The sequence below is a fragment of the Nocardia grenadensis NBRC 108939 genome, from assembly GCF_001613445.1.
Classification (GTDB): domain Bacteria; phylum Actinomycetota; class Actinomycetes; order Mycobacteriales; family Mycobacteriaceae; genus Nocardia; species Nocardia grenadensis.
Genome location: NZ_BDCJ01000006.1, coordinates 284,827 through 342,497 on the forward strand (window position 1 = coordinate 284,827; position 57,671 = coordinate 342,497).

Here is a 57,671-nt window from a genome sequence, read left to right on the forward strand (position 1 = left end):
GGCCGGCGCCGCTGTCGCGGCAGGCGCGCTGATCGGTACCGCTTCCCAAGTCGCTCCCGCCATCGCCTACGCGACGCCGCTGCTACCCGGCGGTGGCGACGAGGCCGTGAAGGCCGAACCCGTCACGCCCGCCGCGGACGCGTCGCCCGCCTCCGCCGAGCGGATGGCGCAGGCCGCGCCGGTCGCCGATACGCAGCCCGCGCCGGTCCAGGCCGCCCCGATCGCCGCGCCCGCGCCGGTGGCCGCACCGTTCGGCCTGCAGAATCTGCCGCCCGAGGTCGCCGCCCCGCTCGCCCAGGCCGAGCAGACCCTCGAGCAGTTGCATCAGCAGCTCGCTCCCGCCGCGGCGGTCCGGCCGGTCGCCGGCATCGTCAGCTCCACCTATGGCAGCCGGTGGGGCGCCATGCACTACGGTATCGACTTCGCCGATACACTCGGCGCGCCGATCAAATCGGTTGCCTCCGGCACGGTGGTCGAGGCCGGTCCGGCCTCCGGATTCGGAATGTGGGTCCGAGTCCTGCACGACGACGGCACCACCGGTGTCTACGGGCACGTCAACGATATCTACGTCAGCGAAGGACAGCGGGTGAACGCGGGTGATGTGATCGCCACCGTGGGCAACCGCGGGCAATCCACCGGCCCTCACCTGCATCTGGAGATCTGGGACCAAGGTGGTAGCAAAATCGATCCGATGACCTGGATGGTGTCCAAGGGGGTGCCGCTGGAGTGGGGACCCTCACACTGAGATCGACAGAATCGCTCGACCGTCCGGTCCTTGCCGCCCCCGCGGGGTTGGAGGCGGAACTGCGGGCGCCCGGCATGACCGAACTGGCCGATATCTTCGAACCCGACTCGATCCACGGACGGGTGTACGCGGCTCTGGTGCAGCGGCCGCGGTCGGGGCTCGCCGATATCGCCCGGCACACCGCGCTGTCCGAGACCGTGGTCGAGAACGCGCTCGACGAACTGTGCGGGCTGCGTGCCGTGATCCGGCTCACCGAGCCCGACGGCACCCCGCGCTGGGACGCTCAAGCGCCGGAATCGCTGTCCGAAGCCGAGGCTCGACGGCGGCGCCAGGAGATCAGCACCATGCACGCGGCCGCCGCCCGGCTCAGCGAGACCTTCCGTTCCGTACGGCGCTCGCAGGGCTGGAACGGGGTGATCTCGCCGGTCTTCGAACGGGCCGAACTACTCGCCGACTTCGAGTCGCTGCACGCCAACGCGGACAACTCGGTGAAAATGGTCGAGCGCAGCCCGCATATCAGCGACCCCGAACGCGACAGCCGGATCGCCGAACTCAAACAGACCCGGATGGCCGAGGGCGTGCGGTACCGGATCCTCTACCAGGACACGATCTACCAGGACGCGGACCGGCTGCGGCACACCCTGGCCACCAATGCCCGTGGTGCGCAGGCTCGTACCCTGCCCGATCCGCCGTTCAAACTGATCATCGCCGACGACGAACGCGCCAGTCTGGTGCTGCACACCGACGAACGCCGCCCCGACCCGATGGCGCTACGGATCAACGGATCACCCCTGCTGGATATGTTGATCCGCAGTTTCGATGTGCTGTGGACGCTGTCCGCGCCGATCTCGGTGCAGCCGGAAGCCGACGAACTCGACGAACGCGACCGCGCGATCCTCACCATGATGGGGATGGGGGCGACCGACGATACGATCGCCCGCCGGCTCGGTATGTCGCGGCGCACCGTGGTCCGGCGCACCGCCCGGCTGCTGGAGCGGCTCGGCGCCAGCACCCGGTTCCAGGCCGGCGTACAGGCGATCCGGCGCGGCTGGTTGTGAACCCGTGCATCGAGCGGGTACGGGCGGCGATGCTCGGGCCTGTTCATCCGGCGTAGCCACGGAAACCGAACGGCGGCAAAAACCTCCCGGCACGGCGTGACGGCCGCCGGTCGCGGCTCGTTCCCCGGGCGGCGACCCGGGGCGCTCCCGAATATGATGGCCACACCGCGCCGGCCCCGGTCCATATGCCCTTCCACCCCCGCTGGGTATGTGAGGGGCCGGGACCTGGCTCGATGCGAGAGGTGAACGCACCCGAATGCACACTGCCCGCCGTCCTTTTCTCGCTGGTCGACGGCGTCGTTCGGGAAGCCCGCTGTTCGCCCAGCTGCTGACCGCCGCCGTCGAATCCGCCGCCACCGAGGTGGCGATCCGCTTCAACCCGACAGGCGACCCCGCCCGTCAGCGCGAGATCACCTACCAGGAACTGGACGAAGGGTCCTCACAGCTGGCCCGGGAACTCATCGAACGCGGGATCGGACCGGGCGACACGGTAGCGATCGGGCTCGCGCGCAGCCCCGAATCGGTGCTCGCGATATGGGCGATCGCGAAAACCGGCGCCGCTCATGTACCGATCGACCCACACCTCCCGGGTGACCGGATCGACCGGCTGGCCGCCGGTTCGGGCGCCGTTCTCGGCCTGACCACTTCACGCTATCGATCCGCGCTGGGCCGGTCCCTGTACTGGATGGAACTGGACGATCCGGTACAGGCCGAACGGATCAGGCGACGGGCGCGGCATCCGATCTCCTACGCCGACCGGGTTCGTATGCTCGACGCTCGCCATCCCGCCTATATCGCCTACACATCCGCTCCGGGCGGGGAACATGTCGCCGTGGTGGTCCCGCACAGCGCACTGGCCCCGGTGGTGGCGGCGGCCACCGACCACTACGGCATCACCGGCGATTCGCGGGTGGCCCATATGTGCTCCCCGGACATCGACGTCTCGGTGCTGGAACTACTGCTGACCTTCACCTCCGGCGCCACGCTGGTGCTCGTCCCCGCGGAGACCTCCGACGGTCGCCACCTCACCGATCTGCTGGCCCGGGAACAGGTGACCCATGTGCTCACCACCCCGGCGGCCCTGGCCTCCGTGGATCCGGCGGGGCTCACCGACCTGCACATGGTCGCCGCCATCGGTGGCACATGCGATTTCGAGCCGATCGGCCGCTGGGCGCACGAGCGGAACTTCTTCACCGGTTACGGTCACACCGAGGCCGGTGTCATCGCGACCGGTCCCGGTACGACGGCGCCGGGGGCACCGATCACGGTCGGGGCGGCCCTGAACGGAACAGGCGTCTTCGTTCTCGACGTCCGGTTGCGGCCGGTACCCATCGGTGTGGTGGGTGAGCTCTACCTGTCCGGGCCGGCGCTGGCGCACGGGTACCTCGAACGGCGCGGGCTCACCGCGCAGCGTTTCATCGCCGCGCCCTTCGGCGCCGAACTCGGTCGGCCCGGCACCCGTATGTACCGCACCGGCGACCTGGTGCGGCGGATCGTCACACCGCGCGGCGAAGAGATCGAATACCTGGGCCGCGGCGGGTCCGGGGCGGCCGGGCGTGACGAGGTTCGGCAGGTGCCGAGCGGTGAGTTCGACCGAGTTGCGCCGCCGGAAGGTTCGGATGGATTCGCGGAGCGAAGGGTATCGCCGAATCCGGCGGACCGGACAGGACACGAAACCCTGCCCGCGAGTACGCGCGAGCCGGAGCCGACTCCCCTCCGCGAATCCGGTCACGGTGGCCCGGGTGGAGATAGGCGCGCGGCCGGACCCGCGGCGGCGCCCCCGGCTTCGGGTCGCGAGGGCGAGCGGCGAGTACTACCGGAACGCGGCCGCGGGATCGGACGTGGCGAGGTTCCGGCGGCTTCGGCCGCCGAGCTCGATCGGGAAAAGTTGCCGGGGTCTTCGTACGGGCGTGCGGGCGGTGAGGTGCCGGCCGCTTCGGGCCGTGAGGTCGGTCGGGATGACCTGCCGGGGTCCTCGCGTGGGGGCGAGGGAGGTGGGATTCCGGTGGCTTCGGCCGACGGGTTCCAGCGAGCTGCGCTGCCGCAGCGTGCGCGTGGGTTGGGGAGAGCGGTTCCGGCGGCTTCGGGCGGTGAGGTCGGTCGAGGTGTACAGCCGGGGTCCTTGCGTGGGCGCGAGGGTGATGAGGTTCCGTCGCCTTCGGGCCGTGAGGTCGATCGGTCCGGGTTGCTGGCTTCTTCGCGTGGGCACGAGGGCGGGGACGCATCGGCCGGCGGGCTGGAACATGCTGCCTTGCCGCAACATTCGCGGGGCATCGGAGGAAAGATGCCGTCGGCCTCGGACCGTGAGGTCGGTCGAGGCGCGCTGCCGGAATCTGCGCTCGGGTCCGGGAGCGGGCCGGCGGTTTCCGCCGACGAGTTCGGACGTGTACCGCTGCCGGAGCGTTCACGTGGACCCAGGGCAGAGGTGCCGCGGGGGTCTGCCGTCGGACGCGGGGGCGAGCCGGTGGCATCGGCCGACGAGTTCGGACGTGAGCGTTCACGTGGACCCAGGGGAGAGGTGCCGCGGGGATCTGCCGCCGGAGGTGGGGGCGGTGAGGTGTCGCCGGATGGGCCCGGTGCGTTCGCGCTCGGTGCACTACCTCGGGACGGGAGTCCGGGGCGCGGAGAGGTTTCGCAGCCTCGGGGCGCTGCGCTGGATCACCCTGCGCTGCCACAACGTTCGCGTGGGGCGATAGAGGAAGCCGTTCCGCCTACCGGGACAGATGCGGTGATGCGCGACGCGCGGCCCGAATCCGGGCGCGCGAGTAGACCGGGGGCGGGCCTGTCGCCTTCGGCCCGCCGTTTCGAACACGGGGCCGCGCCGGAGAACTGGCGCAGCTCCCGGGGAGACGCGGTTTCGCCGGCTTCGGCGGGGCAGCCCGAGCTCCGGTCCCGGCGCGCGTTCGGACGGCAGGACGCTCCACCGATCCCGGCCGACGGTATCGGTGCGGTGCCGCCGACCCCGATCCTGGCCGAGTATCTCGTGGGCGGTGTGCATTCCGGTTTCGCGCAGACCGGGGTGCTGGGATTGCCGGAGGGGATCGACCGGGCCTGGACGGCGGCGGTTCTCGGGGCCGTGGTGGAGCGGCACGATATGTTGCGGGCGCGGCTGGTGGCCGAGGACGGGCAGTACCGATGGGAGGTTCCCGACAGCGGGCCGGTGGGGGAGAGTTGGCTGCTGGCCGAGGTGGAGGTACCCGCGGGGACCCGTCCGGCCGAGGTCGCCGCGACCGCCCGCTCGGCGATGGAAACGACTGTGGCGCGGCTGGATCCGCTCGGCGGCCGGATGGTCGCCGCGACCCGGCTGTGCCGGGCGGGCGCTCGCGACGTGCTTTTGCTCGCCGTGCACCACTACGTGGTCGACACGGTGTCCTGGCAGATCCTTCTGGCGGATCTGGCCCGGGCCTGGGCGCAGGTGGCCGGCCGGTTACGACCGCAGCTGCCGCCGGTCACCACTTCGTTCCGGCGGTGGGCGCAGGCGGCGACCGAACCCGTCGCGCCACCGGAACGCGATACCGCACTCGTCCAGTGGCGGAAGGTGCTGGCCACCCCGGACCCGCTGCTCGGGACGCGGGCACTCGACCGCACTGTCGATACCCACGCGTCGGTGCGCCGGTTCGCGGTGGAGGTGCCGGCGGATATCGCCGAGGTGGTGCTGACCGAGGTGCCGGCGCTGTACCGGACGAATCCCGAATGCCCGCTGCTGGCCGCGCTCGCCCTGGCGGTGCGGAACTGGCGGTCCCGGCGTGGGGTGGACTGCGCGACCACCCGGGTCCGGCTGTACGGCGACGGACGCGCGGAAGCACTACTGCCCGGAGCCGATCTCACCCGTACCGTCGGCTGGTTCGATACGGCATATCCGGCGGCCCTGGATCTCTGCGATATCGACCCTCGGGCGGCACTGGCCGCGGGTCCGGTGACCGCCGCGCTGCTGCGTTCGGTGAAGGAACAGCTGGTGGCGCTTCCGCGGCCGCTCGGTTTCGGGTTGCTGCGCCGCTCGGCCGTCGGTGAATTCGATGGACCCGTGGCGCAGATCGGGTTCGCCTGTACGGGCCGGTTGGCCGTGCCCGGTGCCGACGAGACGGCATGGCGGCCCCTCGGCGAACTCGGTGGGTTCGCGACCGCCTTCGACCGGGATATGCCGGCGGACACAGTGATCGATATCGACGCCGTCGTCGGCGGCGACGGCCGGATCACGGCCTCGTTCGCCTACATCGCCGATATCGTCGATGAGCCGTCGGTCCGGGAGCTGGCCGACGAGTGGTTGGCCGCGGTCAACGCCATCGCCCGGCATACGACCGACCCGGCGGCCGGGGGTCTCACCCCCTCGGATCTGCCGCTGGTCCGTGTCGGGCAGCGGGAGCTCGATACCTGGCGCGCGGAGTACTCGGGCCTGGCCGATGTGCTGCCGCTGGCACCGCTGGGCGCGGGGTTGTTCTTCCATTCCCAGTTCACGACGGGCGGCCCCGACGACTATGTGATGGTGTTCGTTGTCGAGCTCGGGGGTGTCATAGACCTGGACCGGTTGCACCGGGCCGCGCAGGGGCTCGCCGACCGGCATCCGGTCCTGCGTACCGCGTTCGTGACCGCCGCGGACGGGACACCGGTGCAGTTGGTGGCCGAGACGGTCACGGTGCCGTGGCTGGTGGTCGACGATGTCGGCGACTACGAGATCCCGGAGCTGCTGGAGAGGGAACGGCTCACCCGGTTCGCCCTGGACACCGCGCCGTTGCTGCGGGTCACCGTGTATCGCACGGTATCCGGCCGTACCCATCTTGTGCTGGCCGCGCACCAGTTGCTCTTCGACGGCCGGTCGGCGCCGATCCTGCTCACAGATCTGCTGACTCTCTACGCCCACCACGGTGACCCGGCGGCGCTGCCGCAGCCTCCGGCCTACCGCGACTATCTGGGATGGCTGGTCCGGCAGGACACCGCGGCCGGCCGGGCCCGCTGGGCGGAGGTTCTGCGGGGCGCCCGGCCGACCGAACTCGCTCCGGTGCTCGCCCCGCCCACCCGACCGGAAACCGGGATCGGGAAGGCCGATCTGGCGCTCGGCGATGTCGAGACCGCCGCCATGGCGGCATACGCGGCCGCGGCCGGGGTGACGGTCGAGACCGTGGTGCAGGCGCTGTGGGCGCTGCTGCTGGCGGGCCTGACCGGACGCCGGGACATCGTGTTCGGTGCCGTGGTCGCCGGTCGCCCGTCCGGGTTGAGCGGCGTCGACGAGATGGCCGGCCTGTTCGCCAACACCATCCCGATGCGGGTGCGTTTCGAGCCCGGATGGACGGTGCGGGATCTGCTGTCCCGCATCCGGTCCGAACAGCATGCCCTGCGCGACCATCACCATCTGAGCGCCGCGGATACGGCACCGGGCGCGGCGGGACTCTTCGATACCCTGCTGGCCTACGACCCGCACCCGGTCGGCACGGCGCGCCCGACCCCTGCCGGTGGCGTCGACGGGCTCCAGGTGTTGGATCAGACTTCTCATGCCTTCACCCATTACCCGGTGACACTGGTGGCGGAGTCGGCGGACCGGCTGCTGTTGCGCCTGTGGTATCGCCGCGAGCTCATCGACGAATCCGCGGCCGGCGCCCTCTCCGTATTACTGCACGCGCTCGTGGGCCAGCTGCTGGCGGTGCCCGCGGAACTCGGGCAAACCCCGGCGGCGGATTGGTGGCGTGCCCCCGGCACGCTCGTCGGCCGCGCCGAACTGCCCGCCGATCGACCGCGCCCGGCCGCCCCGTCCGGCGGCTGCGGCCAGCTGACGCGGGAGCTGAGTATCGACCTGCTCGATTCGCTGAACGATATCGCGACGCATCAGGGGACGAGCGCGTTCACCGTGATTCAGGCGGCGCTGGCCATTCTGCTGACCCGGCTGTCGGGGCATCGGGATATCGCCGTCGGCGCGTTCAATACCCAGCACGCCGCGGCCGGATTGTCGGTACTGCACACCGATCTGGATCCGGCGCTGCGCTTCGACGAACTGCTCGACGCCGCCCGGATCGCCGGTGGTGCGCTTTTCGAGACCGGCGGTCGCGGCACCGAACGGCTGGGGCAACTGATCGATACGGTGCGCACCGCCGCCGGACAACCGCCCTTCCGGGTGCTGCTGGCCACCACGGATGCGCCCGCCCGCCTGCCGGACATGCTCGACCTGCGGGTGGACCTGCTGGATACCGGTGCCGAGACGCGGCTGACCTTCACCTACACCAGCGACCTGTTCGACGCACCCACGCTCGGCGACCACGCGGACCGGCTCCTGCGGATCCTGCACGCCGTGGCCGCCGATCCGCACCGCATCGTGGGCGATATCGATCTGCTCGCTCCCGGCGAGCGCGAGCTGGTGCTGCGGGAATGGAACAGCGGCGGGGTGCCGGTGCCGGCGGTGACACTGGTCGACCTCATCGAGGCCCAGGCCCGCCTGCGGCCGCGGTCCCCGGCCGTACGGGCCGGCGGGACCGTACTGAGTTTCGCGGAACTGCTGAGCCGGTCGTATCAGGTGGCCCGCGCCCTGATCGCCGCCGGGGCGGCCCCGGAAACCCTGGTGGCCGTGGCGGTGCCGCGGACCGAGGAGTTGCCGGTCGCGCTGCTCGGTGTGTTGCTTTCCGGTGCCGGCTATCTGCCGCTCGACACCGCCTTCCCACGGCCGCGACTGGAAGCCGCGCTCGTCGAATCGCACCTGGTCGCCGTCCTCACGACCGCCGCCGAACGTGACGCGATCCCGACCGTGGACACGCCGGTGATCCTGCTCGCCGATACCGGGAACCGTTCCACCGAACCGCTCACCGGGGCCGAGCGCCGGGCCCCGCTGCACCCGGACAACCTGGCCTGTGTCGTGCACACCTCCGGTTCCACCGGCGCGCCCGGGGCCGTGGCCGTGGCGCATCGCAACGTGGTGGAACTCTTCGCCAATACCCAGTTGCTGTTCGAGTTCGACGACGCCGATGTGTGGACCCTTTTCCACTCGGTCGCCTTCGACTTCTCGATCTGGGAGCTGTGGTGCGCGCTGGCCAGTGGCGGATCGGTGGTGGTGGTCGACCGGCCGGAAATCCGGTCACCCGAACGGTTCCGGGAACTGCTCATCCGTGACCGGGTCACCGTGCTCAACCAGACGCCGTCGGAGTTCTATCGACTCGCGGAAGCCGACCGGCTCGCGCCCGGCGAGAGCAGCGGCGTACTCGCCCTGCGCTATGTGGTGTTCGGCGGTGAGGCGCTGGATCTGCGCCGGCTGCGAAGCTGGTACGAACGCCACGGTGGGCCCGGAACCGATGGGCCGTGGCTGGTGAACATGTACGGCCTCACCGAGACCACCGTGCACGCCTCCTTCCTGGCACTCGACGAGAAGCTGGTCGACAACCCGGCCGGTGTGATCGGCCGGGCGCTGCCCGGTCTGGACGCCTTCGTGCTCGACGAACGACTGCATCCGGCTCCGGTCGGTGTACCGGGCGAGATCTATGTCTCGGGGCGGCAGCTGACCCGCGGCTACCTCGGCAGTCCGGGCCGCACCGCCACCCGGTTCGTCGCCGACCCGTTCGGAGCGCCGGGGTCACGGATGTACCGCAGCGGCGATATCGGCCGCTGGGCCGCCTTCGGTGGTCGCGCCGATCTGGAATATGCCGGTCGCGCGGACGCACAGGTGCAGCTGCGGGGATTCCGGATCGAACTGGGCGAGGTCGAGTCGGCCCTGCTGCGCTGCCCGGGGGTGGGGCGGGCGGTCGCGCTGGTCCGCACCGACGAGGTGGCAGGGGACCGGCTGCTCGGTTACGCGGTGCCCGCCGCGGAACAGGAGGCCGTCCTCGATCCGGCGCTGCTGCGCGGGCAGGTCGCCGAATTCCTACCCCAATACATGGTTCCCGAGGCCGTGGTGGTCGTCGAGGAGCTGCCGCTGACCCCGCACGGGAAACTCGACCGGGACGCGCTACCGGTCCCGCCGGTGGCCGGCCGGGCGCCCTACACCGCCCCGGCGGGCCGGGTGGAAACGGTGGTGGCGGACGTGTTCGCCGATCTGCTCGGCGTCGAACGTGTCGGCGCCGAGGACGATTTCTTCGCTCTCGGGGGCAATTCACTGAGCGCCACCCGGGTGGTGGCCCGGATCAACGAGGAGTTGTCGGCCGAACTCGTGGTGCGCGTGCTGTTCGAGGCGCCGACGGTGGCCGCGCTGGCCGCGCGGGTGGTCCCCGGGGTCGTCCCGCAGGTGGAGCGACCGGCACTGGCACGGGTCGATCGGCCGGAACGAATCCCGTTGTCGCCACGGCAATACCGGTTGTGGCCGGGCGACCGGCTCGTCCCGGATTCGGCGGTCCACAATATTCCGCTCGCCATCGGGCTCGACGGTGCGCTCGATACGTCCGCGTTGCGCTACGCCCTGTCCGATGTCCTGGAACGGCACGAGGTGCTGCGCACTCGCTACCCCTGTGGCCCGGACGGACTGCCGTACCAGGAGATCCTGCCGGTGGCGCAGGCGCTGCGCGGCGGTCTGGAATCGGAGACCGCCGAGGACGCGCTCACCCGGATCGGCGAACTGCTCGCGGTCGGTTTCGATGTGACCACCCAGGTACCGGTGCGCGGGCTGCTGCTCACCACCGGCCCCGACCGGCATGTGCTGGCGCTGGTCGTGCACCGTATCGCCGCCGACCCGGCCTCCCTCGCACCGTTGGCGCGTGACCTGATGACCGCGTATCTGGCCCGTGTCGGTGGGGAGTCGCCACGCTGGTCACCGCTGTCGGTGCAGTACGCCGACTACGCGATCTGGCAGGGCGCCGTACTCGGTGCGGGCACCGACGAGAACTCCGTCGCGGCAGCGCAATCGGCGTACTGGCGCGACCGGTTGCGCGGCGCGACCGGCGAACCGGAGCTGCCGCTGGACCGGCCGCGTCCGGTGATGCCCTCGATGCGGGGCAGAACCACGGGTTTCGCGGTGCCCGCCGAAGTACACGAGGGACTGGACCGGCTCGCCCGCGAACGCGGCGCCACGCTGTTCATGGTGTTGCACGCCGCGGTGAGCGTCCTGCTGCACCGGCTGACCGGTGCGGAGGACATCGCTGTGGGGACTCCGGTTGCCGGGCGGAATGAGCGGGCGCTCGACGACCTCGTCGGCATGTTCACCAATACGCTCGCCCTGCGTACGCGCGTCGATGCCACCCGGCCCTTCGCCGAACTGCTCGACGAGACCCGGGAAACCGCCCTGGCGGCGTTCGACCGTGCCGATATCCCGTTCGAACAGGTGGTGGAGATCGTGGCTGCGGAGCAGGCCACCGCGCCCAATCCGCTGTTCTCCGTGCTGCTCACGGTGGGGAACGACGAGCGGGTGGCGCTGAAACTGCCGGGCCTGTCCGTGTGGTCGCTCGATTGCCGGGAGCTCACCGCCACCTTCGATCTGCGGATAGATATCGACCCCGGTTACGACACCGACGGGGCGCCCGGTGGGCTGCACGCCGTACTGACCTATCCCACGGACCTCTTCGACGAGGAAACGGTGCGGTCGTTCGGCCACCGGCTGCGGCGGACCCTTTCCGCGGTCGCCGCCGAGCCGCTGATGCCGGTGGGCGATATCGATTATTCGGAGGCCCCCGAACGCCCCCGCGCACTCGCCCCGGCCGAGCAGTCGGTACCGGCCGCGACCGCGGGAACCGCGCTCGCCCAAACTCTCAGCGCCTCGGTGGAGGATGATCCGGAAGGCCCCGCGGTGGTGTGTGGCGAGACCACGGTGAGCTATCGCGAGCTCGACGCGCGGTCCTCGCGACTGGCGCGGGTACTGATCGCGCGGGGATGCGGTCCAGGCACCGGTGTGGTGAGTGCGCTGGAACGCGGGGTGGACGCGCTGGTGGCGACCTGGGCGGTATTGAAGGCGGGCGCCACTCTGGTGCCCACCGACGCCCTGGAGGTCGCGGCGGCCGCGGAGCTGGCGGTCACGGCCGGGCTGTCCGTGGGCCGGGCCCCGGCCGCGCCCCACCTCGAATGGCTGCTGCTCGACGAGCCGGCGCTCGCCGCGGAGATCGCCGCCGAATCGCCGCGGCCGGTCACCTATGCGCACCGGGTGCGACCGTTGCGCGGCAGTGATCTGGTCGTGGTGGACGGTACCGGCCGGCGGGTGAGCTACGACCAGCTGGCCACCGCGGTGACCCGGGTGCACACCGTTACCGGACTCACCTACGAGGCCAGGACCTACCGCGCCGGCCGCGGTGACGGCCCGGCGGCAGTACTGGAGACCGTGGCCGCCGGGGCCGCGGGCGCGTCGGTGGTGCTACTCCCGGGAGAGTTGCCGGATGCGACCCCGGCGGGTGAGTGGATCACGCATCTGTGGTCCGACGGCGCCGGTCTGGCGGCACTCGATCCCGGCGCACTCGAGGATCTGACCACGCTCGTCCTCGACGAGCAGGACGAGCCGGATGCGGCCTGGTCCGGTGTCGGCACGGTGCTCGACCTACCCACACTACTGGGCTGACAGCGTGGAACAGGGCCGATTCCCAGAGGCCACGGCGGGTTTCGGCGCGGCCGGGCCGGGACGCACCGGCGGGGCCGGACCGGCGGCCGGGTTCCGCGGGTGTAGCTGTGCGCCGCCCCGACCGGTAACCTGCCGGGTGCCATACCGGGTACCGGCGCATTGTGGCAGGCTGCTGTCCAAGCTGCGGCACGGTAGGGCGCGGCGGTGAAGTGCGACAGGCAGGCGAGGCGGACAGATGGATGCGGTAGTCGGTCAGCGGTGTGACCACCTCCGGAGGGCGAAAACGGTATGACGCGGCCAGTCCGGACCCGGCCCCACCGAACCCGGCGGCCCCGCGTGACCACCCTTCCGCAGCTGATCGCGAACGCTGTCGAGACCAATCCCGACGGTGCGGCCCTCGTCCTCGCCGACGGCACCGGCCCGTTGGAGCAGGTCAGCTATGCCGATCTGGACGCCTGGTCGAGCCGGTTGGCGCGGTCGCTCATTGCGCGCGGAATCGGCCCGGAGGATCTGGTGGCCGTGGCCATCCCGCGTTCGCTGGACGCGGTGCTGGCGGTCTGGGCAGTGGCCAAGACAGGAGCGGGTTTCGTACCGATCGATCCCGCCTATCCGCCCAACTGGATCGCGCATCTGCTGGTCGATGTCGGTGCGGTCTACGGTCTGGCGGTCTCCTGGGTCCGCAACGAACTCCCCGACGAGATCGAGTGGTTGCAGGTCGACACGGTCGGGGCCGCTCGGGCGCTGGAACAGTTCTCCGCCGAGCCGGTGACCTACGCCGACCGGATCCGCCCGCTGCGGGCCGAACATCCCGCCTATGTCAGCTATGCCAGCGACGGCGAGGCCTCGCCGGACGGTGTGGTGGTCACCCAGGCCGGTCTGTCCGGTCTGTGCGCCGAACAGCAGGGCCGTTTCCGGGTCGAACCAGAGGACCGCACGCTCGACTTCGCGCCGCTCCCCTCGGATTCGGCCGTACTGGAGCTGCTGCTCGCGCTCGGCGGCGCCGCGACCATGGTGGTTGTCTCCCCGCTGGTGTCCACGGCGGACGAACTCACCGAACTGTTGCGCCGCACCGGTGTCACCCATGCCTACCTGCCGCCGGAAGCGCTGGAGGTGATGGATCCGGCGGGGCTCGACGAACTGGGCGTGGTGATCGCCGGGCGCCGGCCGTGCCCGCCCGAACAGGTGGCGCGCTGGGCGATTCCCGTCGCCGGCGGGGCGACCCGGGTGCTTTATCAGGGGTACGGGCCGGCCGAGGCCACGATCATGACCAGTATCAGCACCGCGCTGACCCCGGACCGGGCGCCGACCGTGGGCGCGCCGATCCGCGGTGTGACGGCCCATATCCTGGACGGACAGCTCGCGCAGGTGCCCGACGGCGCGGTCGGCGAACTGTATCTCGGCGGTCCGCAACTGGCCCGTGGCTATCACCGACGGCCCGGGCGGACCGCGCAACTGCTGGTCGCCGACCCCTACGCCGACGACGGTTCGCGACTCTTCCGCACCGGTGACCTGGTGCGTCGCACCGACGATGGCGAAATGGAGTATCTGGGCCGGGTCGAAACGCCGGCCGCACCATCGACGCTCTCGGGCGTCATGGGGCCGAGCGACTCGGATACACCGCCACTCGTCGCCGTCGACTCCGCCGCCGCACCGGAGGCAGCGCTCGCCGAATCACCGGCCGACTTCGAGCAGAGCCTGCCGATCCGGGAAACCGCTGCTCCGCCCGCGAAACCCGACCTTCCCGCCGAACCGGAGCAGCCGGTCGAGGAGGGCGCCTTCACCGGTTACGGCGACGGACCGGCCGATCGGGAACCCGGCACCCCCGATCCTGTTCCCGCGCGCGGACTGCCCGGGGCGGACAGCAGGCTCGCCTCCGAGCGGCGTGATATGGAACTGCCCGGGCGCGGCTACCTGGAAATGCCCGACCGCTCACAACCTCTGGGCGCCCGCGGCACCCGGGCCGCGGAATCCTCGCCCGCCGGAGCGGAGGCCAACGATCCGGCGGAGCCGGATGCCGACACCTGGCTGAGCGCCGACCGGCAGCTGCCCGCGCCGAGCGATACGCAACCCTCCCGCGGGAGTTCGTTCCGGGCGGCCGGTGACGCGCTGGCGTTCTACGAGAATATGCCGGAGGGTGCGGACGCGCCGGGCAGCCGGGGCCCGAGCCCGGCGGTGCTACCCGCCACCCGCCCGGAGCCCGGGGGCTCGGATTTCCCGTTCGGCGCCCGGGACAGCAATGCCCCGAGCCCGCTGTGGCCCGACTCCGCCGGTGCGTCGCCGCGTGCGGAGGAACCATCGGCGCCGGAAACGGTTCCGGCGCCGGACGACCGTCGCGCCGCGGCGCGACCGGAATCCGTACCGCTCTCGCCCGGCCAGCTGCGGTTGTGGGAACGCAACCGGTTCACCCCCGAAGAAGGCACCGATACCTTCACCGCCGCGATGACCCTGACCGGCACCCTGGACGCGACGGCCATGCAGGCCGCCGTCGCCGATGTGGTCGACCGGCACGAAACGCTGCGCACCGTCTACCCAGAGGTCGGCGGCACACCGCATCAGGTGGTGCTGCCGCGGGAACGGGCGGTACCGGAGGTGGCCGCCGAACCGGTCGCGCCCGCCGAACTGGCCGAGTGGTTGCAGGCCCTGTCCCGGACCGATTTCGATGTCGCCGATCCCGAACAGGTACCGGTACGGTTCGCGCTGGCCGAGACCGGCCCCCGGGAACATGTGGTCGCGGTGGTCGTCCACCGCATCCTCGCCGACGAGGTGTCGGCCGGTCTGCTGCTGCGGGATCTGCTGCGGGCGTTCCTGGGCCGGCGCAACCGGTCGCGGCCGCTGTGGCAACCGCTGTCGGTGCAGTACCTGGACTATTTCCTGAACCGGCAGTCTGTTCTCGGCGACAGCACCGATCCGGGATCGCTCGCCGCGGCGCGACTGGCGTTCTGGCGCGAATACTTGGCGGGGTTGCCGCCGCTGCTGGAGATTCCGGCCGCTACCGGCGGCTCCGGCGGCACGGGTTACGGCGTGCACGGTTTCGAGATCGGCACCCGCACCCATCGCCGGATCGCCGATATCGCCCGCCGGGGTGAGGTTTCCGAGTTCATCGTGGTGCGCGCGGCCTTCGCGGTGTTGCTGGCCCGCTCGGCCGCCGTCACCGATATCGTGCTCGGCAGTTCGGTGCGCGGGCACGATGAACGCGAACTCGACGACGCGATCGGCCCCTACGCCAACACCGTCGTCCTGCGCACCCGTATCGATCCGGCGGAGTCCTTCCTGGACCTGGTCACGCGGGTCGCCGAATCCGATCGCGCGGCGTTCGCCCACGCGGATCTGCCCTTCGAGATCGTGGACGCGGCGATCGGCGTCGGCGCGCCGCTGTTCGATATGGCGATCTCGTTGCGGCACAACGATATTCCGCGTCTGGAAATGCCGAGTCTATCCACCGAGCCGATCGAGATCGCGAACTCGACCCCCGAGTGCGGATTGCGGCTGGTGATCGACCCGCACCGGGCGCCCGACGGTTCACCCGACGGGATCGCGGCCGCGTTGCACTACGCCGCCGACCGGTTCGACGCCGCCACCGCCACCGAATTCGCGCGTCGGTTGCAGCGCGTACTCACCGTCGCCGGTGGTGATCCCGACGGCCCGGTCGGTGATATCGACCTGCTGTCCCGGGCCGATCTCGACCGATTGCTGGTGGTCTGGAACGACACCCGGTACCCGGTCGCGCCGGACCTGCTGCTCGACGGTTACCGCCGCACCGTCGCCACCCGCCCCGATACCGTGGCGGTGGCCGACGCGGAAGCCGAACTGACGTATCAGGAATTCGACGCCCGGGTGAACCGGCTGGCACGGCGGCTGATCGAGGCCGGAGTCGGCACCGAGACGCCGGTGGGTGTTGCGCTGCGCAACTCCACCGAGCTGCTGGTCGCGATCTACGCGGTGCTGTCCGCCGGTGGCGCCTGCCTGCCGCTGGACCCCGACGATCCGGCCGGCTGGAACGCGCGGCTCATCGATATCGCCGGACCGGCCTGTGTGCTGGTGGCCCCGGCCGACGAAGCGCGGCTGGCGGCGGTGGAGACGAGCACGGCGTCGCGGCCGCCGATTCTGGTGCCCGGTGCCGAAGATCTCGCCCGTCACTCCGCCGAGCCGGTGCGCCCGGAGGAACTGATCCGGCAGATACGCCCCGGTAACGCGGCCTATCTGCTGTGCGCCTCGGTGTCGCCGGACGGGCCGGAACTGGCGGTCCTCTCGCACAGCGCGATCCACAACCAGATCACGCTGATGCTCGCCCAGTACCCGATGGGTTTCACCGACGTCTACCTCCAGCAGAATCCGCCGACCCGCGGCACCTCGCTGTGGGGTACTTTCCTGCCGTTGCGCGCCGGGGCGGAACTGGCTCTGGCCCCGGCCGGAACGCACGACCCGGAGCGTATCGCCGCGACGATCGCCGCGCGAGCGGTGACGGTCACCGATTTCGGGCCCGACGAACTCGCCGCCTTCGCCGAGCACGCCGATCCGGGACCGATGCGCAGTCTGCGCGAGGTTTTCGTGACCGGCGGTCCGCTGGCGCCGGAAACGGCACGGGCGGTGCGGGAACGCTGCGGTGCGCGGACGCAGAATCTGTACGGGACCGCCGAAACCACGGTGTCGGCGACCTCCTGGCCGGCCGCGGGATCGGCGGATCGGTCGGTGCCGATCGGGCTGCCGCAGTGGAACACCCGGGTGTACGTGCTGGATTCGCGGTTGCGGCCGGTCCCGCCCGGGGTGCCCGGTGAGCTGTACCTGGCCGGTGACCAGCTCGCTCGCGGTTACCTCGGCCGGCGCGGTGGCACCGCGCACCGATTCGTCGCGAACCCTTTCGGTTACGGCCAGCGCATGTACCGGACCGGGGATATGGTGCGGTGGCGCGACGCCACCGCCACCACCCCACAGCGACTCGACTACCTGGGCCGTACCGATGACCAGTTTGGTTTCCGCGGCCACCGCGTCCGCCCCGCCGCGGTCACGGCCGCGCTGCGCGCCCTGCCCGGGATCGCCGCGGCCGCGGTACTCACCCGTGGCACCGGTCCGGCCGTATCGTCGGCCGCGCGCCCCGGCGCACGCCTGGTCGCCTACATCGTTCCCGAGCAGGCCGGGAGCGAACCCGACCTTGCCTCGGTCCGCGCCGCACTCGCGCAGACGGTGCCCGCGGATCTGGTGCCGTCGGCTTTCGCGGCCGTCGAGCGGATCCCGCTGACCGGCACCGGCGAACCCGATCGGACCCGGTTACCGGACCCCGACGAGATCGCGCCGCTGCCGCCGGATGCAGGCCCGTGGGCAGCCGAAGCGCGCGTCGAACCCGTCGGCGCGCTCGATATCGCGGAGACCGCACTACCGGAACCGCCACCGCAGGCGGCCGAACCTGTCCCGACCGCCGCGGCGCCGGTCTCGTTCACCGGCGCCGCGGCGGAGACAACCGGTGAGCTGCCCGCGACACCCACCGCCGCCCGGCTGCTGGACAGTCCCGTACCCGGGGTCGAGGTCCGGTCGGTGGTACTCGATCTACCGACCGACCGGCCGCTGAGCCGGACCGAGATCGCGGTGCAGTCGCTGATGGCCCGGCATCCGATGTTGTCGGCCCGGCTCGACACCGGCGCCCGACCGCCCGTCCTGTGGATCCCGCCGCGCGAACAGCGGGGTGAGCGTCAGTACTGGTGGCGCGGGCCGGAAACCGGTGAGAACACCCTGGCCACCGACGATGTGGTGCAAGCGGCGGCCGACGCGCTCGACCCCGCGAACGGGCGCAATATCCATTTCGTCGTCACCGGCACCGAACCGGATCGACGGCTCGTAGTGGTGGCCAATGGACTGGCCGTCGACGACCGCTCGTGGCGGATCATCATCGACGAGCTGGTCGCCGGCTGGGCCGGCGCCGAACTCGCCGCGGCAGCCCCCGAGACCAAACTGCCGCAACTGGTGCACGCCCTGGACGCGCGCGCCCGCTCCATCGAACTACTGGACGAGTCCGGATGGTGGCGGCGCAACCTGGCCGGCGCGCAGATAGCGGCCCCCCTCGGGTCGGCCGATCTCCGGGGCCGCCGCCGGGTCTCCCTGGCCATCACCGCCGAGGGCACCGCGGCGGTGACCGCCGCGGCCGGCGCCTACGAGGCCACCGTGCCCGAGGTACTGCTGACCGCCGTCGCCGTCGCCCTGCACACCGGTGCGCAGGGCAAAGTCGCCCGCGCGATCGGATCCCTGGTGCGCTGTGACGCCGACGCCCGGTCGTTCGCGAACGGAACCGGCGATCTCGTCGGCGGTTTCGCCACGGAATTCCCGCTGTCGGTCCGGATCGTCGATATCGATACCACCGAGGCTCTGGTCGGTGGGCCCGCCGCCGGAAGCGCGCTGGTCCAGATCCGTGATCTCTACCGGTCGGTACCCGACGGTGGCGCGGGCTACGCGCTCCTGCGTCACCTGAACCCGGAGACCGCCACCGAGTTCGCCGCCGCCGAATCCGGCCGGCTCACTCTGCGCTACCGGGATCTGCGGCCGGCCCGGGTCCACACCGACGGCCCGGCCGACGGAGTACCGCTGGCACTGACCGTCGACGCCACCGACGACGGTCTGCTCTGCCGGTTCGACTACGCGACCGACGTTTTCGCCGGTGAAGATGTGAAAACCTTCGCCGAGCATTGGGTCCGCGCACTCGGCGGCCTCGCCGAACACGGGTTGCGCCCGGATATCGGGCGCACCGCGCTCGCGCCGCAGCCCGCGCGGGAGTCGCAATCCGCGCCCGCGTCGGAGCCCGCGCGGGAGTCGCAATCCGCGCCCGCGTCGGAGCCCGCGTCCGCGCCGCAGCCCGCACCCGAGTCGCAGGTCGCCGTCGAGTCGGCGCCCGCGCATGCGGCGCTGCCCGCGCACATGTCCGAACCGGTGCCGGACGCGGAGGTCACCTCACTGCTGCGCCCGATCACCGGCGTCCCGGACGCCGCGCCGCCCGAGCCGGTCCGCGGCACGCTACCGCGACACCACGCATACGACGCGGCCGCCGATCCGCTGCCGGACACGGCCGGCGCACCCGCTCCGGGTGGGCTCCCGCGGCGCCGGACTACGGGCGCCGAAACACCCGCGACGGTCGGCCCCGGTACGGATGCCGAGGCGGCCGGTGCCGGGCTCCCGCAACGCCGGCCGGTCGGCGGAGCCGGCGCGCCCGCGCAACAGGAGACCGTCCCGGAGCGAACCGCGTTCCCGCAACGCGGCACCGGGCCGCGTTCGGAATCCGAAACCGTGGCGAGCGGAATCGATCCGACCGCGACAGCGCTGCCGCGGCGCCGCACGCGACCCGATGCGGATCCGGCCGCGACGGTGGATTCGGGTTCGGTGTCGCTGCCGCAACGTGCCGCGCGACCCGACGCGGATTCTGCTGTGTCGGTGGATGCGGGTTCGGGTTCGTTGCCCCGGCGCCGGTCGGGGCTCGATGCGGATCCGGCCGCGACGGTGGATTCGGGTTCGGGTTCGTTGCCGCAGCGCCGGTCGGGGCTCGATCCGGATCCCGCGGCGACCGCGGACCCGGGCCGGGCCTCGCTGCCACAACGCCGCCCGGGTCCGGCGCATTCGACACCCGAGGCCGTGAGTCCGGAATCGGCCGCGCGATCCGGGGCCTTCCCGCAGCACCTGCCCCGGCACGACAGTGGGCCTGCCGGTGAGCCGCTGTCGGAGCAGGCAGCCGAGCCCTCGGCGACGCCTCCGCGGGGCGCGTTCCGGTACGGCGCGGGATCTGTCGCCGAGCCGATGGATGCCGTCGAGCCGCCCGCGCCGCCGTCCCTGCCCCGCCGCCGGCCCGGGCCGGCCGGCCAACCGGAACGCCTCGACACAGAAATGGACTCGCCCGAAGCCTCCGCACCTCCGGGGTTGCCCCAGCGCCGCCCCCGGGTCGACAGCGGGTCCCGCACGGAACCGGAACCGGCCGAGATATCCGAACCGTCGCTGCCGCAGCGCCGGTCTCGGCTCGGCGCGCGGCCCGACGCCGATTCGGCGGGTGCCCTTTCCGAGCCCGTGTCCACCGAGAGCGGACCCGTACCGGATCCGCTGCCGGAACGCCGTCCCACCGCCGAGACGCGCCCCGCGCCCGCCGGCACCGAGTCCGAACAGGCGGGCGGGCCGGCGCTGCCGCGGCGCGGCGGCCGCTCCGCGGTGGAAGCGGAGGGTGCGACCGCCGGCGGCACAGCCGACCGGGGTCCGGCCGCGCTGCCGCGGCGCGAGGCACACGGCGAGGTCGAATCGGCGCCGGTCGAGCTCCCGCCGGCGCTGCCGCGGCGCCGGCCGCAACCGCTCCGGGACGAGACGGCATCGTCCGAACCGCGTGACTGGACCTTGAAGCGTTCGAAGTCCGCGGCCCCCGCACCCGGTCCCGAGCCGACCGCCGAGCCAGAGCTCACTGCTGATCCCGGACTCACTGCTGATCCCGGACTCACTGCTGATCCCGGACTCACTGCTGATCCCGGACTCACTGCCGATCCCGGACTCACTGCCGATCCCGGGCTCACCGCGGACCCGGAGCCCACCACCTTCCTGCGGCCGATTCCGGATGTGGAGACGACCGCCTACATGTCTCCGATTGCCGATCTGGCCTCGCGTGACGACCAGAGCACCCTGCTGTCGCTGTTCGACGAACAGGTGAGCCGGACTCCCACGGACCCGGCCGTGCGGCAGGGTGCGCGGGTGCTCGGATACAGCGAATTGGACCGCAAGTCCCGGGCGCTGGCCGTGGAGCTGATCCGCTTCGGCGTCGGCGACCGAACCCTGGTCGCCGTGGCCATGCGACCCGGTATCGACCTGGTGGTCGCGGTCTGCGCGGTTTTGCGTGCGGGCGGCGGATATGTGCCGGTCGATCCCGGCCGCCCGGCCGCGGAAGTGGACGAGTTGCTGGCCACCGCGGCCCCGATCTGTGTGCTGAGCACCTCGGACGAGGGCTTCGCCACCGGCACCGGGATCTCGGTGGTCGCCATCGACCTGCTGTATCTGGACCTGCCTGCCGACCCGGCTGTCTTCCCACCGGTCGCCGCCGACGACCTCGCCGATATCCGGTACGTCCCCGGTGGCACGCCCGCTGTGACGAGCACGCACCGGCAGCTGGTGGAGCGACTGCGACGGGCGCAGCGCAGCCATCCCTACGATTCGTCCGATCTGGTGCTGCACGCGGCGCCGACCGTGACCGATATCACGCTGTGGGAATTGTTCCGGCCGCTGCACCACGGTGCCCAGATCCTGATGCCCGATCATCCGGGCCGGGCCGCCGACCTGTCCCGTTCGATCGCCGCCCACAAGGTCACGATCGTGCACGTGGTCCCGTCCCTGCTGGACCGGTTCCTCGATTCGGTGACCGACGGCGGCGGCCGCGCCGCGCATCTCAGCCTGCGGCGGGTCGTCGTGGACGGCGCCGCGCTCCCGCCCGGTGGTGTCGAACGGTTCGTTACGCTGCTGCCCGGCGCGGAACTGGTGATCTGGTACGGCCACAACGAGACGGGTGTGATCACCGTCGGGTCGGTCGGCGGGCGGCCGGTCACCAATGACCGGGTGTACCTCCTGGACGAACAACTGCGCCCGGTACCGCCGGGCACCGTCGGCGAAATGTACATCGGCGGTCCGCAGTTGGCCCGGGGTTACCACGCCGCGGCCGCGGAGACGGCCTCGAGGTTCGTCGCCACCGGGGGTGGGGGCCGGCTGTACCGGACGGGGGACCTGGTCCGCCGCCGGGACGGTGTGCTGGAATATCTCGGGCGTGTCGAACGTGTCGGCGGGTCGCTCATGAGCGGTTCCCGGCGGGGCGGGCATGATTGAACCCGCTCCGGCGTCCGGGATCGCCGAGTCGGCGGGGTCCGGTACCGGATTCCCGGTCCGGTCGATCAAACCGTGGTAGCCGGGCAACGCTACGGTAACGATATGTCCGCAAGGTACGACTACACGGACAGAACTCCCGGGTTGGGTCGATCCTGTCCCGTTACTGTGAGGCGTTCGGGACCCGGAGCCGGTTGTTGCGGTGCGGAAAGACCCCGGATGGAAATTCGAGACGAAGCGAAGGTGTGAAATTGATACGTCGACTCACCCGGCGTGGCGGTAGACGCGCCGCGGCAATGGTCGCGGCCACGGCAGTTCTGACCGGTGTGATGACCGGTCTCGGTGGGAGTACCGCCGGTGCGGATCCGATCATCGAATCCAAGACACTGCTCGCCGACCCCACCGCGCCCGACGGGTCACGCATCGTCAAGGCCGAGTACAAGGACGACCGCAACCTGCGGCTGTATGTGAACTCGGTGGCCATGGACAAGGACATCGTCGTCGACGTCCAGCGCCCGGCCGACGCCTCGGTGCCCCGGCCCACGCTCTACCTGCTCAACGGCGCGGGTGGTGGCGAGGACTCGGCATCCTGGCAGGCCCAGACCAACACCCTCGAATTTCTGTCCGACAAGAACGTCAATGTGATCCAGCCCATCGGTGGTGCCTGGAGCTACTACACCGACTGGATCAAGGACGACCCGGCGCTGGGCCGCAACAAGTGGAAGACCTTTTTCACCGAGGAGCTCCCGCCGCTGATCGACGGTGCGTTGGGCACCAACGGTGTGAACGGCCTCGCCGGTCTGTCCACCTCGGGCACCACCGTGCTGGCTCTGCCGATCGCCAAGCCCGGCCTCTACAAGGCCGCCGCGGCCTACAGCGGTTGCGCCCAGACCAGCGACCCGGTCGGTTCGGAGTTCGTGAAGCTCACCGTGAACACATGGGGCGGCGGCGACACCGACAACATGTGGGGTCCGCAGGGCTCGCCGGAATGGGCCGCGAACGATCCGTACCTGCACGCCGAAGCGCTGCGCGGTCTCGAACTCTACGTCTCCACCGGTAACGGCCTGCCCGGCCGCTGGGACACCCTGAACGGCCCGCACACCCTGCCCGGCTCCTACGGGCTGGCCAATCAGATCCTGGTCGGCGGCGTCATCGAGGCGGGTACCAACTTCTGCACCCATAATTTGAAGACGCGGCTGGATTCTTTGGGGATCCCGGCCACCTTCAACTTCCGTGACTCGGGTACCCACTCCTGGGGTTACTGGGAGGACGAGTTCAAGGTGTCGTGGCCGGTTCTGGCCCGTGGCCTGGGCCTCTAGTCCCAACGCTGTTTCTCGTGCCCGTGCCGGGGCGGCAGTACGCCGCCCCGGCACGGGCGTTTTCTCATGCCGGCCCGTCCGTGCGCGATGACGAGAACGCCCGCCCTGCCGGTGGGCGGAGCGGGCGTTCGCGCGATCGGGGTCGCGCCTACTCCGCGAAGACCGCTTTGCGTTTGCCGAGCATGGCGCCGGCGCCCTCGAAGAAGTCGGGGGATTGCAGTAGTTCGACCTGCCCGGCCTTCTCGTCGGCCAGGGCCGTGTCCAGGGCGCTGAGGGTGGCGCGATTGAGTGCCTTCTTGGTGAGTTCGAGCGCGCGCCGCGGACCGTGCGAGATCTTCTCGGCGGCGGCCTCGACGGCGGCATCGAGTTCCTCGGTGGTGGCCAGGACGTCGGTGAACAGGCCTTCGGCGCGGGCCGCGGGGGCGGGGAGACGTTCGCCGAGCAGTGCCATCCGAGCGGCCAGCGGGCGGCCGGCGGCCGCGGCCACCAGCGCCGCGGCGCCACCGTCGGGCATGAGACCGATATTGATGAATGCCAGCAGCAGGTAGGAGTCTGCTTCGGCGTAGACCAGGTCGGCGGCCAGCGCGATACCGACACCGACCCCGGCGGTCGCGCCCCGGAGGCGGGCGATCACCGGTACCGGTAGGTCGACGATGGCGCGCACGAGCCGGTTGGCGGCGTCCATCACCTGGTCGGGGGTGATGCCGCGGGCGCCCTCTTCGGCGCTGGCGGCCAGGTCGGCGCCGGTGCAGAAGTCGCCGCCGGCACCGGTGAGCACGACCACCCGCACGGCTTTGTCCTGCGCGGCCGCGAGGAAGGTGTCACCCAGCGCGACCAGCGAGTCGTAGTCGAGCGCATTCTTGCGCTTGGGCTTGGTGAGGGTGATCCGCAGTACCCGGCCGTCCTGCACGGCGGAGAAACCCGCCGGCTGCGTGGTGGGGGAATCTGTGTTGACCATGCGCGCTCCATCGGGTGCCCCCGGTGCCGACCAGGTGGCGAATAGCGGTTAACGTTGCGAATTGTGGTTAACTTAGGTTGACTTGTCGGGCGCTGTCAACACCGGCGGCGCCGCCGAGGCGAACGGAGAATGCATGGTCGCGGATAGCAGCCGGGTGGACCCGGTGCGCGTGCGTCCGGCCGACCGTGGCGCCGGCCAGGGCGGGCGGCGCCGGCCCAAGGACCGCAAGGTGCAGATTATGCGCGCCGCGGCCCGCGCCTTCAGCGAACGTGGTTACTATCCGGTCGGCGTGGACGAGATCGCGGCCGAGGTCGGGATCTCCGGTCCCGCACTGTACCGCCATTTCGCCAACAAGTACGCCCTGTTGGTCGCCGCCGCGGAGGAAGGTGCCCGGCAACTGCTCGAGGCCGCCCGGGCCGCGGACGAGCCGGAAGCGAAGCCGGACGAACGTCTCGACGCCCTCATCCGGGCGGTCTCCGAGCACACCATCGAGATCCGGCGCGAGGCAGGTCTGTACCGGTGGGAGGGCCGCTACCTGGAGCAGCCCGACCGCGCCCGCATCCGCACCCTCTACAACGGGATCAACGAGACGCTGTCCGCGCCGATCGAGCAACTCCGACCGGACGCCCCACCGGAGGACATCGCCCTGCTGGCCGCCGCGGTGCTCAGCGTGATCGGCAGTATCTCGGCCCATCGCACCGCCCTGTCCAGTGCCAAACTGCTGCCGCTGCTGCACGATATGGCCTGGTCGATCGTGCGCACCGAACTGCCGCCCGCCCCCGGGCCCGGCGAACCCGACAACACCCCGCGCGGCCTGCCGGTGACCTCCAAACGGGAGCAGTTGCTCACCGAGGCGATCCGGATCTTCGGCCGCCGCGGGTACCACGAGGCCAGTATCGAAGAGATCGGCGCGGCTGTCGGAATCAACGCCTCCAGCGTCTACCGGTACTTCAGCAGTAAATCCGACCTGCTGGCGGCAGCCTTCCACCGCACCGGCGACCGGCTGGCCTTCGCCATCACCGAGGCGCTCGCCGAGGCGAGCGGGCGCGCCGACGCGGTGGACAAGATCGCCGACCGCTACATCCGGCTCAGTTTCGCCATGCCGGAGATCATGCCGGTGTACTACGCGGAATTCCCGAACCTGCCCCCGGCCGAACAACACAAACTCCGGGCCATTCAACGGCAGAACGTGCACGAATGGGCGAATCTGCTCGACGGTGATCCCATCGAGGCGCGCTTCCGGGTGCATTCGGCGATCGGCCAGGTCATCGATGTGGGCCGGTTGATCCGTTTCGATTCCCGGCCCCAGCACATGGCCCGGGTGCACGCCCTCATGATGGCCGTGATGCTGGGCTGAACGGCCGAGAAGGTGTCGGGCTAATCGCCGCTGCCTGGCGGCGGCCGGCCGCCAGTACGCGCGATCGAGCGAAACGGTGTAGACCTCCTCACCGACCGTCCGTCGTGGCTTCGAGGACGCCGACGGTGAGTTCCTGGAACCCGAACGGCGCTTCCTCGGGTGGCTTCGGGCCGAGGCGCACGGCCGCGATTCCTTTATCGGGCATCACCGCCAGTGTTTGGTTCCGGAATCCGATGGCCCAGAATGTATCGGGGCCGGCATCCGGAACCAATGGCCCCGTCAGCGGGACCTGCTCACCGCGCCCGTTCGCGGCCGGCGCGGGTGACACCACCAGGCCGTCCGAGTTCAGCCACCAGAGTCGTCCATAGCCCCGGTTGAGGTCGGTACTGGGGCTGACCGACCTCTGCGCGTAATCGGCGTCGATGATCTGTTCGCCGTTCCAAGCGCCTTCGTGGAGCATCAGGACTCCCAGGCGGGCAATATCCGGACACGTCGATCGCAGGCCCATGAAGGTCATGGCTCCCCCCGAGCGATCCCGTTCCAGATGCGAGTCACGCATACCGAGCGGGCCGAAGAGGTGCAGCCGAGCGTAGTCGGAGGGATGTACACCGGTGGCGGAATGAAGGACCCTCGAAAGCACCTGCACGGCCGAATTGTTGTACACCCACTCCGTTCCCGGGTCTCGTGCCTGACCGAGGCCGATGGCGAACGCGGTCTTGTCCGGTGCCTTCACCGCCATTTCCGCATAGTCGGTGACAGCGTCCCACTGGCGCCCCGAGGTGTTCGTGAGGAGGTGTTCGACTGTCACGCTCTCCGACGGAGTGCCGCGCCACTCCGGTACGTGATCGGCGACCTTGTCCGCCACCGATAGTTCACCCCGCCGGACGGCGATTCCCACCAGGAGTCCGGTGAGCGATTTGGTGACCGAGAATGTTTCCCGAGGATCCGGTCCGGAGTGGGGATCCCGTTCGTCGACGACCAGCTTGCCGTCGCGGACCACGGCCAGGCAAGCCGAGCCACCGGCCTGGGCCCGGCCGGTGAGTGTTTCCAGCGCGTGCGGATCGAAATCACTGTCCGCGGCGGAGGTCCGCTCCCAATCCCGGCCGGGGAAGACGGCATTGTCGACGTCAACCTGGCCGGGGTTGCCCTGCGCGGTGGGCAGCTCTCTGCCGCCACAGGCCAGCACGAGCACGGCGGTTGTCGCGATCGCCGCCCGCCACCATCGTGGAAATGCGGTATCGCGACGCGATTCATTCGGACGCCCCGATTCCGGCCCGCGATGCGAGAACATAGGCAAGCTCCTTGTCTATTTTTCGGCCAGTGTAACCGCACTACGCGGTTTCGACGAGGTGATGTCGTCGGCGATCGCCGGGTCTTGACTCGACCGCGGATACGGTGGTGGCCGGACTCCCGGCGGTGCGGCCCGCGAAGGAATCGATGACTCCGGTGCCGACGGAGCCGAGCATCGTTGTGCTCGCCTTACCCCTCTCGATGAGCGGCGTAGGCATTTCGCAGAATGCGCAGGCAGATATGCGATATGACGGCAAAGGCAGGTAAGCCGGTCACCAGATGGGCGACTCCCAGGGCCGCGACATTGTCGGCAAGATAGAACGGAATATGCGCTGCCAACCGGAGGCCGATAGCACCGGCCCAGATGGCGGTGCATATGCGATATGCCCGCAGCAGGATCGGCTCCTGCTGCCATCTCGCGCCCCCGACGACCGGTCCCACGATAACTCCGACCATCGGATAGCGGCCGATCAAGGACAAGAGCAGGACGAGAACCCATATCGTGCTGCGGACGATGTGCAGCAGATAGAAGTCGGCGCCCCGGCCGGTGCAGATCGCGAGCAGGCCGGAGATCACCACCAGCACAAGGCCGGCCAGAACCGGTCGGAGCGGCTGCCGCATCAGAAGCCGCGCCGATACCAGACCGGCGCACCAGACCGATACCGATATCGCGGCGTTCGATACCTCCTGGGTGAGGAGGTAGACGGCGGCGTACAGCACATGGGGCGACACCACGTCGATCAGGCCCCGTCTATCCAGGATCTGGGCCCGCGATACGTCCGGTGAGGTGACCAGCATCCCTGCCTGCCGCCGCAGTCGCGCGATTGGAGTGCCCCTGCGGGCCCGGTCCATCGTCACCACGAACTCCCCGGCTCGCGAGTGCGGTCGCGACGTCCGTCCTCGGTGTCGAGCGGGCCCGTCGCTCTCCCTTCGCGGGTGCGTCCACGCCGGTGGCACCGGCGGCGGCACTTCGTGCCCCGTGTCTCGTGCATGCTGATATCCGATCCGAGTCGAGTGAACCGGGTGCTGCGTGCTCGGCCACCGCCGGGTTACGCAGCCGCTCTGTCGATATGTGAGTGGAAGAATGCGGAGAATGACTGAGTACTCGGCCGCCGTTCCACCACCGACGTCACCGGCCTTGGTCTATCTTCTCGCTCGGTCGAGCAGTGTCCGATTGGCCGAAGCTTTCGCCGAGCACGGAATGGCCGACCTCCTGCCCCGCCACGCATTACAGCTCTTCCCACTGCTCCTTTCGGGTGGATCACGCGCTTCGGAGCTCGCCGCGATGCTGTCCGTATCCCGGCAGGCGACCGCCCAGGTGATTCGGACGCTCGAGCGTGCCGGCTACCTCGCCCGAGTGGATGACCCCGGTGACAGGCGGGCGCAGCTGGTCTGCCTCACGCCGCGCGGACGAGCTGCGACACGGGTGTTGCGCAAGAGCCTGCAAGGGCTCGAGCGCGAATGGGAAGGCCGGCTCGGCGTCGAGCGTATGACCGAACTGCGTAGCGCCTTGACCATTCTCTTGGCGACGCCGGGCTGAACCTCTGCTGTCTCGCTCGGTCGGGGTATGACCGATCGCGGCTCGGCCATCACTGTCAGTCCTTTCCGTGCAAGCTCTGTGACAATATCGTTTCGCCCCAAAGTAGACAAGAATCTTGTCTAAAAACGCAAACCGCCGAGGATTTCGGTAGCCGTTCGGTTCGTGATCGGATCGGTCGGCAAGGCATTCACCGCGACCGCGTTGCTGCCACTAGCCGACCAGGGGCTGGTCGAGCTGGATGCGCCGGTGCGGCGGTATGCGCCGGGCCCGGTGTCGCGGCACGTGTGGTCACCGTGGCGCAGCTGCTCAACTACACCGCCGGAAGCCCACCGCCGTGCGGCGACCGAGCACGCCGCACGGCCGCCTGGGCTGCCGGACACGTCGATCGCCACCCCGGCGACATCGCCCTCCCGGCCGGGCGCCGCCGATGATTCCGCGAAGAGAATTATCCGTCGTCCGTGGTCACCGCCCGGCCTGAGTGGAAGCCGAAGGTCAGCCGTGGCGCAACCGAAAAACCATACGCGCCAAGCGCAATCGCCGCATACTGCGGTGGAAGCCGGACAGGCCCAGCGGTTTCCCGTAGCGGTTGCGGGCGATGGACAGGGTCCGGCTGAATTCGCGCAGTCCGTGTACCCCGTGGCTGTGTCCCTGCCCGTATTCGCCGACCCCGCCGAAGGGCAGCGCCGGGATACTGGCATAGGTGGTGGCGGTATTGACCGTGACCACCCCGACCCGTAGTCGTTCGGCGTAGCTCTCGACCTCGGCGATATCGCGGGTGAACACCGATACCGCGATACCGCGGCCGGCATCGTTGATCCGGTCCACGGCGTCATCGAGATCGCGCACTCTGTTAACGATGAGGACCGGGCCGATGCCCTCCTCGGTGATGGCGACACTCTCCTCCGGGACGTCGGCCAGCACGATCGGCTCGACATAGGGCTCGCGGATGGAATCCAGCCCACCGACCACCGCGCGCCCGCCGCGGGCCAGGGCGTCGCGAACCTGTTTGCGCACCACCTCGGTCTGCGATTCCAGGATCATCGGTCCGTAGGACGACCGCCGATCCGCGCCGGGCTTCAGGGCGCGCGCCCGCGCGACCACCAGCTCGAGGAACTGGTCGTAGACCGAGGTCGCGACATAGGCCCGCTGGACACCGGTCGCGTTCTGGCCGGCATTGGTCATGGCCCCGAACACCGCGGCGTCGGCGGCGTCGTCGAGTTTCGCGTCGACGTGCACAATCATCGCGCCCTTACCGGAGTTCTCGATGACCACCGGGGTCATGGTCTGGGCGCACAGCGAGATCACCTCGCGGCCTTCGGCTTCCGGCCCCGCGTACGCGATCTTGTCGACCCCGGCGCGGCACAGCGCGGCCGTGGTCGAATCGTCACCGGTGACCGCCGCCAGAACGGGTTTGTCGGGAGCGATCTCGCGCCAGGTCTCGGCCAGCCACAGACCGGTGCCGCTGGTCACCGCGTGCGGTTTGAACACCACCGCGTTGCCGGCGGCCATGGCGTAGGCGATCGAACCCATCGGAGTGAAAACCGGGTTCTGCCAGGGCCCGAGAACGCCGATCACGCCCAGCGGCAGATAGCCGACCGATGCCCGCTGGTTGCGGGTCAGCCAGTTGGAGGCCAGCGGCTTCCGGCCCAGCGCGCGACCGGCATTGCGGGCCGCCCAGTCCAGATTCTCTACGGCGAGCATAACCTCGATCGCCGCGTCGGCCTCGGGTTTACCGGTTTCCTCGCGCAGGACCTCCACCAGTTGCGTGGCCCGGCGCGCGATAACTTTTTTCCACTCCAGCAGGAGTCGCTTGCGGGTTGCGAAACCCGCTGTCGACCACCACTGTTCGACCGTCCGCGCGGCATGGACCGCGCGTTCGAGTTCGCTGGGGCCGGCAACGGCATAACTGCCCACCACCTCACCGGTGCGGGGGTCGTGGGATGTGAGCACGCTCGGTCGGCCGGGTCCTCCCGAACGCGCCGCCACCTCGGGCTGCGCGGTATCGGCCATGGCACTCAGATTATGGTGGTGCCGTAGCGCCGACAAGGTACGAGCACTGCCCATGGACTGTCCCTGTACCGCCGACCAGGGTGGATCACCGGCCCTGACGTCGCTGTGAGCAAAGGCACATCTGGTTCGACCCGGCATGGGGTAAGGGCGGCGCTCCGGCGCCCGGTTCCTCGGCCGGTAACATCGCGCCCGGCGCCAGGGATCATCCAGGGGGATACCGATGCGCCGGTCACCCCGCCAGCCAATCAGGCCGATAGTGGAGAGTTGATGCCGAGTTCGAACGAAGCCGTGACAACCGCCGGCGAGAATGCCCCACCGCTTCGATCGGTGCATTCCCGTCCCCCAGGTGCCGCGACAGCGGAGTACGGGAACGGCCGCGCCGCGCCGGCGCTCGCACCCCTCCGCCCCCACGGCGCCGGACCCGCCTGGGCGGACACCGTTCGCGTCGAGGGCATCACCAAGTCCTTCGGTGAGGTGCACGCGTTGCGCGGGGTGAGTTTCTCGGCCAAGCGCGGCACCGTGCTCGGCATCCTGGGGCCCAACGGCGCGGGCAAGACCACCACCGTGAAAATCCTGTCCACGCTGCTGCGTCCCGATTCCGGGACCGCGGTGGTGGCCGGTCACGATATCCGCAAGGATCCGGCCGCGGTGCGTCGTTCGATCATGATGACCGGCCAGTACGCCGCCCTCGACGAAAACCTCTCCGGCCGGGAGAACCTCGAACTGTTCGGTCGGCTGATGGGCCTGGGCAAATCGGCGGCGCGGAAGCGCGCGGACGCGCTGCTCGAGGAATTCGATCTGGTCACTTCCGGCCGCCGCCCGGTCCGCCAGTACTCCGGCGGTATGCGGCGACGGGTCGATATCGCCTGCGGCCTGGTGGTCCGGCCCGCGGTGGTGTTCCTCGACGAACCGACCACCGGCCTCGATCCGCGCAGCCGGCAAGGTGTCTGGGAGCTGGTGACCGCGCTGAAAGAGCAGGGCATCACGGTGCTGCTCACCACCCAGTACCTGGAAGAAGCCGATGTGCTGTCGGACAACATCATCGTGATCGACAAGGGCACGGTGATCGCGGAGGGCACCGCCGACGAGCTCAAGGAGAAGACCGGCGGCAGCTACTGCGAGATCGTCCCACTCGACCCGACCCAGCTGGCCCGGGCCGCCACCGCTCTCGGGGACCTGGTTCCGCCGGCAGTCGCCGCCGAGCTCGCCGGGTCCGAACGTCTGTCCATCCCGGCACCCGACGGTGCCGCGACGCTGGCCGAGGCCCTGCGCCGGTTGGACGCCGCCGGCATCACGCTGGCCGATATCGGGCTGCGCCGCCCTTCTCTCGACGATGTGTTCCTGTCCATCACCGGGCATCCGGGCGGTACCGAGCAGCCGGGTGGTCCGGCGTGAGCGAGTCGGGCCCGGAGACGGTAGCGGAGCGTGACCACGCGGGGCCCTCGCTCATGCCCCAGAAATACACTGTGAGCGCTCCCGCGGCCTCCCGGCTCGATCTGTTCGGTGACCTGCCCCGGACGCGGCTGTCCACGTTCGCGCAGTGGCGGGCGTTGACCGGACGCGTCGTCTGGACCATGGTCACCAAGGGTGAGATGATCGCCGCGATCGTGATGCCGCTGGTCTTCACTCTCGGTTTCTATCTCCCGCTGCGCTATGTGATGCAGTTCCAGGGCATCGACTACGCGCAGTTCGTCATGCCGATCGTGGTGCTGCAGACCATGGCGTTCACCATGATGTCCAATGCGCAGCTGGCCGCTGTGGAGGCGCTCACCGGGTTCAGCACCCGGTTGCAGACCATGCCGATCGGCATGCTGGTACCGCTGGGTTCGCGGATCGCGGCCGGACTGTTCCGCTCGGTCGTATCCTTGGCCGCGGCCCTGATCTACGGCCACATCATCGGTTTCGAGTTCACCGCGGGCTGGGGGCAGACCATCGGCTTCTGCGCTTTCGCCCTCGCCGTCGGGACCGTGCTGGCGGTCGGCGCGGACGGGCTGGGCAGCCTGACCAAGAGCCCCGCTTCGCTGAGCCAGGCGCTCACCTTGCCGACGCTGATCTTCGGCATGATGTCGTGCGGTTTCGTGCCCGAGACCGGTTTCCCCGAATGGGTGCGGCCGTTCGTGCGCAATCAGCCGATCACCCAGTTCGCCTACGCACTGCGCGATATGGCGGGTGACGGGGTGACCTGGGAGGTGCTGCGAGTGGGATTGTTCTGGCTGGTCGGCGCGGCGGCGGTGTTCACCCCGTTCGCGGTCTGGGCGAGTGTGAGGCGGTCATGAGCGTTATCGAACAGTCCGCGGCGACCGGAACCGAGGAGTTGCCGGTACATATCGCCGCGCTCGAACTGCCCCGGGTCACCCCACGGTCCGAACGATCGCTCGTGGTCTGGGCAGTACACAGCTCCATCCAGTGCAAACGGCTGCTGACGGGCTGGCTGCGCGATCCGGCCACCACCATCCAGACGATCGTGTACCCGGCGCTGACGCTGGTGATGTTCTGGATCGTGCTCGACGATTCCATCTCCGGTTTCACCGGTAAGCCCGCCATCTACGGTACGGTCCCGATGATCACCCTCGTCGCGGCCATGACCGGCGCGGTGGTCAGCGCGCTGGGCTTCAAGGTCGAGAAGGCCACCGGGCTGCTGGGCCGGTTCTGGACCATGCCGATCCATCGCGCGGCGAGCCTGACCGGCCGGTTGTTCGCCGAGGTGATCCGGATCTCGCTCACCACGGTCATCATCATCGCCGTCGGTTTCGCCCTGGGATTCCGCTTCGACCAGGGACTGTGGGCCGCACTCGGACTCATGGGGATCCCGATCCTGTTCGGGCTCGCGTTCGCCGTCTTCATCACCGCGATCGCGGCCTCCACCGAGGGGCCGCTGCTGGTCCAGCTGGTCGCGATCTTCATGAACCTGCTGCTGTTCTTCAATTCCGGTTTCGTCCCGGTGTCCGCCTATCCGAGTTGGCTGCGGTCGACGGTGGAGAACCAGCCGATGAGCTGCGCCATCGAAGCGATGAAGGGATTGTCCCTCGGCGGTCCGGTCGCCGAACCGCTCGTGGACACCCTGCTGTGGGTGGTCGGCGCCATCCTGGTGTTCGGCTATCCCGCGGTCCGCGGCTACCGCAAATCCGCCGAACGTAGCGGCTGATCGCGCTCGGCTACTTCCGGGTCTCGGAAGTGGCCGCAGCGAACGGGTAGCCGAGCCAGCGGTCGCGGTTGGTCCAGCCGACCAGGTCGTAGCGCCAGCGGAACGGCCAGGTGTGCGAGACGGTGTTGAACAGCACCGCGCCCAGCGCCGCGTAATCGTCGTGGGCCGAGAGCAGGGCGCGCTGTCCGCGCGGCGAGGCGGAGAAAAAGGAATCGAACATGGCGATCGACTGCTCGGTGGTCAATCGGCCCAACCCCCACAGGCCGCGCATCCGCATCCAGTAGGTGAGCCGGGCCTGCCACGGCCACAGCGCGGCGATCGGGTCCTCACCGGCCAGGATCGCGGTGACCGCGGTATCGGCCAGCGCGAACGAATCGGCGACGCTGTAACCGGTGCAGGGGTGCATCATCCCGCCGCGCGACCCGTAGGGCACCACCTTCCCCACCCCGTTCTTCGGTGGTGGGGTGTCCAGCGGGTAGTGCGCGGCCTCGCTCGGCTCCGCACCGGTCAGTTCGATACCGTGCGCGGTCAGCCGCGCGAGGGTGCGTCGGCGCAGTTCGTGCTGGGGCATCCCGCCGCGCAGCCCCAGACTGGTCTCCTCGAAGATCACGGTGCCGTCGCCGAGGGGCACCGAATACAGGAACGACGGCGGCTCGTCGGGCCCGGCACCGTTCTCCGGCCGCCAATCCAGCAGCAGGCCCTCGCCCTCACCGACCATCGGCGCCGCGGTCTCGGCGTTCACGAAGATGCCGTGCGCGCTGGCCCCGCGCCGGTTGCCGAGCGGCGGCATCCCACGCGAATCCACCACCACCGCCGCACCGATCACGGTGCCGTCGGCCAGCTCGACCTCATGCGCCTCCACCCGGGCCGCCCGCCCCACGTACACCTGGGCGTCGTCGAGCGATAGCGCCTCGTGCAGCAACGGCTTGGACAGCACACAATAGGGCCGCTCGATCTTGATCGCGGACGTCGTCCAGACCACCGGCGCCGGAATCCTGCTCGCGATCACACTGTGCGGCAACCAGTCCGGGAGCTCGTCGATCCAGCAGGAGAAAGTCGGCGGCCACAGGCGATCCGGGCGGGGATCGACGGCGGCGACACGGAGACCGGCCACAACGGCCCGGTGGGCCAGCGCCCGCCCGGACGGGCCCAGCCCGACGACACAGATATCGAACTCACGGACCACGCTGTCTGCCATGTAGTGCATTCAACGGGGTGGGGCGGGGGAGGGCAACAAGCCGCTTGTGAAGCCGCTTGTGAAGGTGGGAAGTGGGTCTCCTCGGGAGACGAGGCGCGCCGATACGCGAAGGCGAGCATGCGCGCTTGCTCGTGAAGGTGCTGTGTTGTTGGCGCGCTGGCGCGCGCGGGGGTTGAGGCCCCCTTGGTCTCGCCGTTTCGGCCTCGAGCCTTGGCCGAAGGTGCTCAATGGTCGCACTCTATGGGCGGCCCACCGCATATCTCATGCGCTTCGAGGCCGAAACGGCGAGACGGGCCTCAACCCTTGGAGGTGTCTCGTAGGACTCGACGCATGCGGGTTGCGTCGGCATATGACGGTGAGGTCGGCGTGCGGACCTGTAGGTAGGGGTGGACCAGTGGTGTGTGTTGGGGGACTACGGGTGTGGCGGGGGCGCGCCGTTCTCTGTCCGCAGGTTTGTCCCGGGTTGCTAGTTCTTCGGGGTTACCCAGGTGGTGATGTCGGCGTGGACGACTTCTTTGCCGGTCTTGTCGTAGATCGAGACCGGCACGGTGAGGTCTCGGCCTTCGGTGATCGTGGCGAAGTCCGGGATATCCGTCAGTTCGGCGACGGCGCGCAGGCCCGTGGTGGCTTTGGTCAGGTACTGGACCTGCATCGCCTTGGGGATCCAGCGGTGGGTGGTGGGCACGGTGGCCTCGCTCAGCATGCCCATCGCGATTTCCGCGAGGTTGCAGGCGGCGATGGCGTGGAAGGTGCCCAGATGGTTGTGCACGCCGAACCATTTGGGGGCTTTGACCTCGCAGAGTCCGGGTTCGAGACGGACCACCCGGGGCAGCACCGTGGCGAAGTACGGCACCCGGGCCACCATCGACAGGGAGAACAGGCCGTGGCCGAAGGGGTTGTCCGGCAGTTTGCGCCAGCCGCGGTAGGTACCGGTCTCGTTGGTCATATCGCTATCTTACTCATCGGTAAGGTAGCGGCGGCGCGGTATGGTGGCCGCAGCGCCGGACCTCGGCCGACCCCGATTTGAAACGCCTCGGGGGGCTCGTGCATACTGTTCGGGTTGCCTTGCCCCGGGTGGCGGTCGTTTTCATGAAACGGCCAGGCCGGGCGGGGTGAGTAAAACCAGCGAGTACCTCATCGATTACCGATGTGGGTACGTCCGGGACGCAAGTTCCGAAGGCCACGATCGAAGTTTTCTTCCGAGGCCGAGGAATGAGCGGAGGGGCGACACGCCCGACCGCGTGGACCGGAGAACCATGACAGATGAACAGCGGCGCGGACTGGGTTGACCCCTGGTCGTGGTCTCCACTGTGTCGGTCTGGTGCCCGATCGGAAGCCCTGCGTAGTTACGCAGGCTGCCTCCGCCGGGCTCTGACCGATAGGGCGCGGGACGTCATCGTGTGTTCGGGCTGTGCAAATGAAGGTGGTACGGACGCCCTAGCCGGTATCCGGATCACGGACGAAAGCGGAGAAAAGGACACTTAGCGTGGCGGGACAGAAGATCCGCATCAGGCTCAAGGCCTATGACCACGAGGCGATCGATGCGTCTGCGCGCAAGATCGTCGAAACGGTGACCCGCACCGGGGCCCGGGTCGTCGGGCCGGTGCCGTTGCCGACCGAGAAGAACGTGTACTGCGTCATCCGTTCGCCGCACAAGTACAAGGACTCGCGCGAGCACTTCGAGATGCGTACGCACAAGCGGCTGATCGACATCCTCGACCCGACGCCGAAGACGGTGGACGCGCTCATGCGCATCGACCTGCCGGCCAGCGTCGACGTCAATATCCAGTGACGGGGACTCGAGACATGACTGACAACAAGAGCAGGCCCGCGGCCGGCATCCTGGGCACCAAACTGGGCATGACCCAGGTGTTCGACGACAAGAACCGGGTCGTCCCGGTCACCGTCGTCAAGGCCGGACCGAACGTGGTCACCCAGATCCGCACCGTCGAGCGCGACGGCTACAGCGCCGTACAGGTCGCCTTCGGTGCCATCGACCCCCGCAAGGTGAACAAGCCGGAGTCCGGCCAGTTCGCCAAGGCCGGTGTCACCCCGCGCCGCCATGTCGCGGAGATCCGGGTCGCGGATGCCTCCACCTTCGAAGTCGGCCAGGAGATCTCGGCCGCCGCGTTCGAAGAGGGCACCTACGTCGACGTCACCGGCACCAGCAAGGGCAAGGGCTTCGCCGGCACCATGAAGCGCCACGGCTTCCGTGGCCAGGGTGCCTCCCACGGTGCGCAGGCCGTGCACCGTCGCCCGGGTTCCATCGGTGGCTGCGCCACCCCCGGCCGCGTGTTCAAGGGCATGCGCATGTCGGGCCGCATGGGTAACGACCGCGTCACCACGCAGAACCTGTCGGTTCACAAGGTGGACGCCGAGAACGGCCTGCTGCTGATCAAGGGAGCGATCCCGGGTCGCAAGGGCGGCGTCGTGATCGTCAAGAGCGCCGTGAAGGGTGGTGCGCACGCATGACCAGCCTCGAGAAGAAGGCCAATCTGACGCTGCCGGTCAAGGAACTCGGTGGCAAGACCAACGGCACCGTCGATCTCCCCGCCGAGATCTTCGACGTGACCGCGAACATCGCGCTGATGCACCAGGTGGTCGTGGCCCAGCAGGCCGCCGCCCGCCAGGGCACGCATTCCACCAAGACCCGCGGCGAGGTCCGCGGCGGTGGTAAGAAGCCGTACCGCCAGAAGGGCACCGGCCGCGCCCGCCAGGGTTCGACCCGCGCGCCGCAGTTCGCCGGTGGTGGCATCGTGCACGGCCCCAAGCCGCGTGACTACAGCCAGCGCACCCCCAAGAAGATGATCCAGGCCGCCCTGCGTGGTGCGCTGTCGGATCGGGCGCGTAACGAGCGGATCCACGTGATCAGCGAGCTCGTCGCGGGCCAGGACCCCTCGACCAAGACCGCGAAGACCTTCCTGTCCGAGCTCTCGGATCGCAAGAAGTTCCTCCTGGTCGTCGGCCGCGACGACGTCGCCGCCTGGAAGAGTGCCCGCAACCTGGAATACGTGCACACCATCGCACCGGACCAGCTGAACACCTACGACGTGCTGGACAGCGACGTAGTCGTATTCAGCGTCGAGGCGCTCAACGCCTTCGTGCACGGCCCGGCTGAGGCTGCACAGGAGGAGAGCAAGTGAGCACCATCGCCGATCCGCGCGACATCCTGCTGGCGCCGGTCATCTCGGAGAAGTCCTACGGGCTGATCGAGGAAGGCACCTACACCTTCATCGTGCACCCCGACTCCAACAAGACCCAGATCAAGATCGCGGTCGAGAAGGTCTTCGGGGTGAAGGTCACCAGCGTCAACACCGCCAACCGTCAGGGCAAGCGCAAGCGGACCCGCTTCGGTTACGGCAAGCGCAAGGACACCAAGCGCGCGCTCGTGACCATCTCGGCCGACAGCAAGCCCATCGAGATCTTCGGAGGCCCGGTCGCGTAGGCGGCGGGGAGTCCAGAAAGCAGAGAAGAACTCATGGCAATCCGTAAGTACAAGCCGACTACCCCGGGCCGCCGCGGGTCGTCCGTCTCGGACTTCGCCGAGATCACCCGGTCGACCCCCGAGAAGTCGCTCATCCGCCCGCTGACCAAGAGCGGTGGCCGTAACGGCCACGGCCGGATCACCACCCGGCATCGCGGTGGCGGTCACAAGCGCGCCTACCGGCTGATCGACTTCCGCCGGCTGGACAAGGACGGCGTGCCGGCCAAGGTCGCTCATATCGAATACGACCCCAACCGCACCGCGAATATCGCGCTGCTGCACTACCTGGACGGCGAGAAGCGCTACATCATCGCGCCCAAGGGCATCGCGCAGGGCACGAAGATCGAGTCCGGTCCGACCGCGGATATCAAGCCCGGCAACAACCTGCCGCTGCGCAATATCCCGACCGGTACCACCATCCACGCGGTGGAGCTGCGTCCCGGCGGCGGCGCCAAGATGGCCCGCTCGGCCGGTGCCAGCATCCAGCTGCTGGGTAAGGAAGGCCCCTACGCCACGCTGCGTATGCCCTCCGGTGAGATCCGCCGCGTCGACGTGCGCTGCCGCGCCACCGTCGGCGAGGTCGGCAATGCCGAACAGTCGAACATCAACTGGGGCAAGGCCGGTCGTATGCGCTGGAAGGGTCGCCGCCCCACGGTCCGTGGTGTGGTCATGAACCCGGTCGACCACCCGCACGGTGGTGGTGAGGGCAAGACCTCCGGTGGTCGCCACCCGGTCTCGCCCTGGGGTCAGCCGGAAGGCCGCACCCGTAAGCCGAACCGTCCGAGCGACAAGCTCATCGTCCGTCGCCGTCGTACCGGCAAGAAGCGCTAAGGAGGAGGTAAGAAATGCCACGCAGCCTCAAGAAGGGCCCGTTCGTCGACGACCACCTCCAGGCGAAGGTGGACGTGCAGAACGACAAGGGCACCAAGCAGGTCATCAAGACCTGGTCGCGTCGTTCGACCATCACCCCCGATTTCATCGGTCACACCTTTGCCGTCCACGACGGCCGCAAGCACGTGCCGGTGTTCGTCTCGGAGAACATGGTCGGGCACAAGCTCGGTGAGTTCGCGCCGACCAGGACGTTCCGCAGCCACGTCAAGGAAGATCGGAAGAGCAAGCGGCGATGAGCACAGAAACGCAGAATCCGACTGCGCGCGCGACCGCCAAGCACGTGCGCGTGACCCCGATGAAGGCTCGCCGGGTCGTGGACCTGGTCCGCGGTAAGCGCGTCTCGGACGCGCTCGACCTGCTCCGGTTCGCCCCGCAGGCCGCCAGCGAGCCGGTCGCCAAGGTCGTGGCCAGTGCCGCGGCGAACGCCGAGAACAACCTCGGCCTCAACCCCGACACCCTGGTCATCTCGACGGCGTATGTCGACGAGGGCGCGACCATGAAGCGTTTCCAGCCGCGCGCCCAGGGTCGCGCGTTCCGGATCCGCAAGCGCACCAGCCACATCACCATCGAGGTCGAGAGCGTCCCCACCGCCGGTGGCACTCGTGGCCGCCGGAAGGGAGCGGCAAAGTAAATGGGACAGAAAATCAATCCCCATGGCTTCCGCCTCGGAATCACCACCGACTGGAAGTCCCGTTGGTACGCCGACAAGCAGTACTCGGACTACGTCAAGGAAGACGTCGCCATCCGGAAGCTGCTGAGCACCGGCATGGAACGGGCCGGTATCTCCAAGGTGGAGATCGAGCGCACCCGTGACCGGGTTCGCGTCGATATCCACACCGCGCGTCCGGGCATCGTCATCGGCCGCCGCGGCGCCGAGGCCGACCGCATTCGCGCCGAGCTGGAGAAGCTCACCGGCAAGCAGGTCCAGCTGAACATCCTCGAGGTCAAGAACCCCGAATCGGATGCCCAGCTGGTAGCCCAGGGTGTGGCCGAGCAGCTGTCCAACCGTGTGGCGTTCCGTCGCGCGATGCGTAAGGCCATCCAGTCGGCCATGCGTTCGCCGAACGTCAAGGGCATCCGTGTGCAGTGCTCGGGCCGCCTCGGTGGCGCCGAGATGTCGCGCTCGGAGTTCTACCGCGAAGGCCGCGTCCCGCTGCACACCCTGCGTGCCGATATCGATTACGGCCTGTACGAGGCCAAGACCACCTTCGGTCGTATCGGTGTCAAGGTCTGGATCTACAAGGGCGATATCGTCGGCGGCAAGCGTGAGCTGCCCGCCCCGAGCGCGCCGGCCGGGGATCGCCCGCGCCGGGAGCGCCCGAGCCGCCCGCGTCGTTCCGGTTCCTCCGGCACCACCGCGACCAGCACCGAGGCCGGGCGCGCCGCTACCGCGGTGGCCGAGCCCCCGGCAGAAAAGCAGGAGGGCTGACCAATGCTGATGCCCCGCAAGGTCAAGTTCCGTAAGCAGCATCACCCGAGCCGCAGCGGTCTCGCCAAGGGCGGCACCTCGGTGTCGTTCGGTGACTTCGGCATTCAGGCGCTGGAGCCGGCGTACGTGACCAACCGGCAGATCGAGTCGGCGCGTATCGCGATGACCCGCCACATCAAGCGTGGCGGCAAGATCTGGATCAACATCTACCCGGATCGCCCGCTCACCAAGAAGCCGGCCGAAACCCGCATGGGTTCCGGTAAGGGTTCGCCGGAGTGGTGGGTCGCGAACGTCAAGCCCGGCCGGGTGATGTTCGAGATGAGTTACCCCAATGAGGAGATCGCTCGTGAGGCGCTGCGCCGCGCGATGCACAAGCTCCCGATGAAGTGCAGGATCGTGACGAGGGAGGAGCAGTTCTGATGGCAACCGGTACCCCTGCCGCAGAGCTCCGCGAGCTGACCGAGGAGGAGCTCGTCTCCCGCCTGCGCGAATCGAAGGAAGAGCTGTTCAACCTGCGCTTCCAGATGGCGACCGGTCAGCTGACCAACAATCGCCGGCTGCGTGTGGTGCGTCACGAGATCGCGCGTATCTACACGGTCATGCGTGAGCGCGAGCTCGGTTTGGCCACCGGACCCGCTGACAAGGGAGATGCGGCATGAGCGAGAAAGAGCAGGAGCGCGGCCGCCGCAAGGTGCGGACCGGCTACGTCGTCTCCGACAAGATGAACAAGACGATCGTCGTCGAGTTGGAAGACCGTCACCGGCACGCTCTCTACGGCAAGATCATTCGCACCACCTCCAAGGTGAAGGCGCACGACGAGAACGAGACCGCCGGTGTCGGCGATCGCGTGCAGCTGATGGAGACCCGGCCCACCTCGGCCACCAAGCGGTGGCGGTTGATCGAGGTCCTGGAGAAGGCCAAGTAAGGTCGCTCTTCGGCTGCGAAGGTCGAAAACGTAAGGCCCGCTTCCCATTCGGGAGGCGGGCCTTCGTGCATCGTGCGGGTACCGAGGCGTGCCTTCGGTGCTCGGTCAGCTGGTGGGGCTGGTCGCCTACGGGGCTCTCACCGGCCAGCAGGGTGGGTGACCGGGACCACGGTCAGCAAGCCGTCGAGAGATCGAAAATCTTTCGGGTTCACTGTGTAGAGCGGTATTCGTTGTGCCGATGCGATAGCGGCGATCATCAAATCGACCCGGCGTGGCTTGGGGTTGTGGCCGGAACCCAGGGCCGCGGCTACGAGATGGCCGTAGCGGCGGGCGGCCGTGGTATCGAAGGGGAGTGGGTCGAACTGCGCTTCTGCGTTTTGGAGCCGTTCGATGCGTTCAGCGCGTTCGACCGGGTTGTCGGTGAAATGCGGTCCTGCGGCCAGTTCGGCCATAGTGACCGTGCTGACCGCGATATCTTCGGGCAGTTCCTCGGGACTCAAACGGTTGATCAGAATCAGGACGTTGGTATCGACCAGACCCCGACGCGTGTTGCCGTCATTCGCTGGTGTCCTCGCTGAAGGCGCCACGTCGATGGGCGCGGTCGTAGGGGTCGTACAGCGAGTCGTCGACGAACCGTTCGAGATCGGTGTGGGCGGCGTCGGTCGGCGACAGGTCACCGAAGGCTTCGAGGACTTCCGCGCGGGGTACCCAGACTCGACGCCTGGTATGGCGGTGCGGAACGAGGTCGGCCACCGGAGACCCGTCAACCGTGATTGTGTACGACTGGCCGGCTCCGACCTCCCGGAGGACCCGGCTCACCTCGTTGCGTAGTTCACGTTGCGGGATCTCGGAGAACTCTGCTGCCGAAGTCAATTGGCCATCCTAGCTCGCAGGCTACGGGGTTGCTACGGAGATACTACGGTTGCCGACCGGTATAAATCGCGAGCCCGCGAACTCATGTCGTAGAGACGCCGGTGACGATTCCGCGCCGGTATCGCTCGCCCCATGATTCGAGCAACTCCGCCACCGGCCGCAGGCTCACGCCGAGTTCGGTGAGGTCGTATTCGACCTTCGGTGGCACTTCGGCGTAGACCGTGCGACGGATCAGCCCGTCGGCTTCCAGTTCGCGGAGTTGGCGGGTGAGCATGCGCTGGGTGATGGTGGGCATGGCGCGGCGGAGTTCGCCGAAGCGCAGGGTGCCCTCGAAGAGATGGTTGACGATCGCCATCTTCCATTTGCCGCCCACCACTTCCATGGCGGCTTCGACGGTGCAGTATTCCGGTACGTCGTCGTGCATATGACCTCCATGGGTATACGTAATGTGCCTACCGCACAGAAAAGACTGTACTTGTACGAAGGGCCGGTAGCGCGGAATCTGTTCCCGAACCGGTTTCCGGCTAGTGCGAGGAGTTTCCGTGACCATTCATCCTGTTCTGTCCGAGGTGCGGATCGGTGCGCTGCGGTTGCGCAACCGCGCGGTCGTCGCGCCCATGTCGCGGGTGAGCACCGCAGGTGACGGCGTGCCCACCGACGCCATGGCGGAGTACTACGCGGGGTTCGCGGCGGGTGGGTTCGCGCTGATCACGACGGAGGGGGCATATATCGACGCGGAGTTCAGCCAGGCGTATCCCGACCAGCCCGGCATCGTGACCGAGCGTCAGATCGAGGCGTGGCGGGTGGTTACCGACGCGGTGCACGCGGCGGGCGGGATGATCGCCGTGCAGTTGATGCATGCCGGTGCGCTCGTGCAGGGCAATCGTCACAGTGACCGGAGTATCGCGCCGTCGGCGGTGCAGCCGTTGGGGGCCAAGATGGCGGCGTACGGCGGGGAAGGCCCGTTCGCGATGCCCGAGGCGGCGACCCGCGCGGATATCCGCCGGATAGTGGACGGGTTCGGCGCGGCGGCCGAGCGGGCCCGGGCCGCCGGGTTCGACGCCGTGGAGATCCACGGGGCGAACGGGTACCTCATCGACCAGTTCCTCACCGACTACACCAATCAGCGGGACGACGAGTACGGCGGCGAACCGGCGCGGCGGGTGCGGTTCGCGGTGGAGGTGGTCGAAGCGGTACGGGCGGCGGTGGGGCCGGAATTCCCGGTGGGGCTGCGGCTTTCCCAGACCAAGGTCAACGATCTCGGCTATCGGTGGTCCGGGGCCGGGGAAGCCGAGACGATCTTCCGCGCGGTCGGCGCGGCGGGGGTCGACTATCTGCATCTCGCGAGCGAGGGCCGGGACTGGTACGACACCTCCGTCCTGGACTCCGGAGAAACCGTTACCCGGCTGGCCCGGACGATCACCGGGCTGCCCGTGATCGTCAACGGCGGTATGCACGCTCCCGAGCTCGCGCGGACGGTACTCGAAGAGGGACACGCGGATCTGGTGGCGCTCGGCCGTGGCGCGCTCGCGAACCCGGATTGGCCGCGGGTGATCGCGGCGGCGGCCCGACCGGCCGACTTCGATCGCGGAATGCTCTATCCGGTGGTGACACTCGCCGGTCAGCGCGCCTGGGCTCGAACGCGGCGCGGGCAGGCCGCTGTGGTCCGATAGCGCAGTGGCGGCAACCCATGGGACGAACACGGGGACGTGGGCCCGGCTGGCGGCCGGTGCGCTGTTCGTGCGCGCCGGTACCGGGGGCGACGAGGTGCTGCTGGTGCACAAGACGTACGGCATCGGCTGGGATATTCCGGGCGGTTATGTCGAACCGGGGGAATCTCCGGCGCAGGCCTGCCGGCGGGAGGTCGCCGAGGAACTCGGGCTCGATCGGTCGCCCGGCCGGTTACTGGTGCACGATTGGGCGCCGAACCCGGGGGAGGGGGACAAGGTTCTCTACGTGTTCGACGGCGGTGGGCTCGATGACCGGGGCATTGTCCTGCAAGCCGCGGAGCTCGACCGCTGGGAATGGGTGCGGGTGGATCGGCTGGATGAGCGTGTCGTGGCGCGGCTGAGTCGTCGACTGCGATGTGCGCTGGTGGCCCGGGCGCGCAGGGTGACCCTGTATCTGGAGCGGGGCGTGGCCGCGCCGGAGGAACTCGCACCACCGGGTTGACCGCTGGTCATCGTGTGGGTTTCGGCACCCGAAATGTGATATAGGGGAGGGCGGTTGACGGGCCCCGGGTCCTCGGCGCTACGGTGTACGAGCTATGAGGGACGCTGCGACAACGATTTCGGGGGCCTGGCGGATCGACGACGGTACAGCGGTTACCTTCCGCGATGCCGCGGTGGCCTGGGCGATGGCCGCACATGAGGTGCTGGCCGAGACGGCGACGGAGTACGGATACTTCGTCACCGTGCAGGAACTCGCCGACCGGGTGCAGGAGATGTCGGGGGTGCACACCGATGCCCCGACCCGCACCTGGATGGACGCGATCCTGCGCAAAGTCGCCCGGCGCTGCCACAATGCGGGCGAGCCGCCACTCACGGCCCTGTGTGTGAAACGCAATTTGAAAGTCAGCGACAGCTACAAGTATGTGCTGGAGCTGGCGGCGCTACCGGTGCCGGCCGATATCGAAACCCACGCCGCGTACGCCCGCTGGGCCTGCTACGCGGCCCACGGTGCCGATGTGCCCGCCGACGGCGGTACCCCGCCACTGATCCCACGCGGTGGTAACGCCCGGCGGACGGTCGCCACCACCCGGACCGCCACGACCGCGCACAAACCGGAAACCGGAGCCCGCACGGTGGTGTGCTCCAGCTGTTTCATCCAGCTCCCGGCCACCGGTATCTGCGAACACTGCTGATCCCGCGACGCGGGCGGCTCACGCCAGGGTCGTATGCCAGAGGAGCGCGGCGGTCAGGGCGCCGGCCCCGTTGACCGCCCAGTGCAGGGCGATGGGTGCCAGCAGGCTGCCGCTGCGGTGCCGTAGCCAGGTGAACACCATCGCGGCGGCGGCGGTCGCGGCGACGGCGATCAGTACTCCGCCGATCTGACCGGCCGCCCCGCCGCCGATCAGTTCGGCCAGTCCCCGGTTACCTGCGGTGAGTCCGAGAGACGAGGCGATATGCCAGAGCCCGAAGAGCAGGGACCCGGCCGCGAAGACACCCCGGGCGCCCCACGCCCGATCGAGGGTTCCGTGCAGGACCCCGCGGAAGGCGAGTTCTTCGGGGATCACGGTCTGCAGCGGGATCACGATCATCGAGGCGATGAGCGCGCCGGAGACGGTGGCGTAGCGGTCGGCCAGGAAGAACGGGCGGGTCAGCGGGAGCGCGGCCCCGATGACCACCGCCGCCAGCACCACCCCGACCGCGCCGAGTGCGTATTTGGTCCCGGTCCGCCAGTGCCGGGGCGACAGGCCCAGCTCCGACCAGTGCAGGCCGCGCCGACGCATGAGCCCCAGCAGCACCAGGGCGGCGATCGGCACGCTCACGATATTCGCCCACGCGGTGGTGAAATGGGCGATCAGATTGGTGCAGGTGAGCACCACCACGACGACCGCCACATCGGCATAGGCGTGGACTCTGGCGCGCGGAGCAGCTGGTTCCTGGGTAACCGGGTGGAGCATTCGGCCCAGTGTACGGACGGGCGGAGGGCACGCGGTGCCGGCTCGAAGATGGCAGGCCGGGGTCCGGCGGTCCGGACCGGGATACCCCTGGCCGGCCCGCTTGATGCCGGTCGTCGCAGCTCGGCGCGATCGGCGCCTCGGAATACTCAGGAACCGGGGGCCGGTTCCACGTCCCCGGCCCAGCCGTGCGGGTCGGTCCAGGCCTGCAGGCCGCGGCGGCTGTCGAAACGCCTGTTCTCGCCGGTCACCGGGTCGGTGAATTCGAGGGTGGCGGCCAGTAGCTGGAGCGGGCGAGTGAAATCGTCGACGGATTTATCGGTGATCAGCGGATAGAAATCGTCGCCGAGGATGGGGATGCCCAGTGAGTTCATGTGCAGGCGCAGCTGGTGGGTGCGGCCGGTCGCGGGGTGCAGTCGGTAGCGGGCGATATCGCCGCGCCGCTCGATCAGCTCGATCCGGGTCCGCGCGTTCGGCGCGCCGGGCACCTCCTGCGCGGCCAGGACGTGCTTTTCCTTGATGATGCGGCTTTCCAGGGACAGCGGGAAGATCAGCCCGCTACGGTACCCGGCCACGGCCTCGTATTCCTTGCGGACCCGCTGCCGCTGGAACAGCGTCTGGTAGGTGCCGCGGCGGGTCGGGTCGACCACGAACAACACGAGGCCGGCGGTGGCGCGGTCGAGACGATGCGCGGGGATCAGATCGGGCAGGTCGAGTTCACGGCGCAGTCGGACCAGGGCGGTCTGCAGGATATGGCTGCCGCGTGGAATGGTGGCCAGGAAATGCGGTTTGTCGGCGACCAGGATGGTGTCGTCGCGGTAGACGATCGGCAGGTCGAAGGGCACCGGTTTCTCATCGGGCAGATCGCGATGAAACCAGACCGCGCCCCCGGGCACGTAGGGCGCGTCGGGTGGGAGCGGGCCGGCCAGATCGACGATCTCACCGGCATGCAGCATTTCGTCGATGCGTGCGGGATCGACACGGGGCAGCCGGTGGACCAGATGGTCGCGAACGGTCGCCCAGTCACCCTCGTCGGGCAGCCGCAAGCGGGCCGGATCCAGCCCGAACCGTTTCGGTAGCGGCGGCTGCTGCCTTCTTCTCACCGGTCGCAGCATAGTCCGCGCGGCGCTGGCGCCGGCCGCACCGCCCGGCCGGTAATGGCGGTTACTTCCAGTAGCCCTGGGCTTTGATCTGCGTTTTCGGCAGCGCGTGGGTGGTCCGCAGACTTTTCACGATGGCGCGGGTGCTGGCGGTGTCGCAGGCGACCCAGGCGAAGGCGTCGGGGGCGACGGTGAGCTGTTCGGCCTGTTCGCGCATGGCGCGGCCGTCGTCGATGCGCTGGACCCAGGTGACCTCGTGGTGCGGTTTGTTGCGGACCGGCAGGTCGGTGTCCGATTCGTACTGCCATTCCAGCCAGACGCGGGCCGGGACGTCGCCGATCGATTCGAGCAGTGTGTTGATCGCCGGCAGCGAGGCGGAATCACCGAAGATCACGTACTCACCGGGTGCGGTCGCGGGCAGTTCGAACTTGGAACCCAGTACCGAGGTTTCGATGACATCACCGACCCGGGCGCGTTCGGCCCACTGGCTGGCCGGTCCGCTGTGTACGGCGAACTCTATGTGGAAGTGGTCGTTGTCGGGGTCCTGGTCGATGAGGGTGTAACCGCGGTGGTGCAGTTTGTCGGTCTCGGCGTCGGGGATCCACAGGCGGATGAACTGCGTCGGGTGTACCGGGTGATCGGCGAGTAGACCCCCGGCGGTGAAACCGATGCGGACGTACTTGTCGGTGAGCCGCTCCGTGGAGGTGACGGTCAGCCGGTAGTCGTCGGCCCGCCACATCTTCAGCATTACGCCATTACTGCCTCTTCCCATGCAGGTTAGCTTAACCTAAGTTTCAGTCGGGATCGGCGCTTCGGTGCGCGCCGAGGTGAAACGGCGATCGTGGTGGCGCACCGGCCGGCCGGTCGGCCGTCATCGCGCACGCGATCGGATCCACTTCCTGGACGGCGGCCGGATCGTCGAACGCGGGACCCTGCCGAGCTACCGGGGCCGCTACGCGGACTTCTGGAACGAGCGGTCCGGTGCGGGGGTCGGCGGCTGGAACGGAGTGTCGGATAAGCGGTTCGGGGGCCAGGGGAGCGGCGGCGAGGCTGTACGTGCGTTCCCGGGAACCGGCGTTTAGCTTAGCTAAGCAACTTATGCGAGTGCGTGGTCTGGAGAATCGCACTCTCGGAATGTAAGGTAAACCTAAGCTTATGCGTGACAGTGGTTCGGCAGCCGAGGCCGTACCGAGCAGTACAGGAGGTCGGGTGACCGAACCGTTCGTGGTCGCCGCCTCCGCTGCCCGTAGTAGGAGGTGACTGATGACCGTCGTCGACGATATCAGGAGTGTCGAACCGCTGGCCGTGGCCGGCCCGACGGGCGTCGAGCGCGAGCGAATGCTCGGGGAGTGGGCCACCGGCGTCGAACCCTATGATGTATCCGCACTGGTCACCGTGATCCGGCACGGTCATATGGTCCCCTCGGCCCGATCGGCGGCACGCTGCGCGGACGAGCAGCTCACCTACGGCGATCTCTTCGACGACCTCGACCGATTCCGCGGCGTGCATCGCTCCTCCGCGGTACCCACCGCCGCCGGTGTCGCCGCGCTGCTGAGCGAATTCGTCACCGCCTCCCGGATCGGCGTCGGCCGCTTCGGTCGGGCCGGCCTGCTGCTGGGGGCCGACGCTCTCGCGGTAGCCGTCGCCGACCGCCGCTGTGTGGCCGCCGACCGCCGGCTGCGGCGGTTCGATCCGGCGGCCCGGCCCGCGGATGTGCGGCTGCTGGCGCTGCCGTGGGACGATCCGCAGAACGCGGTGGACCTGCTGGCGGCGTGGTCGGCCGGGGCGTCGGTGGTGGTACCGACCGAGACCCAGCGTCGTGACCCGGCGCTGCTGGCCGGGCTGATCGAAACCCACGGGGTCACCCAGGTCGTCGCGGACGCCGAACTGCCGGTGTTGCTGATGGCCGAGGGGGTCGACCGGTTGCCTACCGTGGCCCGCTGGGATCTCGTCGGCACCTACGGCGGCTCGGCGCCGGCCGAAGCGGTGCGCTGCCTGTCGCCGGAGGCGGTGGCCACCGTCGCGTTCCATTCGGTCGCCTACCTCGGAGCGGTCTCCCGGGGGCCGCTCGCGCCGACCGGCTGGACCCGGCCGGTACCGGGGGCGAAGGTGCTGCCGCTCGACGAGGGTCGGTTGGTGCCGGCCGGCGTGGTGGGTGATATCCATGTGGGCGGGCGCGCGCTCGCCGCAGAACTGGCTGTCGGTCACCACCGGGAATGCTTCGTGGCCGATCCTTTCGAGGCCGGGGCCCGGTTGTTCCGGACCTCGCACCGCGGATGGTGGACGCCGGAAGGCCGGTTGATCATCGAATCGTGACCGGCCCGGCTACTGCCGGATCGATCGCCCTACGGCGAGAGCCTTCTCCTCGGGGGTGGAGGGCGACCCGGCCGGTGGCCGAGTTGTCGCCACGGGTGTTGCGGGTCGGCCGGTGTGGCCGGGGGTCGCCGAGTCGATACCATCGCTCGTCGGCTCGGTACCGCAGTCGGGTCGGCCTCCGGGCCGCGGTGTCCTTTTCGCGAAACGACCCGAACCCGTCCCGGCTCGGCCGCCTTGCCCCGGCTCGGTGAGGCCGGTGCGAGCAGTGCGGTCACCGGTCGAAGAACAGCGTCCGGACCTGCGGGTTCACGAATTCCCTGACTTGGGCCGCCGTTTCGCGGTCTCCTCCATGTAAGGTAAGCCTATGCGAAGTCGGGTGGATCGGATCGCGTCTGCGTGCGATCGCCACCACGCCATCTGAGGCGCGACGCCATTGGGTTGTCGGGAAAGTTGGGAGAACCAGTGGACAGACTTCTGGTCGTCGGTGCGGGTCCGAAAGCCATGGCGGTAGCGGCCAAAGCGTATGTGCTGCGGGAGCTCGGATTGCCCGCGCCGCAGGTCACCGTCGTGGAACCGCATGCGGTGGGCGGGAACTGGCTGGCCGCGGGTGGCTGGACCGACGGCAGGCACCGGCTGGGCACGAGCCCGGAGAAGGATATCGGTTTCCCCTACCATTCGACCTGGGCCCGGGGGCACAACCACGCGGTCAACGAGGCCATGATGGCGTTCGGGTGGACGGCCTTCCTGGTCGAGCGCGGCACCTATGCCGAATGGGTCGACCGGGGCCGGCCGAGCCCGGAACACAATCTGTGGGCGAAGTACCTGCAGTGGGTGGCGCGGCGGTCCGGTGTCGAGATCCTGCGCGGCCGGGTGCGGACCATTCGCGCCGACGGCGCGGGCTGGCGGGTCACGGTGGCCGAGGCCGAGGGGGCCGCCCTGGAGGCCGAAGCCGATCGGCTGATGATCACCGGACCGGGCGATAGTCGGCGCGCTCTCGCGCAGCACCCGAAAGTGCTGAGTATCGCGGATTTCTGGGATCTGGCCGGGCGGCGGCAGCTGCCGGTGTCCTCGCGGGCCGCGGTGATCGGCGGCGGCGAGACCGCCGGATCCGCCATGGACGAACTCGTCCGCCACGATGTGCTGACCGTTTCGGTGATCTCGCCCGGGGCGACCATCTACACACGTGGCGAGAGTTATTTCGAGAACTCCCTGTTCAGTGATCCCGCGAAATGGCGGGCGCTGAGTATCGCCGAACGCCGGGATGTGGTGCGGCGTACCGACCGCGGGGTGTTCTCGGTGCGGGTGCAGGAATCGCTGCTCGCGGACAACCGGGTGCACCACCTGCAGGGCCGGGTGGTGCGGGTGGCCGATCAGGGTGACGGTGTCGCGCTGACGCTGCGCAACGAGTCCCGCCCCGATCAGATGCACGCCTTCGACCTGGTGGTGGACGCGACGGGTGGTCAGCCGCTGTGGTTTCTGGACCTGTTCGACGAGGAGGCCGCCGACCTGCTCGAACTGGCCGTCGGGGGTCCGCTCACGCAGGCGCGGATCGAGGCGGCGATCGATCACGATCTGTCGGTGGACGGATTGCCCGCGAAGTTGTACCTGCCGAATATGGCCGGCCTGGCACAGGGCCCGGGGTTCCCGAATCTCAGCTGCCTGGGCGAGCTTTCGGACCGGATTCTGGCGAACTCGCCCGCGGCACCGGCAGCGGCCGGTGTGCGGGCCGGTGCCCAACCGGCGGGCCTCTGAAGCTAGGCTAGGCTTGCCTTACTTAACGGCTATATGGGGATGAGGTTGGTTCATGCGTATCGTCTCGTTCGGGTTCCAGACCTGGGGGCGAAAGACTCTGCAGGCGCTCATCGACTCCGAGCACGAGGTCGTGCTCGCGGTCACCCACCCCGCCAGTGCAGACTCCTACAAGGGGATCTGGTCGGATTCGGTGGAAGAGCTCGCCCGCGAACACGGTATTCCCGTCCATCTGACCGAGCGGGCCGACGCCGAGACCATCGACCTGGTCAAACGCGCCGAACCGGATGTCATCGTGGTGAACAGCTGGTACACCTGGATGCCGCCGGAGCTGTACACCATGCCCACCCACGGCACCCTGAATCTGCACGATTCGCTGCTGCCGAAGTTCACCGGATTCTCACCGGTGCTGTGGGCGCTGATCAGCGGCGCCTCCGAATTCGGTCTGACGGTGCACCGGATGGACGAGCAACTCGACACCGGCGATATCCTCGTGCAGCATTCGCTGCCCATCGGTCCGCGTGCCACGGGTACCGAATTGGTGCTGGCCGGTATGGAACTCATCCCCGGCGCGGTGCACGAGGCGCTGGAAGCGCTCGCCTCCGGTACCGCGCAGTGGCGGCCGCAGGACAAGGCCGCGCGCACCTACTTCCACAAGCGGTCCGACCGCGACAGTCGTATCGATTGGACTTGGCCCGCGGTGGATCTGGAGCGATTCGTGCGGGCCCTGTCGGCGCCGTACCCGCGCGCGTTCGGCTACTACCGGGGCGAGCGGGTCGAGGTACTGGCGGCCGCGGTGTCCGCGGCCCGCTACGGCGGCACCCAGGGCCGGGTCATCGTGCAGGAGAACGGCGGTGTCGTGGTGTGTGGGCCAGACGCCCATCGCGGTGACAACCACGGCCTGCTGATCACCCGGGTCCGGACCGCCGACGGAACCGAACACAGCGGCGTCGAATTCTTCCGGCGCGGCGGATATCTGACCGACACACCGCAATGACCCGGCCGGCCGGCGCCTCCACGCCGGCCGCAGGGAAGAGAACCACAGCACGGGCCGAAGGGAATCATGTCGATCATCGCAGGCGGCGCGAATCGGGCCCGGCACGTCGAACCCGTCCCACCCGGGCGGCCGGTGCCGCGGCGGCCGCTGTCGGCCGGGCAACGCCGCGCCTGGTACCTGCAGACCCGTGATCCCGACGACAGCACGCTGAACATCCCGCTGGTGTACCGGATGCGTGGCGCCCTCGACACCGAGCGGCTCTGCGCGGCCGTGGCATCGATCGTCGCACGCCAGGACGTGCTGCGCACGACCTACGGGCTGGACGCCGACGGCGAGCCCTACCGGGTGGTTCGCGCGGATCTGCCCTTCCAGTGGCAGGAACACGATCTGACCGCACTGGCCGAGGAAGCCGCCCGCCGCCGGGTCGAGGTGTTGACACGGCGCGCGCTGGCCCGGCCCTTCGATCTGGCCGGTGAAGCACCGCTGCGGACCATGCTGATCCGCCGGGGCGCCGAAGATCATCTGCTGCTCCTGGTGGCGCACACCGTCGCCTGGGACGACGCATCGGCATCGGTTTTCGCCGAAGAGCTGACCGCGGCGTACAACGGCGCCGCACCCCCGGCCCGGCCCGGGGAGCGGCCGGCCGGTACGGACGCGGACGGCGACGGTCTGCGGTACTGGCGCCGGGAACTGCACCCGCTGCCCGAGCCGCTGGAATTACCGGGCATACCCGCCGCGCGGCCGACGGGTACGGATACCGTCGCGCGCACTTCGATTCCGCTGCCCACCGGTCTGCTCGGCCGGGTACGGACGACCGCGGCAGCGTACGGGGTGGACGACGACGCGGTGCTGCTCGCCGCGTTCGCCGCCCTGATCCACCGGTACACGGCCGCCGACGATTTCCTGGTGGCCGTTCCCGCCGATCTGCGCGGTCCGCGCGAAACCGGAACGATCGGGTACTTCGGTAACACCGTCCTCGTCCGGGCCATGCCGCGACCGGCGGATACCTTCGCCGAGTTCCTGGGCCGGATCGCCGGTACGGTAGCGGCGGGGCACGAGCGTCGGCATATCGGTATCGACCGGGTGGTCCACGCGATCAACCCGGACCGCACCGGCGCCCGGGACGGTCTGGAGCAGATGGCCAGGGTCGGTTTCGGGGTGCGCGCACCGTTCGCGCTTCCGGAACTGGAAAGTGTCACCACCACGCTGGAAACCTGCGGCTCGCCGGTCGTGCCGGTTCCGCTACGGGTCACGGTGGTGCCGGATCCGGAGCAACCGCGAGTGGAAGCCGAGCACCGGCTCGGCCGACCGGCCGGGTATCCGGCCGAACAGCTGCTCGCGCACTACATCCGGTTGCTCGGCAGCGCGACGGAGGATCCGCGGGTCCGGCTGGGCGAGGTCGACTTCTTCGGCGTGGAGGACCGGGCCCGGTTGCTCGCGCGATCACACGGTGAACTGGTCCCGGCCCCGGACGCGACCCTCGTATCGCTGTTCGAGGACCGGGCCGCGCGCGCCGGCACCGCGACTGCTGTCGTGGCGCCCGGTGCGGCCGGTGACGCCGAATTCGAACTGACCTACGCCGAGCTGAACATTCGCGCGAACCGCCTGGCGCGCTGGTTCGCCGGGCGGGGGATCGGGACCGAGGATCTGGTCGCCCTGCGTATCGCCAATTCCGCCGAGTTCGTGGTGGCGGTCCTGGCGGTACTGAAGGCGGGCGCCGCCTATCTTCCCATCGACCCGTCCTATCCGGACAAGCGCATCGACTTCCTGGACGCCGACGCCCGGCCGCGGCTGGTGCTCGGCCGGGCGGAGCTGGCGGCCGCGGAGGCGGACGCCGGAAAGCTGGCGGGCCATGACCTCGGCGACGCCGAACGGGTGCGGCCGTTACGTCCCGACAACCTGGCCTATGTCATCTACACCTCGGGTTCGACCGGAAACCCGAAGGGCGTCGAGGTCTCGCACGCCGCGATCGCCGACCACCTGATCGGGTTCGCCGCCGAATGGGATATGACCGCGGCCGACCGGCTGCTGCAGACCTCGTCGGTGAGTTTCGACGCCTCCCTGCTCGATATTTTCGTGACCCTGTCGCTCGGTGCCTGTCTGGTGGTGCCCGAACCGGCCGCGCTCCGCGATATCCCCTACGTGTCGGACCTGATCACGCGCCACGGGGTGACCGTCCTGCATATGGTGCCGTCATTGCTGAGCACCTTCCTGATGCTGCCCGAGGTGACCGAATGGCGTGCGCTGCGCCGGGTTCCGGTCGGCGGTGAGGCGCTGCTCGGAGAGGTGGCCGACCGGTTCGCCGGCGTTTTCGACGCCGAACTGCGCAACCACTACGGGCCGACCGAGGGCGTGGTCTCGGCCACCCACCTCACGGTGCGGGGGCCGCAGGGCACCCGGATCGTGCCGGTCGGTGTGCCGAACCGCAATGTGTACGTCTACCTGCTGGACAACCGGCTACAGCTGGTTCCCGACGGGGTGATCGGGGAGATCTATCTCGGCGGCGGACAGCTGGCCCGGGGTTATCTGCATCGCTGCGCGCTGACCGCCGAGCGGTTCGTGGCCGATCCCTTTCTGCCCGGACAGCGGCTGTACCGGACCGGTGATCTGGCACGGCGTAACAGCGCGGGGGAGCTCGAATTCGTCGGTCGCGCCGACGAACAGGTCAAGGTGCGGGGCTACCGGATCGAATCCGGCGAGGTGCAGGCGGCGCTGTCCGCGCATCCCGGTGTCGGCGCCTGCGCCGTGGTGGCCTACCAGGACCCGGCCACCGGAACCGCGCTGGCCGCCTACCTGGTTTCCGCCGCGGGCGAACTGGACGCGGCCGAGGTCCGGGCATACGCGGCACGCTCACTACCCGACTACATGCTGCCCACCGCCTGGGCCGTGATCGACGAGATACCGCTGACCGAACACGGCAAGCTCGACAAACGGGCCCTGCCCGCGCCCCGGCGGCTCGCAATGGCGGCGGCCCGGCCGCCGGGTACGCCCACCGAGGCCCGGCTGGCCGCCCTGTTCGAGGAACTCTTCGGGTGCGCGGGGGTGGGCGCGCACGATTCGTTCTTCGAGCTGGGCGGGCATTCGCTGCTTGCGAACCGCCTGGTGCTGTCGCTGCGGCGGGAATTCGGTGTCGTGCTCGATGTCCGGGCGCTCTTCGACGAGCCGACCGTGGCCGGCCTGGCGGCACTCGTGGATGCCACCCCGGTGCGCGGAACCGGCCGTCCCGAACTGGACCGCGGGCCCCGGCCCGAGCGGCTTCCGCTGTCCTACAACCAGCGCGCGGTCGCCGGGCCCGGTGCGGTCCGGGTGGCGGTGCGGCTGGACGGTCCGTTGGATCGTTCCGCGTTGACCGAGGCATTCGGTGATGTGTACGCGCGGTACGAGATCCTGCGTACGGTCATCGCCGGTGCCGGGGAGGCGAGACACCAGGTGGTGCTGCCGGAACTACCGGCCGAGCTACCGGCCGACGAACTTCCCGACGGCGATCCGGCCGATATCCGCACCGCGCCGGTGGTATTCGATCGGGCGGCCGGTCCGCTGGTGCGGCCGCGGCTCCGCGTGCTCGGGGCGGACCGGCACATACTGGTGCTCACCGCCGACCGGCTGGTCGCCGACGACCGGTCGCTGCGCATTGTGCTGACCGATCTGGCCACGGCCTATCGCAGCCGGGTGAGGGCCGGGACGGCACCGCGATGGCCGGCCCCGGCCGTCGCTTACGCCGACTACACACTGTGGCAGCTGGCCGTCGCCGAATCGGCGGGGCCGCAGTTGGAGCAGTGGCGCGCCGCGCTCGCCGGATCACCCGCCGTGGTGACCTCGGGTGTACCGGCGAAGGTCCGGTCGGCCGGATTCGAGGTATCCGCGGGACTGCGCCGCCGGTTGCGGGCCCACGCCGAAACGGTGGGGGCCTCGGAGTACATGCTCTACCAGGCCGTGGTGGCCGCCCTGCTGTACGGCCACGAGGGCGGAGTGGATATCGCGCTGGGCGTGCCGCTGTCGGGACGCGCCGACAGCACGGTGGCCGAAGTGGTCGGGCCGCTCTCCGCGCTGGTGGTGTTACGCCACGATCTGTCGGGCGACCCGACGCTGCGCACGGTGCTCGACCGGGCACGGGCGACCGCGCTCGGCATCTACGGCAGTCAGGACATGGTGGTGGACGCGATCGCCGCCGCGGTCCATCCGGACCGGTCACCGTACGACCTGTGCCGGGCCGTGGTCGAATTCGGCGAGCAGTCGGAGCCGGATCGGATCTGGCTGGGCGACGAGGTGGAGGGTCGGATACTGGATACCGGCAGCGAGCCGGCGCGGCGGCCGATCTTCGCGTTCGGTTCCACGGCCGCGGGCGATCTGCGGGTGACCGTGCGAGCCGACACGGAGCTGTACGACGCGGACCGGCTGGAATCGCTCGCGCGGCAGCTCCGGCAGCTGCTGGCGGCCTTCGTCGACACGCCGGATCTCCCGGTGTCGGAGTCGACCGCGCTCGGCGATATGACCCGCCGATGAACGCCGGGAGCGTCCGACCCAGGTGTGTTCCGGATTATGACGTGAAGGCTCCACAACGCTTCCACTATCGTTTAGGATAGGCTAACTTACCTCGGCGGGCGCCGACACCGCTGTTCGCGCCCCGCGGAGGTTTCGATCGGTGAGCTCGAGGATCGCAATGCCAGATTCACTTGTGCAGCAAACGGTTACGCAGGAACCCGCCGGGCCCCGCCCGGCGCCCGGGCGGGCCGGAGTGGGGCGCGCGGTGCCGTTGTCGCTGTCGCAGCAGGCGGCCCTCCTGCCGGAACGGCTGCACGATCCGGCCGGCCGAGGCGGGTCGCCGGTGCCGAATCTGTTCGTCGCGGTCGAGATCACCGGCGCGCTGGATCCCGCCGCGCTCGAGCGCGCGGCGGCCGCCCTGCTCGCCGACCACGAGATCCTGCGCAGCGTCTTCCCCGACGATCGGCGCCTGCCCTATCAGCAGCCCTTGCCCGTGCCGGACGCGGTGCTGGAGATCGTGCCGGGCACGACCGATGAGACCGCGCTGGTCGCGGCCCTCGCCGGGGACGCCGGGCATCGTTTCGATCCGGTGCGGCGGATCCCGCTGCGAATGCGGCTGTACCGGCTCGCGGGACGCGATGTACTCACCGTCGCCGTGCATCCGGTCGCGGCGGACAACCGGGCGCTGGACCTGATCGTCGCCGGTCTGTTCGCCCGCTGTACCGGTGAAAGCGTGGAGGTCGCGGGGCAGTACCGCGATTTCGCCGCCGCCCAGCTGCGCGATCTCGCCGCGACCGCGGCGGACGATCCGGCGCTGGCCTATTGGACCGAGCGACTCTCCGGTGCCCCGGCGCGAACGCCCGTCATCACCGTGGGCGCGGGCGGCGGTCTCGCGCATCGCACGGTGGAGCTGCCCGCGGAGA

41 protein-coding genes and 1 pseudogene (2 of these 42 only partly in view) are annotated in these 57,671 nt (G+C 69.4%); 30 read left to right on the forward strand and 12 right to left on the reverse strand.

Annotation, left to right across the window (positions count from 1 at the left end; translation table 11 throughout):
- The 5 genes from NGR01S_RS08235 to NGR01S_RS08255 form a co-directional block, all read left to right on the forward strand.
- Nucleotides 1-745, forward strand: the 3' portion of a protein-coding gene (locus NGR01S_RS08235; protein WP_063035565.1) for a M23 family metallopeptidase. 83 nt of this gene lie to the left of the window's left edge; the window shows 745 of its 828 coding nt (coding positions 84-828); the start codon falls outside the window, past its left edge; the stop codon is at nucleotides 743-745.
- Between the two features lie 74 nt (nucleotides 746-819).
- The gene (locus NGR01S_RS08240; RefSeq protein ID WP_063035700.1) at nucleotides 820-1,803 is read left to right on the forward strand and encodes a LuxR C-terminal-related transcriptional regulator; all 984 of its coding nucleotides are present in this window, start codon (nucleotides 820-822) and stop codon (nucleotides 1,801-1,803) included.
- Nucleotides 1,804-2,059: 256 nt separating this feature from the next.
- Nucleotides 2,060-12,247: a non-ribosomal peptide synthetase gene (locus NGR01S_RS31920; protein ID WP_063035566.1), complete on the forward strand. Its 10,188-nt coding sequence runs from the start codon at nucleotides 2,060-2,062 to the stop codon at nucleotides 12,245-12,247.
- Nucleotides 12,248-12,535: 288 nt separating this feature from the next.
- On the forward strand, nucleotides 12,536-22,066 hold the full coding sequence (locus NGR01S_RS08250; RefSeq protein WP_084480486.1) for an AMP-binding protein: 9,531 nt from the start codon (nucleotides 12,536-12,538) through the stop codon (nucleotides 22,064-22,066).
- Between the two features lie 326 nt (nucleotides 22,067-22,392).
- Nucleotides 22,393-23,382, forward strand: a complete 990-nt coding sequence (locus tag NGR01S_RS08255; protein ID WP_174551683.1) for an alpha/beta hydrolase — start codon at nucleotides 22,393-22,395, stop codon at nucleotides 23,380-23,382.
- A gap of 148 nt (nucleotides 23,383-23,530) precedes the next feature.
- Here the strand turns inward: NGR01S_RS08255 and NGR01S_RS08260 are convergent, their stop codons facing one another.
- On the reverse strand, nucleotides 23,531-24,340 hold the full coding sequence (locus tag NGR01S_RS08260; protein WP_063035569.1) for an enoyl-CoA hydratase-related protein: 810 nt from the start codon (nucleotides 24,338-24,340) through the stop codon (nucleotides 23,531-23,533).
- 133 nt (nucleotides 24,341-24,473) lie between these two features.
- Between NGR01S_RS08260 and NGR01S_RS08265 the strand changes: the two genes are divergently transcribed.
- Nucleotides 24,474-25,697: a TetR/AcrR family transcriptional regulator gene (locus NGR01S_RS08265; RefSeq protein WP_084480542.1), complete on the forward strand. Its 1,224-nt coding sequence runs from the start codon at nucleotides 24,474-24,476 to the stop codon at nucleotides 25,695-25,697.
- An 88-nt stretch (nucleotides 25,698-25,785) separates the two neighbouring features.
- Here the strand turns inward: NGR01S_RS08265 and NGR01S_RS08270 are convergent, their stop codons facing one another.
- Nucleotides 25,786-26,988 carry a serine hydrolase domain-containing protein gene (locus tag NGR01S_RS08270; protein ID WP_063035570.1) on the reverse strand — a complete coding sequence of 401 codons (1,203 nt, stop codon included), beginning with the start codon at nucleotides 26,986-26,988 and terminating at the stop codon, nucleotides 25,786-25,788.
- Nucleotides 26,989-27,176: 188 nt separating this feature from the next.
- Complete coding sequence (locus NGR01S_RS08275) at nucleotides 27,177-27,839, reverse strand: DUF3159 domain-containing protein (RefSeq protein ID WP_084480488.1); 663 nt, start codon at nucleotides 27,837-27,839, stop codon at nucleotides 27,177-27,179.
- A 322-nt stretch (nucleotides 27,840-28,161) separates the two neighbouring features.
- Between NGR01S_RS08275 and NGR01S_RS08280 the strand changes: the two genes are divergently transcribed.
- Nucleotides 28,162-28,527, forward strand: a complete 366-nt coding sequence (locus NGR01S_RS08280; protein ID WP_245664485.1) for a MarR family winged helix-turn-helix transcriptional regulator — start codon at nucleotides 28,162-28,164, stop codon at nucleotides 28,525-28,527.
- 162 nt (nucleotides 28,528-28,689) lie between these two features.
- A pseudogene (locus tag NGR01S_RS32800) lies at nucleotides 28,690-28,779 on the forward strand (serine hydrolase); the annotation flags it as partial.
- Between the two features lie 240 nt (nucleotides 28,780-29,019).
- Here NGR01S_RS32800 and NGR01S_RS08285 read toward each other — a convergent pair.
- A complete protein-coding gene (locus NGR01S_RS08285; RefSeq protein WP_084480492.1) occupies nucleotides 29,020-30,537 on the reverse strand; it encodes an aldehyde dehydrogenase family protein in 1,518 nt (505 codons plus the stop codon).
- A gap of 267 nt (nucleotides 30,538-30,804) precedes the next feature.
- On the opposite strand from NGR01S_RS08285, the gene NGR01S_RS08290 reads away from it, so the two are divergent.
- The 3 genes from NGR01S_RS08290 to NGR01S_RS08300 all read left to right on the forward strand — a co-directional run bounded on the left by NGR01S_RS08290 (nucleotide 30,805) and on the right by NGR01S_RS08300 (nucleotide 33,682).
- Complete coding sequence (locus NGR01S_RS08290; protein ID WP_084480494.1) at nucleotides 30,805-31,932, forward strand: ATP-binding cassette domain-containing protein; 1,128 nt, start codon at nucleotides 30,805-30,807, stop codon at nucleotides 31,930-31,932.
- A 71-nt stretch (nucleotides 31,933-32,003) separates the two neighbouring features.
- Complete coding sequence (locus NGR01S_RS08295; protein ID WP_245664486.1) at nucleotides 32,004-32,813, forward strand: ABC transporter permease; 810 nt, start codon at nucleotides 32,004-32,006, stop codon at nucleotides 32,811-32,813.
- Nucleotides 32,810-33,682, forward strand: a complete 873-nt coding sequence (locus NGR01S_RS08300) for an ABC transporter permease (protein WP_063035574.1) — start codon at nucleotides 32,810-32,812, stop codon at nucleotides 33,680-33,682. Before NGR01S_RS08295 ends, NGR01S_RS08300 begins: the two co-directional genes overlap by 4 nt.
- A gap of 10 nt (nucleotides 33,683-33,692) precedes the next feature.
- Here the strand turns inward: NGR01S_RS08300 and NGR01S_RS08305 are convergent, their stop codons facing one another.
- Both NGR01S_RS08305 and NGR01S_RS08310 read right to left on the reverse strand, forming a co-directional pair.
- Nucleotides 33,693-34,880, reverse strand: a complete 1,188-nt coding sequence (locus NGR01S_RS08305; protein ID WP_063035704.1) for a lycopene cyclase family protein — start codon at nucleotides 34,878-34,880, stop codon at nucleotides 33,693-33,695.
- Nucleotides 34,881-35,346: 466 nt separating this feature from the next.
- The gene (locus tag NGR01S_RS08310; RefSeq protein ID WP_063035575.1) at nucleotides 35,347-35,826 is read right to left on the reverse strand and encodes a hotdog fold domain-containing protein; all 480 of its coding nucleotides are present in this window, start codon (nucleotides 35,824-35,826) and stop codon (nucleotides 35,347-35,349) included.
- 540 nt (nucleotides 35,827-36,366) lie between these two features.
- On the opposite strand from NGR01S_RS08310, the gene rpsJ reads away from it, so the two are divergent.
- From rpsJ to rpsQ, 11 genes are read left to right on the forward strand one after another with little or no spacing between them, the layout of a single operon-like run.
- Nucleotides 36,367-36,672, forward strand: a complete 306-nt coding sequence (gene rpsJ, locus NGR01S_RS08315; RefSeq protein WP_003938093.1) for a 30S ribosomal protein S10 — start codon at nucleotides 36,367-36,369, stop codon at nucleotides 36,670-36,672.
- Nucleotides 36,673-36,686: 14 nt separating this feature from the next.
- Nucleotides 36,687-37,352, forward strand: a complete 666-nt coding sequence (gene rplC / locus NGR01S_RS08320) for a 50S ribosomal protein L3 (RefSeq protein WP_039822429.1) — start codon at nucleotides 36,687-36,689, stop codon at nucleotides 37,350-37,352.
- A complete protein-coding gene (rplD, locus tag NGR01S_RS08325) occupies nucleotides 37,349-38,023 on the forward strand; it encodes a 50S ribosomal protein L4 (RefSeq protein WP_063035576.1) in 675 nt (224 codons plus the stop codon). Before rplC ends, rplD begins: the two co-directional genes overlap by 4 nt.
- Nucleotides 38,020-38,325, forward strand: coding sequence for a 50S ribosomal protein L23 (gene rplW / locus NGR01S_RS08330; protein ID WP_030522697.1), 306 nt, complete (start codon nucleotides 38,020-38,022; stop codon nucleotides 38,323-38,325). Before rplD ends, rplW begins: the two co-directional genes overlap by 4 nt.
- 33 nt (nucleotides 38,326-38,358) lie before the next feature.
- Nucleotides 38,359-39,195 carry a 50S ribosomal protein L2 gene (rplB, locus tag NGR01S_RS08335; protein ID WP_063035577.1) on the forward strand — a complete coding sequence of 279 codons (837 nt, stop codon included), beginning with the start codon at nucleotides 38,359-38,361 and terminating at the stop codon, nucleotides 39,193-39,195.
- Nucleotides 39,196-39,209: 14 nt separating this feature from the next.
- Complete coding sequence (gene rpsS / locus NGR01S_RS08340) at nucleotides 39,210-39,491, forward strand: 30S ribosomal protein S19 (RefSeq protein ID WP_030522695.1); 282 nt, start codon at nucleotides 39,210-39,212, stop codon at nucleotides 39,489-39,491.
- Nucleotides 39,488-39,886: a 50S ribosomal protein L22 gene (rplV, locus tag NGR01S_RS08345; RefSeq protein ID WP_039822432.1), complete on the forward strand. Its 399-nt coding sequence runs from the start codon at nucleotides 39,488-39,490 to the stop codon at nucleotides 39,884-39,886. Before rpsS ends, rplV begins: the two co-directional genes overlap by 4 nt.
- Nucleotides 39,887-40,684, forward strand: coding sequence for a 30S ribosomal protein S3 (rpsC, locus tag NGR01S_RS08350; protein ID WP_063035578.1), 798 nt, complete (start codon nucleotides 39,887-39,889; stop codon nucleotides 40,682-40,684).
- Nucleotides 40,685-40,687: 3 nt separating this feature from the next.
- Entirely contained in the window at nucleotides 40,688-41,104 is a 417-nt protein-coding gene (rplP, locus tag NGR01S_RS08355) for a 50S ribosomal protein L16 (protein ID WP_039822434.1), read from the forward strand.
- Complete coding sequence (rpmC, locus tag NGR01S_RS08360) at nucleotides 41,104-41,343, forward strand: 50S ribosomal protein L29 (RefSeq protein WP_039822435.1); 240 nt, start codon at nucleotides 41,104-41,106, stop codon at nucleotides 41,341-41,343. Before rplP ends, rpmC begins: the two co-directional genes overlap by 1 nt.
- Complete coding sequence (rpsQ, locus tag NGR01S_RS08365) at nucleotides 41,340-41,609, forward strand: 30S ribosomal protein S17 (protein WP_063035579.1); 270 nt, start codon at nucleotides 41,340-41,342, stop codon at nucleotides 41,607-41,609. Before rpmC ends, rpsQ begins: the two co-directional genes overlap by 4 nt.
- A gap of 137 nt (nucleotides 41,610-41,746) precedes the next feature.
- On the opposite strand, the gene NGR01S_RS08370 is transcribed toward rpsQ, so the two are convergent.
- From NGR01S_RS08370 to NGR01S_RS08380, 3 genes are all read right to left on the reverse strand, one after another.
- The gene (locus NGR01S_RS08370) at nucleotides 41,747-42,196 is read right to left on the reverse strand and encodes a type II toxin-antitoxin system VapC family toxin (RefSeq protein ID WP_063035580.1); all 450 of its coding nucleotides are present in this window, start codon (nucleotides 42,194-42,196) and stop codon (nucleotides 41,747-41,749) included.
- Complete coding sequence (locus NGR01S_RS08375; protein WP_084480496.1) at nucleotides 42,165-42,482, reverse strand: type II toxin-antitoxin system Phd/YefM family antitoxin; 318 nt, start codon at nucleotides 42,480-42,482, stop codon at nucleotides 42,165-42,167. Before NGR01S_RS08375 ends, NGR01S_RS08370 begins: the two co-directional genes overlap by 32 nt.
- Nucleotides 42,483-42,564: 82 nt before the next feature.
- The gene (locus tag NGR01S_RS08380) at nucleotides 42,565-42,906 is read right to left on the reverse strand and encodes a winged helix-turn-helix transcriptional regulator (protein ID WP_063035582.1); all 342 of its coding nucleotides are present in this window, start codon (nucleotides 42,904-42,906) and stop codon (nucleotides 42,565-42,567) included.
- Between the two features lie 118 nt (nucleotides 42,907-43,024).
- Between NGR01S_RS08380 and NGR01S_RS08385 the strand changes: the two genes are divergently transcribed.
- From NGR01S_RS08385 to NGR01S_RS08395, 3 genes are all read left to right on the forward strand, one after another.
- Nucleotides 43,025-44,155 carry an oxidoreductase gene (locus tag NGR01S_RS08385; protein ID WP_245664488.1) on the forward strand — a complete coding sequence of 377 codons (1,131 nt, stop codon included), beginning with the start codon at nucleotides 43,025-43,027 and terminating at the stop codon, nucleotides 44,153-44,155.
- Between the two features lie 4 nt (nucleotides 44,156-44,159).
- Nucleotides 44,160-44,654, forward strand: a complete 495-nt coding sequence (locus NGR01S_RS08390) for an NUDIX domain-containing protein (protein WP_063035584.1) — start codon at nucleotides 44,160-44,162, stop codon at nucleotides 44,652-44,654.
- A gap of 94 nt (nucleotides 44,655-44,748) precedes the next feature.
- On the forward strand, nucleotides 44,749-45,345 hold the full coding sequence (locus tag NGR01S_RS08395) for a hypothetical protein (RefSeq protein WP_245664489.1): 597 nt from the start codon (nucleotides 44,749-44,751) through the stop codon (nucleotides 45,343-45,345).
- A gap of 18 nt (nucleotides 45,346-45,363) precedes the next feature.
- Here NGR01S_RS08395 and NGR01S_RS08400 read toward each other — a convergent pair whose 3' ends face one another.
- The 3 genes from NGR01S_RS08400 to NGR01S_RS08410 all read right to left on the reverse strand — a co-directional run bounded on the left by NGR01S_RS08400 (nucleotide 45,364) and on the right by NGR01S_RS08410 (nucleotide 47,976).
- Entirely contained in the window at nucleotides 45,364-46,107 is a 744-nt protein-coding gene (locus NGR01S_RS08400; protein ID WP_063035585.1) for a CPBP family intramembrane glutamic endopeptidase, read from the reverse strand.
- A 146-nt stretch (nucleotides 46,108-46,253) separates the two neighbouring features.
- Nucleotides 46,254-47,219, reverse strand: a complete 966-nt coding sequence (locus tag NGR01S_RS08405) for a pseudouridine synthase (protein WP_218020747.1) — start codon at nucleotides 47,217-47,219, stop codon at nucleotides 46,254-46,256.
- Between the two features lie 49 nt (nucleotides 47,220-47,268).
- A complete protein-coding gene (locus tag NGR01S_RS08410; protein ID WP_063035586.1) occupies nucleotides 47,269-47,976 on the reverse strand; it encodes a siderophore-interacting protein in 708 nt (235 codons plus the stop codon).
- A gap of 491 nt (nucleotides 47,977-48,467) precedes the next feature.
- On the opposite strand from NGR01S_RS08410, the gene NGR01S_RS08420 reads away from it, so the two are divergent.
- The 5 genes from NGR01S_RS08420 to NGR01S_RS08440 all read left to right on the forward strand — a co-directional run.
- Entirely contained in the window at nucleotides 48,468-49,520 is a 1,053-nt protein-coding gene (locus tag NGR01S_RS08420) for an acyl-CoA synthetase family protein (RefSeq protein ID WP_063035588.1), read from the forward strand.
- A gap of 462 nt (nucleotides 49,521-49,982) precedes the next feature.
- On the forward strand, nucleotides 49,983-51,272 hold the full coding sequence (locus NGR01S_RS08425) for a SidA/IucD/PvdA family monooxygenase (RefSeq protein WP_063035589.1): 1,290 nt from the start codon (nucleotides 49,983-49,985) through the stop codon (nucleotides 51,270-51,272).
- Nucleotides 51,273-51,324: 52 nt separating this feature from the next.
- Entirely contained in the window at nucleotides 51,325-52,266 is a 942-nt protein-coding gene (locus tag NGR01S_RS08430; protein WP_063035590.1) for a methionyl-tRNA formyltransferase, read from the forward strand.
- Nucleotides 52,267-52,332: 66 nt separating this feature from the next.
- Nucleotides 52,333-56,769: a non-ribosomal peptide synthetase gene (locus tag NGR01S_RS08435; protein ID WP_063035591.1), complete on the forward strand. Its 4,437-nt coding sequence runs from the start codon at nucleotides 52,333-52,335 to the stop codon at nucleotides 56,767-56,769.
- Nucleotides 56,770-56,926: 157 nt separating this feature from the next.
- Nucleotides 56,927-57,671, forward strand: the 5' end (the start) of a protein-coding gene (locus tag NGR01S_RS08440; protein ID WP_063035592.1) for a condensation domain-containing protein. The gene runs 1,004 nt beyond the window's last position; only the first 745 of its 1,749 coding nucleotides appear in the window; the start codon lies at nucleotides 56,927-56,929; its stop codon lies off the right edge, out of view.

Coding starts and splice junctions, on each gene's coding strand:
- NGR01S_RS08240 (WP_063035700.1), top strand. CDS start 820: ATGACCGAACTGGCCGATATCTTCGAACCCGACTCGATCCACGGACGG.
- NGR01S_RS31920 (WP_063035566.1), top strand. CDS start 2,060: ATGCACACTGCCCGCCGTCCTTTTCTCGCTGGTCGACGGCGTCGTTCG.
- NGR01S_RS08250 (WP_084480486.1), top strand. CDS start 12,536: ATGACGCGGCCAGTCCGGACCCGGCCCCACCGAACCCGGCGGCCCCGC.
- NGR01S_RS08255 (WP_174551683.1), top strand. CDS start 22,393: ATGACCGGTCTCGGTGGGAGTACCGCCGGTGCGGATCCGATCATCGAA.
- NGR01S_RS08260 (WP_063035569.1), bottom strand. CDS start 24,340: ATGGTCAACACAGATTCCCCCACCACGCAGCCGGCGGGTTTCTCCGCC.
- NGR01S_RS08265 (WP_084480542.1), top strand. CDS start 24,474: ATGGTCGCGGATAGCAGCCGGGTGGACCCGGTGCGCGTGCGTCCGGCC.
- NGR01S_RS08270 (WP_063035570.1), bottom strand. CDS start 26,988: ATGTTCTCGCATCGCGGGCCGGAATCGGGGCGTCCGAATGAATCGCGT.
- NGR01S_RS08275 (WP_084480488.1), bottom strand. CDS start 27,839: ATGGACCGGGCCCGCAGGGGCACTCCAATCGCGCGACTGCGGCGGCAG.
- NGR01S_RS08285 (WP_084480492.1), bottom strand. CDS start 30,537: ATGGCCGATACCGCGCAGCCCGAGGTGGCGGCGCGTTCGGGAGGACCC.
- NGR01S_RS08290 (WP_084480494.1), top strand. CDS start 30,805: ATGCCGAGTTCGAACGAAGCCGTGACAACCGCCGGCGAGAATGCCCCA.
- NGR01S_RS08300 (WP_063035574.1), top strand. CDS start 32,810: ATGAGCGTTATCGAACAGTCCGCGGCGACCGGAACCGAGGAGTTGCCG.
- NGR01S_RS08305 (WP_063035704.1), bottom strand. CDS start 34,880: ATGGCAGACAGCGTGGTCCGTGAGTTCGATATCTGTGTCGTCGGGCTG.
- NGR01S_RS08310 (WP_063035575.1), bottom strand. CDS start 35,826: ATGACCAACGAGACCGGTACCTACCGCGGCTGGCGCAAACTGCCGGAC.
- rplC (WP_039822429.1), top strand. CDS start 36,687: ATGACTGACAACAAGAGCAGGCCCGCGGCCGGCATCCTGGGCACCAAA.
- rplD (WP_063035576.1), top strand. CDS start 37,349: ATGACCAGCCTCGAGAAGAAGGCCAATCTGACGCTGCCGGTCAAGGAA.
- rplB (WP_063035577.1), top strand. CDS start 38,359: ATGGCAATCCGTAAGTACAAGCCGACTACCCCGGGCCGCCGCGGGTCG.
- rpsS (WP_030522695.1), top strand. CDS start 39,210: ATGCCACGCAGCCTCAAGAAGGGCCCGTTCGTCGACGACCACCTCCAG.
- rplV (WP_039822432.1), top strand. CDS start 39,488: ATGAGCACAGAAACGCAGAATCCGACTGCGCGCGCGACCGCCAAGCAC.
- rpsC (WP_063035578.1), top strand. CDS start 39,887: ATGGGACAGAAAATCAATCCCCATGGCTTCCGCCTCGGAATCACCACC.
- rplP (WP_039822434.1), top strand. CDS start 40,688: ATGCTGATGCCCCGCAAGGTCAAGTTCCGTAAGCAGCATCACCCGAGC.
- rpmC (WP_039822435.1), top strand. CDS start 41,104: ATGGCAACCGGTACCCCTGCCGCAGAGCTCCGCGAGCTGACCGAGGAG.
- rpsQ (WP_063035579.1), top strand. CDS start 41,340: ATGAGCGAGAAAGAGCAGGAGCGCGGCCGCCGCAAGGTGCGGACCGGC.
- NGR01S_RS08380 (WP_063035582.1), bottom strand. CDS start 42,906: ATGCACGACGACGTACCGGAATACTGCACCGTCGAAGCCGCCATGGAA.
- NGR01S_RS08395 (WP_245664489.1), top strand. CDS start 44,749: ATGAGGGACGCTGCGACAACGATTTCGGGGGCCTGGCGGATCGACGAC.
- NGR01S_RS08400 (WP_063035585.1), bottom strand. CDS start 46,107: ATGCTCCACCCGGTTACCCAGGAACCAGCTGCTCCGCGCGCCAGAGTC.
- NGR01S_RS08405 (WP_218020747.1), bottom strand. CDS start 47,219: ATGCTGCGACCGGTGAGAAGAAGGCAGCAGCCGCCGCTACCGAAACGG.
- NGR01S_RS08410 (WP_063035586.1), bottom strand. CDS start 47,976: ATGGGAAGAGGCAGTAATGGCGTAATGCTGAAGATGTGGCGGGCCGAC.
- NGR01S_RS08420 (WP_063035588.1), top strand. CDS start 48,468: ATGACCGTCGTCGACGATATCAGGAGTGTCGAACCGCTGGCCGTGGCC.
- NGR01S_RS08430 (WP_063035590.1), top strand. CDS start 51,325: ATGCGTATCGTCTCGTTCGGGTTCCAGACCTGGGGGCGAAAGACTCTG.
- NGR01S_RS08435 (WP_063035591.1), top strand. CDS start 52,333: ATGTCGATCATCGCAGGCGGCGCGAATCGGGCCCGGCACGTCGAACCC.